59 protein-coding genes and 1 tRNA gene (2 of these 60 cut by a window edge) are annotated in these 54,076 nt (G+C 70.4%); 31 read left to right on the plus strand and 29 right to left on the minus strand.

What is annotated here, in order from left to right; all coding sequences use genetic code 11:
* On the minus strand, positions 1-585 hold the 5' portion of the coding sequence (gene dapA, locus H6G99_RS13265) for a 4-hydroxy-tetrahydrodipicolinate synthase (protein WP_502707690.1). 330 nt of this gene lie to the left of the window's left edge; the window shows 585 of its 915 coding nt (coding positions 1-585); its start codon is at positions 583-585; its stop codon lies off the left edge, out of view.
* 11 nt (positions 586-596) lie between these two features.
* Positions 597-1,679 (minus strand): aspartate-semialdehyde dehydrogenase, encoded by a 1,083-nt coding sequence (locus H6G99_RS13270; RefSeq protein WP_190611972.1) that lies wholly within the window; start codon positions 1,677-1,679, stop codon positions 597-599.
* Positions 1,680-1,943: 264 nt separating this feature from the next.
* Between H6G99_RS13270 and tig the strand changes: the two genes are divergently transcribed.
* The 6 genes from tig (at position 1,944) to H6G99_RS13300 (ending at position 9,361) form a co-directional block, all read left to right on the plus strand.
* Entirely contained in the window at positions 1,944-3,407 is a 1,464-nt protein-coding gene (tig, locus tag H6G99_RS13275; RefSeq protein ID WP_190611973.1) for a trigger factor, read from the plus strand.
* Positions 3,408-3,548: 141 nt separating this feature from the next.
* Positions 3,549-4,190: an ATP-dependent Clp endopeptidase proteolytic subunit ClpP gene (clpP, locus tag H6G99_RS13280; RefSeq protein ID WP_094584457.1), complete on the plus strand. Its 642-nt coding sequence runs from the start codon at positions 3,549-3,551 to the stop codon at positions 4,188-4,190.
* A 108-nt stretch (positions 4,191-4,298) separates the two neighbouring features.
* Positions 4,299-5,672: an ATP-dependent protease ATP-binding subunit ClpX gene (gene clpX / locus H6G99_RS13285; RefSeq protein WP_190611975.1), complete on the plus strand. Its 1,374-nt coding sequence runs from the start codon at positions 4,299-4,301 to the stop codon at positions 5,670-5,672.
* A 69-nt stretch (positions 5,673-5,741) separates the two neighbouring features.
* The gene (locus H6G99_RS13290) at positions 5,742-6,659 is read left to right on the plus strand and encodes a glycosyltransferase family protein (protein WP_190611977.1); all 918 of its coding nucleotides are present in this window, start codon (positions 5,742-5,744) and stop codon (positions 6,657-6,659) included.
* 83 nt (positions 6,660-6,742) lie between these two features.
* A complete protein-coding gene (locus tag H6G99_RS13295) occupies positions 6,743-7,477 on the plus strand; it encodes a lecithin retinol acyltransferase family protein (RefSeq protein ID WP_190611978.1) in 735 nt (244 codons plus the stop codon).
* A 27-nt stretch (positions 7,478-7,504) separates the two neighbouring features.
* A complete protein-coding gene (locus tag H6G99_RS13300; protein ID WP_190611979.1) occupies positions 7,505-9,361 on the plus strand; it encodes a DNA polymerase III subunit gamma/tau in 1,857 nt (618 codons plus the stop codon).
* Between the two features lie 261 nt (positions 9,362-9,622).
* Here H6G99_RS13300 and H6G99_RS13305 read toward each other — a convergent pair whose 3' ends face one another.
* The 3 genes from H6G99_RS13305 to H6G99_RS13315 all read right to left on the minus strand — a co-directional run bounded on the left by H6G99_RS13305 (position 9,623) and on the right by H6G99_RS13315 (position 13,595).
* Positions 9,623-10,342, minus strand: coding sequence for a sulfotransferase family 2 domain-containing protein (locus tag H6G99_RS13305; protein WP_190611981.1), 720 nt, complete (start codon positions 10,340-10,342; stop codon positions 9,623-9,625).
* A gap of 213 nt (positions 10,343-10,555) precedes the next feature.
* The gene (locus tag H6G99_RS13310; RefSeq protein WP_190611983.1) at positions 10,556-11,980 is read right to left on the minus strand and encodes a glycosyltransferase family 2 protein; all 1,425 of its coding nucleotides are present in this window, start codon (positions 11,978-11,980) and stop codon (positions 10,556-10,558) included.
* 25 nt (positions 11,981-12,005) lie between these two features.
* Entirely contained in the window at positions 12,006-13,595 is a 1,590-nt protein-coding gene (locus H6G99_RS13315; RefSeq protein ID WP_190611984.1) for a SpoIID/LytB domain-containing protein, read from the minus strand.
* 71 nt (positions 13,596-13,666) lie between these two features.
* Between H6G99_RS13315 and rpmI the strand changes: the two genes are divergently transcribed.
* From rpmI to H6G99_RS13330, 3 genes are all read left to right on the plus strand, one after another.
* The gene (gene rpmI, locus H6G99_RS13320) at positions 13,667-13,867 is read left to right on the plus strand and encodes a 50S ribosomal protein L35 (RefSeq protein WP_015109851.1); all 201 of its coding nucleotides are present in this window, start codon (positions 13,667-13,669) and stop codon (positions 13,865-13,867) included.
* Between the two features lie 68 nt (positions 13,868-13,935).
* Positions 13,936-14,283 carry a 50S ribosomal protein L20 gene (gene rplT, locus H6G99_RS13325; protein ID WP_015109852.1) on the plus strand — a complete coding sequence of 116 codons (348 nt, stop codon included), beginning with the start codon at positions 13,936-13,938 and terminating at the stop codon, positions 14,281-14,283.
* A gap of 37 nt (positions 14,284-14,320) precedes the next feature.
* Positions 14,321-14,884 (plus strand): tetratricopeptide repeat protein, encoded by a 564-nt coding sequence (locus tag H6G99_RS13330; protein ID WP_190611985.1) that lies wholly within the window; start codon positions 14,321-14,323, stop codon positions 14,882-14,884.
* A gap of 18 nt (positions 14,885-14,902) precedes the next feature.
* Here the strand turns inward: H6G99_RS13330 and H6G99_RS13335 are convergent, their stop codons facing one another.
* The gene (locus H6G99_RS13335) at positions 14,903-15,472 is read right to left on the minus strand and encodes a hypothetical protein (RefSeq protein ID WP_094587002.1); all 570 of its coding nucleotides are present in this window, start codon (positions 15,470-15,472) and stop codon (positions 14,903-14,905) included.
* 45 nt (positions 15,473-15,517) lie between these two features.
* On the opposite strand from H6G99_RS13335, the gene H6G99_RS13340 reads away from it, so the two are divergent.
* From H6G99_RS13340 to H6G99_RS13355, 4 genes are all read left to right on the plus strand, one after another.
* Entirely contained in the window at positions 15,518-16,360 is an 843-nt protein-coding gene (locus tag H6G99_RS13340) for a thiazole synthase (RefSeq protein ID WP_502707688.1), read from the plus strand.
* A gap of 58 nt (positions 16,361-16,418) precedes the next feature.
* A complete protein-coding gene (gene psb34 / locus H6G99_RS13345) occupies positions 16,419-16,583 on the plus strand; it encodes a photosystem II assembly protein Psb34 (protein ID WP_094587070.1) in 165 nt (54 codons plus the stop codon).
* Positions 16,584-16,652: 69 nt separating this feature from the next.
* Positions 16,653-17,849, plus strand: a complete 1,197-nt coding sequence (locus tag H6G99_RS13350) for an NAD-dependent epimerase/dehydratase family protein (protein ID WP_094587004.1) — start codon at positions 16,653-16,655, stop codon at positions 17,847-17,849.
* A 10-nt stretch (positions 17,850-17,859) separates the two neighbouring features.
* Entirely contained in the window at positions 17,860-18,996 is a 1,137-nt protein-coding gene (locus H6G99_RS13355) for a glycosyltransferase family 4 protein (RefSeq protein ID WP_094587006.1), read from the plus strand.
* A 6-nt stretch (positions 18,997-19,002) separates the two neighbouring features.
* Here H6G99_RS13355 and mrdA read toward each other — a convergent pair whose 3' ends face one another.
* The 6 genes from mrdA to cbiD form a co-directional block, all read right to left on the minus strand.
* Entirely contained in the window at positions 19,003-20,784 is a 1,782-nt protein-coding gene (gene mrdA, locus H6G99_RS13360) for a penicillin-binding protein 2 (protein WP_094587008.1), read from the minus strand.
* Positions 20,784-21,194 carry a hypothetical protein gene (locus H6G99_RS13365; protein WP_190611987.1) on the minus strand — a complete coding sequence of 137 codons (411 nt, stop codon included), beginning with the start codon at positions 21,192-21,194 and terminating at the stop codon, positions 20,784-20,786. Before H6G99_RS13365 ends, mrdA begins: the two co-directional genes overlap by 1 nt.
* Before the next feature lie 52 nt (positions 21,195-21,246).
* Positions 21,247-21,888, minus strand: a complete 642-nt coding sequence (locus tag H6G99_RS13370; RefSeq protein WP_233134039.1) for a DUF8672 family protein — start codon at positions 21,886-21,888, stop codon at positions 21,247-21,249.
* A 243-nt stretch (positions 21,889-22,131) separates the two neighbouring features.
* Entirely contained in the window at positions 22,132-22,845 is a 714-nt protein-coding gene (locus tag H6G99_RS13375; protein ID WP_190611988.1) for a sulfotransferase family protein, read from the minus strand.
* Positions 22,846-22,902: 57 nt separating this feature from the next.
* Positions 22,903-24,522 (minus strand): glutamine-hydrolyzing GMP synthase, encoded by a 1,620-nt coding sequence (gene guaA, locus H6G99_RS13380; RefSeq protein WP_094587014.1) that lies wholly within the window; start codon positions 24,520-24,522, stop codon positions 22,903-22,905.
* A 47-nt stretch (positions 24,523-24,569) separates the two neighbouring features.
* The gene (cbiD, locus tag H6G99_RS13385; protein WP_190612055.1) at positions 24,570-25,703 is read right to left on the minus strand and encodes a cobalt-precorrin-5B (C(1))-methyltransferase CbiD; all 1,134 of its coding nucleotides are present in this window, start codon (positions 25,701-25,703) and stop codon (positions 24,570-24,572) included.
* A gap of 80 nt (positions 25,704-25,783) precedes the next feature.
* Here cbiD and H6G99_RS13390 point away from each other — a divergent pair, with 80 nt between their 5' ends.
* The 3 genes from H6G99_RS13390 (at position 25,784) to H6G99_RS13400 (ending at position 27,611) form a co-directional block, all read left to right on the plus strand.
* The gene (locus H6G99_RS13390; protein WP_190611990.1) at positions 25,784-26,935 is read left to right on the plus strand and encodes a pyridoxal-phosphate-dependent aminotransferase family protein; all 1,152 of its coding nucleotides are present in this window, start codon (positions 25,784-25,786) and stop codon (positions 26,933-26,935) included.
* Positions 26,936-26,996: 61 nt separating this feature from the next.
* Positions 26,997-27,464, plus strand: coding sequence for a hypothetical protein (locus H6G99_RS13395; RefSeq protein WP_094587018.1), 468 nt, complete (start codon positions 26,997-26,999; stop codon positions 27,462-27,464).
* A gap of 75 nt (positions 27,465-27,539) precedes the next feature.
* Positions 27,540-27,611: transfer RNA gene (locus H6G99_RS13400), tRNA-Gly, on the plus strand.
* Between the two features lie 166 nt (positions 27,612-27,777).
* Here the strand turns inward: H6G99_RS13400 and H6G99_RS13405 are convergent.
* The 3 genes from H6G99_RS13405 to H6G99_RS13415 all read right to left on the minus strand — a co-directional run bounded on the left by H6G99_RS13405 (position 27,778) and on the right by H6G99_RS13415 (position 28,837).
* The gene (locus tag H6G99_RS13405; RefSeq protein ID WP_254947081.1) at positions 27,778-27,975 is read right to left on the minus strand and encodes a hypothetical protein; all 198 of its coding nucleotides are present in this window, start codon (positions 27,973-27,975) and stop codon (positions 27,778-27,780) included.
* A 241-nt stretch (positions 27,976-28,216) separates the two neighbouring features.
* Positions 28,217-28,468, minus strand: coding sequence for a DUF8683 family protein (locus tag H6G99_RS13410; protein WP_190611991.1), 252 nt, complete (start codon positions 28,466-28,468; stop codon positions 28,217-28,219).
* Positions 28,469-28,516: 48 nt separating this feature from the next.
* Positions 28,517-28,837, minus strand: a complete 321-nt coding sequence (locus H6G99_RS13415) for a hypothetical protein (protein ID WP_190611993.1) — start codon at positions 28,835-28,837, stop codon at positions 28,517-28,519.
* Positions 28,838-28,947: 110 nt separating this feature from the next.
* Here H6G99_RS13415 and H6G99_RS13420 point away from each other — a divergent pair, with 110 nt between their 5' ends.
* From H6G99_RS13420 to H6G99_RS13430, 3 genes are all read left to right on the plus strand, one after another.
* Entirely contained in the window at positions 28,948-29,469 is a 522-nt protein-coding gene (locus H6G99_RS13420; RefSeq protein ID WP_094587024.1) for an AbrB family transcriptional regulator, read from the plus strand.
* Between the two features lie 63 nt (positions 29,470-29,532).
* Positions 29,533-29,985: a DUF6554 family protein gene (locus tag H6G99_RS13425; protein ID WP_190611995.1), complete on the plus strand. Its 453-nt coding sequence runs from the start codon at positions 29,533-29,535 to the stop codon at positions 29,983-29,985.
* Positions 29,969-30,370: a hypothetical protein gene (locus tag H6G99_RS13430; RefSeq protein ID WP_190611996.1), complete on the plus strand. Its 402-nt coding sequence runs from the start codon at positions 29,969-29,971 to the stop codon at positions 30,368-30,370. Before H6G99_RS13425 ends, H6G99_RS13430 begins: the two co-directional genes overlap by 17 nt.
* Before the next feature lie 15 nt (positions 30,371-30,385).
* On the opposite strand, the gene H6G99_RS13435 is transcribed toward H6G99_RS13430, so the two are convergent.
* Complete coding sequence (locus H6G99_RS13435) at positions 30,386-31,972, minus strand: DEAD/DEAH box helicase (protein ID WP_190612058.1); 1,587 nt, start codon at positions 31,970-31,972, stop codon at positions 30,386-30,388.
* 96 nt (positions 31,973-32,068) lie between these two features.
* Between H6G99_RS13435 and H6G99_RS13440 the strand changes: the two genes are divergently transcribed.
* Positions 32,069-32,506, plus strand: coding sequence for an HNH endonuclease (locus H6G99_RS13440; protein WP_094587030.1), 438 nt, complete (start codon positions 32,069-32,071; stop codon positions 32,504-32,506).
* Here the strand turns inward: H6G99_RS13440 and H6G99_RS13445 are convergent.
* Positions 32,452-32,691, minus strand: coding sequence for a hypothetical protein (locus tag H6G99_RS13445; RefSeq protein ID WP_190612067.1), 240 nt, complete (start codon positions 32,689-32,691; stop codon positions 32,452-32,454). The genes H6G99_RS13440 and H6G99_RS13445 overlap by 55 nt on opposite strands.
* A gap of 35 nt (positions 32,692-32,726) precedes the next feature.
* Between H6G99_RS13445 and H6G99_RS13450 the strand changes: the two genes are divergently transcribed.
* Positions 32,727-33,662 (plus strand): SDR family oxidoreductase, encoded by a 936-nt coding sequence (locus H6G99_RS13450; RefSeq protein WP_190611997.1) that lies wholly within the window; start codon positions 32,727-32,729, stop codon positions 33,660-33,662.
* On the opposite strand, the gene H6G99_RS13455 is transcribed toward H6G99_RS13450, so the two are convergent.
* The gene (locus H6G99_RS13455) at positions 33,620-33,802 is read right to left on the minus strand and encodes a hypothetical protein (protein WP_094587036.1); all 183 of its coding nucleotides are present in this window, start codon (positions 33,800-33,802) and stop codon (positions 33,620-33,622) included. The genes H6G99_RS13450 and H6G99_RS13455 overlap by 43 nt on opposite strands.
* Before the next feature lie 27 nt (positions 33,803-33,829).
* Between H6G99_RS13455 and pdxA the strand changes: the two genes are divergently transcribed.
* On the plus strand, positions 33,830-34,855 hold the full coding sequence (gene pdxA / locus H6G99_RS13460; RefSeq protein ID WP_190611998.1) for a 4-hydroxythreonine-4-phosphate dehydrogenase PdxA: 1,026 nt from the start codon (positions 33,830-33,832) through the stop codon (positions 34,853-34,855).
* Here pdxA and accB read toward each other — a convergent pair.
* Together accB and efp are read right to left on the minus strand one after the other, a co-directional pair.
* Positions 34,842-35,336, minus strand: a complete 495-nt coding sequence (gene accB / locus H6G99_RS13465) for an acetyl-CoA carboxylase biotin carboxyl carrier protein (RefSeq protein WP_190612000.1) — start codon at positions 35,334-35,336, stop codon at positions 34,842-34,844. The genes pdxA and accB overlap by 14 nt on opposite strands.
* A gap of 5 nt (positions 35,337-35,341) precedes the next feature.
* Entirely contained in the window at positions 35,342-35,902 is a 561-nt protein-coding gene (gene efp, locus H6G99_RS13470; protein WP_094587042.1) for an elongation factor P, read from the minus strand.
* Positions 35,903-36,013: 111 nt separating this feature from the next.
* On the opposite strand from efp, the gene H6G99_RS13475 reads away from it, so the two are divergent.
* Positions 36,014-37,117, plus strand: a complete 1,104-nt coding sequence (locus H6G99_RS13475) for a peptidylprolyl isomerase (RefSeq protein WP_190612001.1) — start codon at positions 36,014-36,016, stop codon at positions 37,115-37,117.
* Positions 37,110-38,129, plus strand: a complete 1,020-nt coding sequence (gene thiL, locus H6G99_RS13480) for a thiamine-phosphate kinase (protein ID WP_190612003.1) — start codon at positions 37,110-37,112, stop codon at positions 38,127-38,129. The genes H6G99_RS13475 and thiL overlap by 8 nt, the downstream gene beginning before the upstream one ends.
* A gap of 41 nt (positions 38,130-38,170) precedes the next feature.
* Here the strand turns inward: thiL and H6G99_RS13485 are convergent, their stop codons facing one another.
* A complete protein-coding gene (locus H6G99_RS13485; protein ID WP_190612004.1) occupies positions 38,171-39,193 on the minus strand; it encodes a type I glyceraldehyde-3-phosphate dehydrogenase in 1,023 nt (340 codons plus the stop codon).
* Between the two features lie 181 nt (positions 39,194-39,374).
* On the opposite strand from H6G99_RS13485, the gene murC reads away from it, so the two are divergent.
* Genes murC through H6G99_RS13500 form a run of 3 tightly spaced genes read left to right on the plus strand, consistent with a single transcriptional unit; the run spans position 39,375 to position 42,093 of the window.
* Positions 39,375-40,826 (plus strand): UDP-N-acetylmuramate--L-alanine ligase, encoded by a 1,452-nt coding sequence (gene murC, locus H6G99_RS13490; RefSeq protein ID WP_190612059.1) that lies wholly within the window; start codon positions 39,375-39,377, stop codon positions 40,824-40,826.
* A 4-nt stretch (positions 40,827-40,830) separates the two neighbouring features.
* On the plus strand, positions 40,831-41,724 hold the full coding sequence (gene murB, locus H6G99_RS13495; RefSeq protein ID WP_190612006.1) for a UDP-N-acetylmuramate dehydrogenase: 894 nt from the start codon (positions 40,831-40,833) through the stop codon (positions 41,722-41,724).
* A 27-nt stretch (positions 41,725-41,751) separates the two neighbouring features.
* Positions 41,752-42,093 (plus strand): YbaB/EbfC family nucleoid-associated protein, encoded by a 342-nt coding sequence (locus H6G99_RS13500; RefSeq protein WP_094587050.1) that lies wholly within the window; start codon positions 41,752-41,754, stop codon positions 42,091-42,093.
* Here the strand turns inward: H6G99_RS13500 and rsgA are convergent.
* The 4 genes from rsgA to grpE are packed head-to-tail and all read right to left on the minus strand — an operon-like array spanning position 42,050 to position 45,255.
* Positions 42,050-43,159 carry a ribosome small subunit-dependent GTPase A gene (gene rsgA / locus H6G99_RS13505; protein WP_190612008.1) on the minus strand — a complete coding sequence of 370 codons (1,110 nt, stop codon included), beginning with the start codon at positions 43,157-43,159 and terminating at the stop codon, positions 42,050-42,052. The genes H6G99_RS13500 and rsgA overlap by 44 nt on opposite strands.
* Positions 43,149-43,397: a sulfurtransferase TusA family protein gene (locus H6G99_RS13510; RefSeq protein WP_190612010.1), complete on the minus strand. Its 249-nt coding sequence runs from the start codon at positions 43,395-43,397 to the stop codon at positions 43,149-43,151. The genes rsgA and H6G99_RS13510 overlap by 11 nt, the downstream gene beginning before the upstream one ends.
* 5 nt (positions 43,398-43,402) lie before the next feature.
* Positions 43,403-44,527, minus strand: a complete 1,125-nt coding sequence (dnaJ, locus tag H6G99_RS13515) for a molecular chaperone DnaJ (protein ID WP_094587056.1) — start codon at positions 44,525-44,527, stop codon at positions 43,403-43,405.
* Complete coding sequence (gene grpE / locus H6G99_RS13520) at positions 44,527-45,255, minus strand: nucleotide exchange factor GrpE (protein WP_094587058.1); 729 nt, start codon at positions 45,253-45,255, stop codon at positions 44,527-44,529. Before grpE ends, dnaJ begins: the two co-directional genes overlap by 1 nt.
* Before the next feature lie 137 nt (positions 45,256-45,392).
* Between grpE and H6G99_RS13525 the strand changes: the two genes are divergently transcribed.
* From H6G99_RS13525 to H6G99_RS13535, 3 genes are read left to right on the plus strand one after another with little or no spacing between them, the layout of a single operon-like run.
* On the plus strand, positions 45,393-46,850 hold the full coding sequence (locus H6G99_RS13525) for a GspE/PulE family protein (RefSeq protein ID WP_190612011.1): 1,458 nt from the start codon (positions 45,393-45,395) through the stop codon (positions 46,848-46,850).
* 5 nt (positions 46,851-46,855) lie between these two features.
* A complete protein-coding gene (locus tag H6G99_RS13530) occupies positions 46,856-47,935 on the plus strand; it encodes a type IV pilus twitching motility protein PilT (protein WP_094587082.1) in 1,080 nt (359 codons plus the stop codon).
* A gap of 8 nt (positions 47,936-47,943) precedes the next feature.
* The gene (locus H6G99_RS13535; RefSeq protein WP_094587062.1) at positions 47,944-49,197 is read left to right on the plus strand and encodes a type II secretion system F family protein; all 1,254 of its coding nucleotides are present in this window, start codon (positions 47,944-47,946) and stop codon (positions 49,195-49,197) included.
* Here the strand turns inward: H6G99_RS13535 and H6G99_RS13540 are convergent.
* Positions 49,179-50,474, minus strand: a complete 1,296-nt coding sequence (locus H6G99_RS13540) for a BaiN/RdsA family NAD(P)/FAD-dependent oxidoreductase (protein WP_190612013.1) — start codon at positions 50,472-50,474, stop codon at positions 49,179-49,181. The two genes, H6G99_RS13535 and H6G99_RS13540, sit on opposite strands and share 19 nt — an antisense overlap.
* Positions 50,475-50,480: 6 nt before the next feature.
* Here H6G99_RS13540 and dusA point away from each other — a divergent pair, with 6 nt between their 5' ends.
* The gene (gene dusA / locus H6G99_RS13545; RefSeq protein WP_190612014.1) at positions 50,481-51,503 is read left to right on the plus strand and encodes a tRNA dihydrouridine(20/20a) synthase DusA; all 1,023 of its coding nucleotides are present in this window, start codon (positions 50,481-50,483) and stop codon (positions 51,501-51,503) included.
* Positions 51,504-51,509: 6 nt separating this feature from the next.
* On the opposite strand, the gene H6G99_RS13550 is transcribed toward dusA, so the two are convergent.
* The 3 genes from H6G99_RS13550 to H6G99_RS13560 form a co-directional block, all read right to left on the minus strand.
* Positions 51,510-52,055: an RNA recognition motif domain-containing protein gene (locus tag H6G99_RS13550; protein ID WP_190612015.1), complete on the minus strand. Its 546-nt coding sequence runs from the start codon at positions 52,053-52,055 to the stop codon at positions 51,510-51,512.
* 93 nt (positions 52,056-52,148) lie between these two features.
* Positions 52,149-53,549, minus strand: coding sequence for an argininosuccinate lyase (gene argH / locus H6G99_RS13555; RefSeq protein WP_190612016.1), 1,401 nt, complete (start codon positions 53,547-53,549; stop codon positions 52,149-52,151).
* 38 nt (positions 53,550-53,587) lie between these two features.
* A protein-coding gene (locus H6G99_RS13560) for a PP2C family protein-serine/threonine phosphatase (protein ID WP_502707689.1) crosses the window boundary here: on the minus strand, positions 53,588-54,076 show its end. The gene runs 921 nt beyond the window's last position; the window shows 489 of its 1,410 coding nt (coding positions 922-1,410); the start codon falls outside the window, past its right edge; the stop codon is at positions 53,588-53,590.

Below are 54,076 nucleotides of genomic sequence, written 5' to 3' on the forward strand. Positions count from 1 at the left end.
CGCCAGGCGATCGCCGCAGAGCTCCCGCAGCCGGCTGACCTCCTCGGTGGTGCCGCTGGCGGCCTTGAAGCCCACCACGTTGGCCTCGTCGAGCAGGCGGGCCGTGGTGTCCGGGGCCAGGCTGCAGCCGGTGCGGCCGGGGATGTTGTAAAGCATCAGGGGCAGCTCCGGGGCGGCCTGGGCCACGGCGCGGAAATGGGCTTCCAGTCCCTCCTGGGGGGGCTTGTTGTAGTAGGGCACCACCACCAGGGCGCCGTCGGCGCCCAGGGCGGCAGCCTCGCCGGTGGCTTCCACCGCCTCCGCGGTGCAGTTGCTGCCGCTGCCGGCCAGCAGGGTGGCGCGACTCCCCACCGCCCCCTTCACGGCGGCGAAGAGCTCATGCTGCTCCTGCCAGGTGAGGGTGGGGGACTCGCCGGTGGTGCCGCACAGCACCAGGCCATCGGAGCCGTGGCGGACCAGATGGTCCGCCAGCCGGGCCGCCAGCTCCAGATCGACGGCCCCGTCCGGCTGGAAGGGGGTCACCATGGCGGTGAGCACCCGCCCGAAGGGGGCCTCGGGGGAGGGAGCCGTGCTGGGCGCCTGCAGGGTGGCCGTGGTCAAGCGGCACCTCCGGCGGCGGCATCGGCCGCGGCGGGGTCCCGCAGCAGTTCGGCGATCTGGATGGCATTGAGGGCGGCTCCCTTGCGGATCTGGTCACCGCAGAGCCACAACTCCAGGGCACAGGGATCGCTGAGGTCCTGGCGGATGCGGCCCACGGCCACCGGATCGCGGCCGGTGACATCGGTGGGCATGGGGAAGCGGTTGGTCTCGAAGTTCTCGATCAGCTCGACCCCGGGGGCGACCGCCAGCAGCTCACGGGCCTCCGCCACGGGGAAGGGCTCCTCAAACTCGATGTTGACGGCCTCGGAATGGGCCCGCAGGACCGGCACCCGCACGCAGGTGGCCGTCAGGCGCAGATCGGGGAGACCCATGATCTTGCGGGTCTCGTGGAGCATCTTGAGCTCCTCCTCGCAGTAGCCGCTGGGTTGCAGGGGCGAGTTGTGCAGGAAGAGGTTGAAGGCCAGCGAATGGGGCAGCACCGTGCTCACCGGCTCGCCCCCCTCCAGCACGGTGCGGCTCAGGTCGCGCAGTTCCTCCATGGCCCGGGCGCCGGCACCGCTGGCCGACTGGTAGGTGCTGACCACCACCCGGCGGATCGGCCGCCGGGCCGCCAGGGGGGCCAGGGCCAGGGTCAACAGGATGGTGGTGCAGTTGGGATTGGCGATGATCCCGCCGTGGGCGAAGGCGGCCTGGGGATTCACCTCGGGCACCACCAGGGGCACGGTCGGATCCATCCGGAAGGCACTGGAGTTGTCGATCACCACCGCGCCGGCGGCCACGGCCACCGGCGCCCACTGCCGGGACACCGAACCGCCAGCGGAGGCCAGCACCAGGTCGATGCCCTCGAAGGCGTCGGCACCGACCGGCTGCACCCGCAGGCGCTCGCCCCGCCAGTCCAGGTCCTGGCCCGCCGAGCGCGGCGAAGCCAGCGGCAGCAGCTCCGCCACCGGAAAACCCCGCTCCTGCAGCAGGACCAGAAGCTCCTGGCCCACGGCTCCGGTGGCGCCAAGGATGGCGATGCGCAACGGCCTCGAGGGCAGGTGGCGCGGAGGGGAGGGGAGGGTCGCTGAGACGGTCAACGGGGGGAAACGGGACGGGTGGCGGGAGAGGGCCTGCTGACTGGAGACGGGGCCCGGAAGGAAACCCTGGGAGGGGATCGGGAAACGGATGGGGCGGGAGGGCCCGGGGACGGGAACCTGAGACAAGGCCTCCGGCCTGATGGCCGGATCGAACTCTTCAGTTGGAGATATGGGCGCGCCGATGCGTCGATCGCACAATACGTGGCGGAGGCCCGGAACGGCCAGTTTCTAGGATGGGGGGCTGCCCGAAGCGAGCCCCGTTTCATGAGTCCTGCCGCCAGCACCGAAGCCAACCTCCGGGTGACCACCTCCCCGCGCCCCGGAAGCCGTCTGGCGGTGGAGGTCGCCGTGCCTGCGGGGCGCAGCCAGAAGAGCTACGAGACCGCCCTCGAGAAGCTGAGCCGCAGCGTCAAGCTGCCCGGCTTCCGCAAGGGACGGGTGCCCCGGCCGGTGCTGCTGCAGCAGATCGGACCGCTGCGGATCCGCGCCACCGCCCTCGAGGACCTGGTCGATGCGGTCGTGCGGGAGGCGATGCAGCAGGAGGCCATCGAGGCCATCGGCCGGCCCGAACTCAGCGAAGCCTTCGAGCGCGTTCTGGAGCGCTTCACGCCCGGGGAGGAGCTCACCATCACCCTGGAGATGGACGTGGAGCCCACCCCCACCCTGCGCAGCACCAAGGGCTTCAAGGCCGAGGCGGAGCCCGTGCCCTTCGACCCGGCCCGGGTGGACGAACTGATCGAGCAGTCGCGCCGCCAGCTGGCCACCCTGGTGCCGGTGGAGGACCGGCCCGCCGCCGAGGGTGACGTGGCCCAGATCGCCTTCCGCGGCACCTTCGTCGACACCGGCGAGGCCATCGAGGGCGGCAGCAGCGAAGGGATGGAAGTGGAGCTGGAGGAGGGCCGCATGATCCCAGGCTTCGTGGCCGGCATCATCGGCATGGCCGTCGGGGACAGCCGCGACGTCTCCTGCCGCTTCCCCGACAGCTACCCCCAGGAGCAGGCGGCGGGCCGGGAGGCCCTGTTCGCCATCACCCTGCTGGAACTGAAGACCCGGGAGCTGCCCGCCCTCGACGACGCCTTCGCCCAGCAGGCCAGCGACAAGCCGACCCTCGCCGAACTCCGCGCCGACCTGGAGACGCGCCTGCGGGACGACGCCGAGCGCCGCCATCGCGCCAACCGCCACGAGGCCCTGCTGGCGGTCCTGGTGGAGGAGCTGGAGGTGGAGCTGCCCGAGACCCTGATCCAGCAGGAGGTGCGCAACCTGATCGAGCAGACCGCCGGGCAGATCTCCCAGCAGGGCATGGACGTCAAGAAGCTGTTCACCCCCGATCTGGTGCGCAGCCTCATGGACACCTCCCGGCCCGAGGCCGAGCAGCGGCTGCGGCGCAGCCTGGCGCTCAAGGCCCTGGCCGCGGCCGAGACGATCGAGGTGCCCGCCGCCGACCTGGAGGCCAGGCTGGCCGAGATCCGCAAGGGCCTCAGCGACAGTGCCGCCATCGACCCGGAGCGGCTGCGGCTGGCGGTGGCCGAGGACCTGCTGAAGGAGAAGCTGCTGGAGTGGCTCGAGGCCAACAGCACGATCACCGACAAGGCCCCGGCCGCGGAGGAGGCCCCGTCGGAGGACGGACCTGAGGCCAGCGGCGAAGCGTCGCCCAAACCCGCCAAGGCCGCCAAGGCGAAGAAGGGAGCCGCCGGCGCCAAGGCCCGGGAGGACGACGCCCAGCCATAGATTGAGGCCACTCCCCCCGTCCGCCAGCGAAACCGCGTGATCGACGCCCGACCGCCCCTGATCCCCGACTGGCTGCCCGCCGCCCTGGCGGGCCCGTCGGGGACCCTCCCCCATCCGGTGACCAACCGGTGGCAGGGGCCGATGCCCTGGAACGGGATGGTCGCTCCGGGCCCCACCGCCGCCCCTGGGGTGCTGCCCACCGTGGTGGAGCAGTCGGGCCGCGGCGACCGGGCCTTCGACATCTATTCCCGGCTGCTGCGGGAACGGATCATCTTTCTCGGCACCGGGATCGACGACCAGGTGGCCGATTCCCTGGTGGCCCAGCTGCTGTTCCTCGAAGCCGAGGATCCCGAGAAGGACATTCAGATCTACATCAACTCCCCGGGCGGCTCGGTGACCTCCGGCCTGGCCATCTACGACACCATGCAGCAGGTGGCGCCGGACGTGGTCACCATCTGCTACGGGCTGGCCGCCAGCATGGGGGCCTTCCTGCTCACCGGTGGGGCACCCGGCAAGCGGATGGCCCTCCCCAATGCCCGGATCATGATCCACCAGCCCCTCGGGGGCGCCCAGGGCCAGGCGGTGGACATCGAGATCCAGGCCCGGGAGATCCTCTTCCTGAAGGACACCCTCAACGGACTGATGGCCGAGCACACCGGCCAGCCGCTGGACAAGATCGCTGAAGATACGGACAGGGACTACTTCCTTTCCCCAGCAGAGGCGGTTGAATACGGACTCATCGACCGGGTGGTCGATGACGCCCCAGCCCCTGTCGTCCCCTAGAACTTCAGGAACGACTGACAAATCGACGGCTGGGGTCGATCCTGGAAGCAGGTCCATCCTGCCGCCATACCCAGGGCGACCACCGCCGCTCCCGCCGCCTCCTTGCCGATGGCCAAGTTCGACGCCCATCTGAAGTGCTCCTTCTGCGGCAAGTCCCAGGAACAGGTGCGCAAGCTGATCGCCGGGCCTGGCGTCTACATCTGCGACGAGTGCATCGATCTCTGCAACGAGATCCTCGACGAGGAACTGGTCGAGCACCACGGCCATGGCCCCCCGGGCCGGCCCATGGCCGACGGGGGCCGCAAGACCCCGGCAAAGAAATCGGCCCGGCCCGCCCCCACCCTGGCCACCATCCCCAGGCCCCAGGAGATCAAGAGCTTCCTCGACCAGCAGGTGGTGGGCCAGGAGGAGGCCAAGAAGGTGCTGGCCGTGGCCGTCTACAACCACTACAAGCGGCTGGCCTGGCAGGGGGACGGCAAGGGCGAGACGGATCAGACAGCCACCCGCCTGCACAAGTCGAACATCCTGCTGATCGGCCCCACCGGCTGCGGCAAGACCCTCCTGGCCCAGTCCCTGGCCGAGATGCTCGATGTGCCGTTCGCGGTCGCCGACGCCACCACCCTCACCGAGGCGGGCTACGTGGGCGAGGACGTGGAGAACATCCTGCTGCGCCTCCTCCAGAAGGCGGATCTGGACGTCGAACAGGCCCAGCGGGGCATCATCTACATCGACGAGATCGACAAGATCGCCCGCAAGAGCGAGAACCCATCGATCACCCGCGACGTCTCCGGTGAGGGTGTGCAGCAGGCCCTGCTCAAGATGCTGGAGGGCACCGTGGCCAACGTGCCCCCCCAGGGCGGCCGCAAGCACCCTTACCAGGACTGCATCCAGATCGACACCAGCCAGGTGCTGTTCATCTGCGGCGGGGCCTTCGTGGGACTGGAGGACCTGGTCCAGAAACGGATGGGCCGCAACGCGATCGGCTTCCTGCCGGCCGATGGCCGCAGCCGGGTGCGCTCCGGCAAGGACAAGCAATCCAGCGAGGTGATGCGTCACCTCGAACCGGAGGATCTGGTGCGCTACGGCCTGATTCCCGAGTTCATCGGCCGGCTGCCGGTGAGCGCGGTGCTCGAACCCCTCGACACCAGCGCCCTGGAGGCGATCCTCACCGAACCGCGTGACGCCCTTGTGAAGCAGTTCCAGACGCTGCTGAGCATGGACAACGTGCGGCTCGAGTTCGAACCGGGGGCCGTCGAGGCCATCGCCGCCGAGGCCCATCGCCGCAAGACCGGCGCCCGGGCCCTGCGGGGCATCGTCGAGGAGCTGATGCTCGACGTCATGTACGACCTGCCCTCCCGCCGCGACGTCCAGACCTTCACCATCACCCGGGAGCTGGTTGAGCAGCGCAGCAAGGCCAAGGTGCTGCCGATCAGTGCCGCCGCCGACCTCGACGGCCACCGGGGGGAACAGGCCACGGCCTGACACGCAGCTGTGTCCAATCAGGCGGTCTACCTCGTCACGGTGCGCGAGGGATCCGAGGTCTATGCCGACATGGCACTGGTCTCGATCCTGTCGCTGAAGCTCACCAATCCCTCCCTCCCGGTCCGCCTGCTCTGTGACAGCGAGAGCGCACGGTGGCTCCAGGAGAGCGGCCATCGTCTGCCGGGACTCTGCGACAGCGTCGTGGTAGTGGAGGCGCCTGAGGGATCGCTGATCTATCGCCATCGCTGGATGAAGACCCAGCTGCCCCGCTTCCTCCCTGGGGACGGCATCCACCTCGACGCCGACATTCTCGTTCGCAGCTCCCTCGCCGCCCTTCCCCACGGCGACTGGGACTTCGCGGCCGTTCCTGACTACAACAGCTCGGACATGAGCGAGCTTCTCCGGACCCTCCCCCATGTCATCCAGGCCCTGGAGCTGGGCTGGCCGCTGGACCTGACGCGGTACTTCAACAGCGGCGTCTTCTGCTGGAAGGACACCCCCGCCGTCCATGCCTTCTTTGCTGAATGGCATCGGCTCTGGCACGAGGGCGTGCGGACCGGGGAGCTGCTGAAAGATCAACCCTCCTTCAACACCACCCTGCAGCGCGGCCTGGTGACCAGTGCCACACTGCCGAACGCCTTCAACACCATGGTCCTGCCGGCCTGGGAGCTCTCCCCGGAGGCCGTGGTCTGGCACTTCTGGTCGGCGGGGAGCTCGAAGGAGCATTCCTTCGCCCAGCTGGTGGAGCAGGCGAAGCACCTGAGCACGGAGCAGCTGACGGCGAACGTGCGGCGGGCGATCCGCTTTTCGAGGCCATGGCCGAACTCCGGCCGGGGCCTGGCCCGCCTGCTCGACTGGCGCGGCCACCGCTACGGCGGCTACCGGACGGTGGAGCGGCTCTGGCTCTCCGGGCAGCGGCGGGCCACCGTGCTCCACCTCCTCAAGCGCGTCCGGGGAACCGGCAGGGGCAGCGGCGCGCCCCGGTGAGCGGCTATCCCCACCCCGGAGGGAATCCCCGGCCACGACGGTGACGCGATGCTGAGCGGATTCCCCCTGTTCCACTCCGCTCCTTGGCCGCCGCTGATCACCTGCAGGCCCCCCGCCAGCACGGCCTGTTCCTGCACCACGGCATCGATCTGGGGGACGGCACCGTGGCCCACTACCTGGAGGGCCGGGAAATCCTGCGTAGCCCCCTGCAGGACTTCAGCCGCGGGGAGCCCATCAGCGCCGTGAGCTACCCGGTGGGCGCCTGCTCGCCGGTGGGGGTCACCCTGCGGCGGGCCATGGGCCGCATCGGGGAGCAGCGTTACAACCTGCTGTTCAACAACTGCGAGCATTTCGCCCACTGGTGCAAGACCGGCCGGCATCGCAGCGCCCAGGTGGAGGATTGGCTCCACACCGGCAGCCTCGGCGCCCTGGCCCTGGGCCAGTTCGTGCCGGCGGCCCTGCTCACCGGAGCCCGGGTGCTGCTGCGCCAGGGCCAGTCCCTCGCCGAGACCCTGGCCAGCGGCCTCGACCCCGAGCAGCTGGCCCGGGGCCGGGAACTCGCCCGGCGCAGCCTGGAGCAGCTCGATGGCCTGCGCCTGCGCCTTCAGGAGCGCCTGGAGGAGGAGCTGGCCCGGGCCGAACGGCGCTGGGGCGAAGGGGATGGCCCTATCACCTCGGGCAGCGACCCCTTCGAGCGGCTGCGCCTGGCGGGGCAGAACCTGGCCGACCAGCTGGCCGCGGTGGAGGAGATGGAGGACAGGCTGCAGCGGCTGCTGGAGCCGGCGGGTCCCGATCCGACCGAAGGCGGCCCGCCTTAGGCTCCCTATCCGGTCAGGGCAGGGTGCATGGTCCAGGCCTACGAGCCCCTTCATCACAAGTACCGGCCCCAGCGCTTCGACCAGCTGGTGGGCCAGAAGGCCGTGGCCGACACCCTCAGCCAGGCCCTGCTCCAGAACCGCATCGCCCCGGCCTACCTGTTCAGCGGCCCCCGGGGCACGGGCAAGACCTCCAGCGCCCGGATCCTGGCCCGTTCGCTCAATTGCCTGACCAGCCCGGGACCGACCCCGGAGCCCTGCGGCCGCTGCCAGCTGTGCCTCGACATCGCCGCCGGCAACGCCCTCGATGTGATCGAGATCGACGCCGCCTCCAACACCGGCGTCGACAACATCCGGGAGCTGATCGAACGGTCCCGCTTCGCCCCGGTCCAGGCCCGCTGGAAGGTCTACGTGGTGGACGAGTGCCACATGCTCTCCACCGCCGCCTTCAACGCCCTGCTCAAGACCCTGGAGGAACCGCCGCCGCGGGTGGTGTTCGTGCTGGCCACCACCGACCCCCAGCGGGTGCTGCCCACCATCCTGAGCCGCTGCCAGCGCTTCGATTTCCGCCGCATCCCCCTGGAGGCCCTGGTGGGGCATCTGCAGTGGATCGCCGCCGAGGAGTCCATCGGCATCACCCCGGAGGCCCTGCACCTGGTGGCCCAGCGCTCCCAGGGGGGTCTGCGGGACGCGGAGAGCCTGCTCGACCAGCTCAGCCTGCTGCCGGCCCCGATCGCCGCCGACGCGGTGTGGGACCTGCTGGGGGCGGTGCCGGAAGTGGAGTTGCTGCAGCTGGCCGAAGCCATGGCGGCGGCGGATCCTCTGCAGGTGGTGGAGGGCTGCCGCGAACTGCTGGACCGGGGGCGGGAACCGGCCGCCGTGCTGCAGGGGCTGGTCAGCCTGCTGCGGGATCTGCTGCTGGCGGGGGTGGCGCCCGACCGGCTGGAGCTCACGAGCGTGACACCCGAGCTGCGGCCGCGGCTGCCGGAGGTGGCGCGCCGGATCGGCAAGGCCCGCCTGCTGCGGTGGCAGTCCCAGCTCAAGGGCAGCGAACAGCAGCTGCGCCACAGCGTGCAGCCGCGGCTGTGGCTGGAGGTGCTGCTGCTGGGCCTGCTCGCCGAACCGGCCACCGTGGCCGCCGCACCCGCCGCCGTGGCCGCCGCGCCCGCCGTCGCCCCGGCGGTGCCGCACCCGCCCGGCGCCGAAGGCCAGCGGATCGCCCGCAGCCCGGAGCCCGCGGGGGCCGCTGCGCCATCCCCACCGCCCACCCAGCTGGCACCGACCCCGGCCACGACCCCGGTAACGACCTCGGCGGATCCGGCCACCGCCCCGGCGAGTGCGGCGCCCGCCAGCGAGGATCTGGCCGAGCTGTGGCAGCAGGTCCTGGCCGGGCTGGAGCTCCCCTCCACCCGGATGCTGCTCTCCCAGCAGGCCCAGCTGCTACGGCTGGATGAGCGGCGGGCGGTGGTGCGGGTGGCCGGCACCTGGATGGCCATGGTTCAGAGCCGCCTGCCCCTGCTGGAGAAAGCGGTGGCCAGTGCCCTGGGCAGCCCGCGCCAGGTCTCCCTTGAGGCGGGGGGAGACAGCATGGGGCCCCGGCCGACGACGGGCCAGCCTCCACCGGCCCGACCAGCCCCCGCCCCTGCCCCTGCCCCTGCCCCTGCCCCTGCCGCCAGCCAGACACCCCTGGCCAACGGCACGATCGCCGCGGACGGGCCAGTGGCGACCCCGTCGCCAGTGGCAGCGCCGGCCGTCAGGGAGGAGGCCCGCGAAACCAGGGCGGCAGCACCCGCCACCAGCACCGCTGCCATCGATACGCAGGCCAGCCGGCTGGCTGAATTCTTCAACGGTGAAGTGATCAGTGGAATCATCGGAGATCCGGAGTAAAGGATCCTTCTCGAATGGAATCCTCTCCCGGAGAGACAACAGGACCCTGACCAAACGCAACGCAGGAAAGCCCATCTCTGCCGGCTGGTCGCCACGAATCGTCGGATGACCGGGAGGATCTTGATTCGTCCAGAGTTGATGCGTCAGGCGATGGCCAACAATGGGGTGGCGGCCTGCCTGCCGAAGGGTTCAGCGAAGCTGCTGGCCATCTGCGGGCCGTCTGCGAGCTGTCTGCGAGCGATCAGTGGTGGCGCTTGCCCATCATGAGGGCCCGAATACCCGGCCAAGCCGGGAACCAAAGCTTTGGGCCAGGGCGGACGCCATGGAATCGGGTTCCATGGGTATGTGGCCCGGGTAGAACCGTTGATAATCCTCCGCATAGATCTCGGCGACCCTCTGCCTGAGCCTGCGCTCCTGGCGCGAGGAAAGCCGCTTCAATGGGGAGTCAGGGCCGTTGGCCTTCGGCAGGACCAGGGCCCTGCCCAGGCGCTGGGAGAGCACCTGCATGAGATCAGAAAGGTGCTCAAAATAGAAGACGTTCACCGTCGCAGAGCCTTCCAGAAAGCTTGACTGGGGCCTGAGATGCAGCAGATCATGAGAGGCCGCGAGCTCCACATACTGCTCGAAATCGAGGACATGCAGGTCAAGCCCGTAGTACCACTTCGCAAAATCAGCCATTGCCCGATCCTTGCGCCGGAAGGATGAAACCAGGCGCGCCCACGGATCGCGGACCACGGTGAAAACCCAGCTATCTCGAACAAAATCAGGATGCAACTTCTCAACTTCACCCAAGCGAAGATGCTGGAGGAACTGGGAGCTCAACTCCAGCTTCATCAGGTCGGGAGAGGCGAGCCTGCCAAAGCAGACGCCTGGATTCTCAATGGCAGGATTCAGGTCGAGGCCAAGAGCCAACTCAATCGATGTGCCAGCGGTTTTGGGAATATGGATGAACGTGATTCCTGGTTCACGGAATAATGGCATGACCAGCTAAATGGGAAATACCGATTTTCTAAATCGTACCATAATCTAACTGCCCGACCCCATCCAGATTGGATCATCAGCTCGATCATCGTCACCATCGGGACTGACGGGATGCCCTGATGACATCCCACTCTGAAAGCATTCAGGACGTCAGGTCCAGGGCGCAGAGCATCTGGAACGCCACCCCATCAGAGAGGGCGTCGTGGTGACGATTCACACCCGACCTGTTTCCGCAGCAAATCCGGGCTCCTCGTCGGCGCTTTCTGCCTCGGACTCCGGATCATGGGCTTCAAACGTTTCACCCAGATGAAGCGTCTTGACCCAGACCAGCTTCTTGGGCAGCAGGGCCATCTTCAGGGTCACCCAGGGGATCACCAGGAACCAGTGGACCAGGTAGACGATGCCCAGGCCGGCGCTGAAGGGGTTCATCGCCGGCAGGGGCGGGCCCTCCGACGGCCGGCGGCAGCCGGTGGCGATCGCCATGCCCGAAAGGGCCAGGGCCACGATCGAGAACGGCCACATGGTGGGGGCCGTGCGGGTGAGCAGGGTGCCGATCAGGTCGGCGCTCGCCACCACCGGCAGCACGTACTGCAGCAGGAAGAAGCAGGTGAGATCGAGCTTCTGGCTGAACCCCAGCCGGTTGGAGACCAGGCCCGGGCCGTAATCGAAGAAGCGCTGCAGGCCCCCCTCGGCCCAGCGCTGGCGCTGGCGCCAGAGGGCCGGCAGGGTCAGCACCGCCTCCTCCTGCACCGGCGGATCCCAGAGCACGCCGATCGGCAGGCCTTCGAGCAGAAGACGGAAGCTCAGGTCGAGATCGTCCGTCACCGTGTCCTCGTTGAAGCCCCCGACCTTCAGGAGCGCGTCCCGTGACAGCAGCTGGCCGTTGCCCCGCAGTTCGGCCACGCCGCCGTTGGCCAGACGCCCCTCCTGGATCATGGCGTCGAAGGCCATCTCCATCGCCTGGGCGGTGGTGAGCAGGTTGGTCCCGGCATTGGCCACCGCCTTGCGCAGCTGCACCGCCGCCCAGCCGCCGGCCTCCGCCCAGGGAACGAGGCGCTCCAGCACATCCGGCTGCAGATCGGCATCGGCGTCGAGCACGAGCATCCAGCGGCCATCCAGTTGCTGCAACACCAGATTCAGGGCCCCCGACTTGCCGCCGCCCGCATCCCGGGGTCGGCGCAGCACCCGCAGGAAGGGATGGCGCCCCTGGAGCTCGGCCAGCAGCTCGGGCGTGCGGTCGTCGCTGCCATCATCGACCACCCACAGGGCCAGCTGGCCCTCGGGCCAGCGCACGGCGGCGATGCGCTCCACCAGCCGGGCGATCACCGCCTGCTCGTCACGGGCGGCGACCACCACATCAACGGCCGGGCAGGTGCCCACCTCGCTCGCCGCCGGGGCCGCCGCCGCGGGCGCATCGCCGGGGCTGCGGCGGAAGGCCTGCAGCAGAACGGTCCGAAGGCTGTAGCCCCCGAGCAGGGTCGCCAGGGTGAGGGCCGGCACCAGGCTGCGGCCCGGGGGCAGCCAGTGGGGGGCGATTCCCACCAGGCCGCAGCAGGCGAGGAACAGGGCCGCCTTGGCACGGCGTTGATCGCTGCCACTGCCGCTGGGACCGCTGCTGACACTGCCGCCGGCAGCCATGGTGAACCTCATCCAGGCGGTGACTCTAGGGGGAATCGCCGCCGGCCCCCAGGGGCTGGAGGGAGGTGCCCGGGTAGTAGTGCGCCAGGATCCGGCGCGCACTCCAGCCGCGACCGGCCAGGTCGATCGCCCCCTGCTGGGAGAGACCGGCCCCGTGGCCGAAGCCCCCACCGGTCAGCTGCCAGGACCCCTCACCCTCCGGCCGCAGGGTGAACAGGGTGCTGGGCAGGGTGCGCAGGGTGCGGCGGATCGCATCCAGCCGCAGCACCGTGCGGCCCGCTGTTCCCTGCACCTCCAGGGCCAGCACCCTTCCGCTGGGACCCCGGGCCAGCACCTTCAGGGCGGTGGGCCGTCCCACGCCCCGCTCCGGCCCGAGGGCCGCGGCGATCTGGGCAGCCGTGAGCCGCCGCTGCCAGCGGAACACGGGATGGTCGGCCCCCCAGGCCGCCTGGCCGTCGCGCAGCAGGGTCGGCAGGGCGGCGGCCGCCAGGGGCACGGGGAAGCGGGCCTGGAAGGGGGCGGGGCCGTCGGGGAAGGAGTTCAGGTAGGGGACCGGCGGCCCGTTCCAGGCCTCCTGGTAGGCGGCGCTGATGCCGCCGTTGCTGGCGTGGTAGATGGCGTGGATCGGTCCATCGGCACCCACCAGCACGGCCAGCCGGGTGGCGGCGATGGCCTGGCGCACGGCAGCGCCGGCGTCGCGTGGGTCGCTGTACACCTGGCACTGGGTGTCGGCGCAGAGGTGGTAGCCATCCGCCACGAAGCGGTGCTGGTTGCGCACCGCCCAGGTGCGGGCCAGCACGGCCTGGGCCTCCAGGGCCGCCGCCGGCACCCCGGCTCCGATCTCATGGGGCACCACCCCCTCCAGGTAGCGCTCCAGGGGGACCTGCTCCACCAGGCTCCAGCCGCCGTGGGCGTCGCTCAGCAGCTGGAAGGGGCCGGCGTAGACCCCCCGGTCCCAGAGCAGGCCGCCGGGGGCCTCGATCCGGATCGGCCCGGCCAGGGGCACCGCCCCCTGGGCCCGGCGCAGTTCCAGGCCGACCCGCTCGCTGACCGTCCGCTCGTAGCTCCCCAGCCGCAGCCCCTCGGGCAGTCCGGCGGGATCGGGGGCACCGGCGGGGGCCCACACCTCCCAGTCACGGGGCCGGGCGATCACGGCCGCCACCCCCATGGAACGCCAGAGCCCGGCCGCCTGCTCGGCGCTCTCGAAACTGGCGAACGGACCCAGCACCCGGCGCCGCAGCGTCACGGGCCCGGGCAGCAGCTCCCGACGCCAGTGCAGCGCCAGGGAGGGAGCCTGGAAGCGCTGGCCGCTGGCGTCGATCAGGGTGAGCAGGCCGCCGTTGCCGCGCAGGCGCAGGGGCGGGGCCGCGGATGCCTCCCCGGGCGCCGGACCCAGGCGGGCGGCCAGGGCCACCGCCAGTACCGGACGGGCCGCCGTGACCGGCTCGGGACGGGCCACCGGCCAGTGCATCAGGCTGGTCTGCCCAGGGTACGGGGCGTCCGGAGGGGGAGGTGGCGACAGGGCCGGCGGCCCCTGCTCGGCCCGGCAGCCGACCGGGAACAGCAGCGCCGCGGCCAGCAGCAGCCGGGGCAGGACGCGGGGACGCAGGGCCATCGAGGGGGCGGGGGGTTGGAGGAGGGTTCACCCGCGTCGTAGTGTGCTTGTTTGTGCCTGCGCCTACCGAGATGCCGAAGCTCAAGACCCGCAAAGCGGCCGCGAAGCGGTTCAAGGCCACCGGCACCGGCAAGTTCATGCGCCGGCGTGCCTTCCTCAACCACCTGCTCGATCACAAGAGCCCCAAGCGCAAGCGCTATCTGGGGACGATGGCGGTGGTCGATGACCGCGACCACGACAACGTCGCCCGGATGCTGCCCTACGCCGGCTGAGTCCGGCCGGGCTCCCTCCGGGGTTCCCGCTTCCCTGTCTTTTCTCACCCACCCACCGCTCACCTCCCATGGCCCGCGTCAAGAGGGGCAACGTCGCCCGCAAACGCCGCAACAAGATCCTTCGTCTCGCCCGCGGCTTCCAGGGGAGCAACGGCAGCCTGTTCCGCACCGCCAACCAGCGGGTCATGAAGGCCCTCTGCAATGCCTACCGCGACCGTCGCCGGCGCAAGCGTGACTTCCGCCGCCTCTGGATCGCCCGGATCAACGCCGCCGCCCGCATGAACGGCCTCAGCTACAGCAAACTGATCGGCGGCCTCAAGCGGGCCGACGTGCGCCTGAACCGCAAGATGCTGGCCCAGCTGGCCGTCGCCGATCCCGCCAGCTTCACCGCCGTGGCCACCGCGGCAGGCCACTGACGCCGTCCCCCCAGCACCGACCGTCCGGCCGGACACGATGACCGATCTGCTGCCCCAGGCCTACCTGCTCGGCCTGATCGCCCTGCTGGGCGTGGCCGCCATCGTTGTCGGCCGCCAGATTCTGCGGGTGCGGCGCGATGAACTCGCCCTGGCCCGCCTCGGCGGCATCGACAAGGCCGCTGGCGGCACCAGGGACGCCTCCACCCTCTATGAGCTGGCCTCGGTGCAGCTGCGCAAACGGCTGTACGCCGAGGCCCAAGTCAACCTCAAGCAAGCTCTGAAGCTGGCCGACGCGGAGAACGCCCCGGCCGAGGCTCGGGCCCTGATGGAGAACGCCCTCGGCTTCACCCTGGCGGCCCAGAACAACTACAGCGCCGCCGTGCGCCACTACCGGGCCGCCCTGCGGGCCAAGGCCGAGTATCCGGTGGCCCTCAACAACCTCGCCTTCGCCCTCGAGAAGCAGTCGAAAGCCGACGAGGCCCGCAGCCTTTACGAGAAGGTGCTGCAGCTGGAGTCCAACAACAAGACGGCCCTCAAGCGGCTCTCGATCCTGGAGCGGCGCAGCGGCCGCCCGGCGGGCGAGAACGGCAAGGCCTCCTGAGACCCAGCCCGGCCGGGCTCACCAGAGGCCGCGCACCGGGGCGGGCGCTCCGGCGGCGGGGGCCTGGGCGGTGCGTTCCGGGACCAGCTGCAGGCGCCCGCCGGGGGTGGTGAGCCGGGGCGCCCGCCAGCCGCTCAGGGACAGGCCCTGCACGCTCTGAAAGGCGCCTCCGGGCTCCAGGGCGCCGCCGAGGGGATCCCCCAGCACCAGCAGGTCGAGCTGGTCGGACTTGGCATTGAGGTTGCCCTGCACCGGAGATTCAACCCCGCCGATGGCCATCGCACCGCGCAGGTCCACCATCTGGCCGATCGGGGTGGCCCCGTCGATCCGCAGCTGCACGGGCACGGCGGGCCCGCCGCTGAAGGACTGGTAGCGGCCGTTCCAGCGACGGGGCATCTGCTCGGCGATCAGCCGGGCCCGGGCGATCGGATCGAAGGTCTCCACCTCACCGTTGGTGCCGCCGTCCTGGTTGATGGCCTGGATCTCTGGGGCGGTGAAGGGCACGAACCCATCGGCCGGCAGGGGGCTGGCGGCAAGCACCGGGCTGGCGGCGAGCAGCAGGGGCACGGCGGCCAGGGGCACCGGCATGGCGTGGGTCTCGGGGGCAGAAGGCAGACTAATCGGGATGCGCCCGTGCGCCGCAGGCCCCCGACCGTGACCGCCATCGCCCCCCTGACCTCCCGCGACGATCTGGTGATCGCCGGCCGTCGCTTCCGCAGCCGCCTGATGACCGGCACCGGCAAGTACCCGAGCCTGGAGGCCATGCAGGCCAGCCTGGAGGCCAGCGGCTGCGAGATCGTCACCGTGGCGGTGCGGCGGGTGCAGAGCGGCGCCCCGGGCCATGGCGGCCTGATGGAAGCGATCGACTGGGGCCGCATCTGGATGCTGCCCAACACGGCCGGCTGCGCCACCGCCGAGGAGGCGGTGCGGGTCGCCCGGCTGGGCCGGGAGCTGGCGCGCCTGGCGGGCCAGGAGGACAACAACTTCGTGAAGCTGGAGGTGATCCCCGACTCCCGCCACCTGCTGCCGGATCCCTTCGGCACCCTCGAGGCTGCCGAGCAGCTGGTGAAGGAAGGCTTCGCCGTGCTGCCCTACATCAACGCCGATCCCCTGCTGGCCAAGCGGCTGGAGGAGGCCGGCTGCGCCACGGTGATGCCGCTGGGATCGCCGATCGGCTCGGGCCAGGGCATCCGCAACGCCGCCAACATCGCCCTGATCATCGAGAACGCCCGCGTGCCTGTGGTGGTGGATGCGGGCCTGGGGGTGCCCAGCGAGGCCGCCCAGGCCATGGAGATGGGCGCCGATGCCCTGCTGATCAACAGCGCCATCGCCCTGGCGGGCGATCCGCCGGCGATGGCACGGGCGATGGCCCTGGCCACCGAGGCCGGTCGCACCGCCCTGCTGGCGGGCCGGCTGCCGCAGCGGGCCGAGGCCCGGGCCAGTTCCCCGCTGGAAGGCCGTGTGACGAACCATTGACGATCAATCCGATCCCGGCGGCCCTCCATAGGGTTTGCCGCACACCGACTCCCCCTCCATGCAGGTCACTGAAGAAGACGGCGGCAAACTGAACGCCTTCGCCAAAGAGCCCCGCATGGTGCTCCAGGAGGAGGGCGAGACCAGCGGCGCCAACCGGATGCTGCTGATCGGCGGTCTGGTGCTGGTGGCCGTCATGGTGGCGGTGGCGGCCGGCATCAGCTGAGGCCGGTGGGGGCCTCTGAGGCCTGTAGTAGCTTGCCCGTCTGAGCAACTGCTCGTTCAGGAGTCTGGGGTGAAGGTTCTCGTTCTCGGCGGCGACGGCTTCTGTGGTTGGCCCTGTGCCGTGAACCTGGCGGAAGCCGGACACGACGTCGTCATCGTCGACAACCTGAGTCGGCGCAAGATCGACATCGACCTGGGCGTCGAGTCACTGACGCCCATCGCCACGATCCACGACCGGCTGCGGGCCTGGGAACAGGTGGGTGGCCGGGCCATGACCTTCGTGCACCTGGACATCGCCCGGGAGTACGACCGGCTGCTGGATCTGCTGCGCAGCGAGCGCCCTGAGGCGATCGTCCATTTCGCCGAGCAGCGGGCCGCCCCCTACTCGATGAAGAGCAGCGCCACCAAGCGCTACACCGTCGACAACAACGTCAACGGCACCCACAACCTGCTGGCGGCCATCGTCGACAGCGGCCTTGACGTCCACATCGTGCACCTGGGCACGATGGGCGTCTACGGCTACGGCTCCCACCGGGGCGCCACGATCCCGGAGGGCTACCTGACGGTGGAAGTGCCCCAGCCGGATGGCACCTGCTTCACCGAGAAGATCCTGCACCCCACGGATCCCGGCAGCGTCTACCACATGACCAAGACGCTGGATCAGCTGCTGTTCTTCTACTACAACAAGAACGACGCGATCCGGGTCACCGACCTGCACCAGGGCATCGTCTGGGGCACCAACACCGACCTCACCCAGCGGGACCCCCGCCTCACCAACCGCTTCGACTACGACGGCGACTACGGCACCGTGCTCAACCGCTTCCTGATGCAGGCGGCGATCGGCTACCCGCTCACCGTCCACGGCACCGGCGGCCAGACCCGGGCCTTCATCCATATCCGCGATTCGGTGCGCTGCGTCCAGCTGGCCCTGGAGCACCCCCCCGAGCCCGGCGAGAAGGTGAAGATCTTCAACCAGATGACCGAGAGCCACCAGGTGGGTGAACTGGCCCGCAAGGTGGCGGCCCTGACCGACTCTGAGATCAACTACCTGCCCAACCCCCGCAAGGAGGCGATCGAGAACGATCTGATCGTCGACAACCGCTGCTTCATCGAGCTGGGCCTCAAGCCCACCACCCTTGATGACGGCCTGCTGGCCGAAGTGGTGGACGTGGCCCGCCGCTGGGCCGACCGTTGCGACCGCTCCAAGATCCCCTGCCTCTCCGCCTGGACCCAGCGCCAGGCCGAAGCGATCAAGGCCTTCGCCTGATCTCCCCCCCGTGAAGATCGCCTTTTTCACCGAAACCTTCCTGCCGAAGGTCGACGGCATCGTCACGCGGCTCACCAAGACGGTGCAGCAGCTGGTGCTGGCCGGCGATGAGGTGCTGATCTTCTGCCCCGAAGGCGCTCCCGACGGCTACATGGGGGCCCGGGTGGTGGGGGTGCCGGCCATGCCGCTGCCCCTCTATCCCGAGCTGAAGCTGGCCCTGCCGCGGCCGGCGGTCTCGGAAGCCCTCGACCGCTTCGGCCCCGATCTGGTTCACGTGGTCAATCCGGCCGTGCTGGGCCTGGGGGGCATCTGGCTGGCCAAGAGCCGCGGCCTGCCCCTGGTGGCCAGCTACCACACCCATCTGCCCAAGTACCTGGAGCACTACGGCATGGGGATGCTCGAGCCCCTGCTGTGGGAACTGCTCAAGGCCGCCCACAACCAGGCCCAGCTCAACCTCTGCACCTCCACCGCCATGGTCGAGGAGCTGGCGGCCCGGGGCATCCAGCACACGGCCCTCTGGCAGCGGGGCGTGGACACCGACCTGTTCCGCCCCGAACTGGCCTCCGGCGCCATGCGCGAGCGGCTCCACGGCGGCCACGACGACACCGGCCACCTGCTCCTCTACATCGGCCGACTCTCGGCGGAGAAGCAGATCGAGCGGATCCGGCCCGTGCTCGAAGCCATGCCCCAGGCCCGGCTCGCCCTGGTGGGGGACGGTCCCCACCGCCAGCAGCTGGAGCGCCATTTCGACGGCACCGCCACCACCTTCGTGGGCTACCTGGCCGGCCAGGAGCTGGCCTCGGCCTATGCCAGCGGCGACGCCTTCCTGTTCCCCTCCAGCACCGAAACCCTCGGCCTGGTGCTGCTGGAGGCGATGGCCGCAGGCTGCCCGGTGGTGGGGGCCAACCGGGGCGGCATTCCCGACATCGTCAGCGACGGCGTCAACGGCTGCCTCTATGACCCCGACCAGCCCGCCAGCCTGACCACGGCCGTCCAACGGCTGCTGGGGGATCCGGCGGCCCGCCGCCAGCTGCGCCTGGCCGCCCGCGAGGAGGCCGAGCGCTGGGGCTGGGCCGGGGCCACCGCCCAGCTGCAGGGCTACTACCGCCAGGTGCTCCAGCAGGGCCGTTTCCCCCAGGCCGCCTGAGGGACCTCAGCCCGGCCGGACCGCCGCCGGCGGCTTGACGCCCCGGAACCACACGGTCATCAGGGCCTTCACCATCGGTGCGGCCACCGTGCCGCCATAACCGCCGGAGTTCTCACCGAAGGCGACGATCACCAGGGTGGGGGTGCCGGTGGCCGGGGCGTAGCCGCCGAACCAGGCGTGGTCGGGACGGGGTGGATCCTCGGCGGTGCCGGTCTTGCCGGCCACGGGCGGCAGGCTGGGGTCGTTGAGGATGGTGGCCGTGCCGCTGGTGACCGCCTGGCGCAGACCGGCATGCAGCACCCGCAGGGTGGCCGGCTTCAGTCCGATCCATTGGCGCGGGTAGTCGCGCTCCACCAGGTGGGGCGTCACCAGCCAGCCGCCGTTGGCGACGGCGGCATAGAGGCGGGCCATCTGGATCGGCGTCACCGTCACCGCCCCCTGGCCGATCGAGGAGGTGATCGTGTCGACCGGGGTCCAGGGTTCACCCAGCACCTCCTTCTTCCAGGCCGGGTCCCCCAGCAGCCCAGGGGATTCCTCGGCGGACAGCTCGCTGCCGGTGCGGCGGCCGAAACCCATGCGCCGGGCGGCTTTGAACATCTCATCGGGGCCGACCATCAGCCCCACCTTGTAGAAGAAGCTGTTGCTGCTCACCCCGAGGGCGAAGGGGAAGCCGATGCTGCCGAAGGAGCCGTGGTCGGCGTAGCACTGGCCGTAGTAGCAGAAGGAGCCCACCGTCGGCACGGTGGAGTTCTCGTTGAGCTTGCCGGACTCGATGCCGGCGATGGTGGTGATGACCTTGAAGGTGCTGGCCGGCGGGAACCCCTGGAAGGCCCGGTTCAGCATCGGCGCCTCCGGCCGGTTGAGGCTGTTCCACTGGGCGGTGGTGGGGCCGTCGGAGAAGATGTTGGGATCGAAGTTGGGCCGGCTGGCCATCGCCCGCACGGCGCCGGTGCGGGGATCCATCGCCACGATCGCCCCCTTGCGCACCCCGTCGAGGGCCTTCTCCGCCGCCCGCTGCAGGTCGAGATCGAGGGTGAGGCGCAGATCCTTGCCGGCCTTGGCGGGCTTGTCCCCCAGCACCCGCTGCACCTGGCCTTCGGCATTCACCTCCAGCTGCTGGCCGCCCCACTCACCGCGCAGGTGGGTTTCGTAGACCTTCTCGAGCCCGCTGCGGCCGATGCGATCACTGATGCGGTAGCCGTGGTCGCGGAGGGCGGCGTACTCCTCCTCGGTGATGCTGCTCGTGTAGCCCATCACGTGGGCCCCGAGGCTGCCGTCGGGATAGGCGCGCAGCACGTCCTCGGACACCTCCGCCCCCTGCAGGGATCCGGCCTGCTCCCGGAAGCGCAGCACCTGCACCGGCGTCAGCGAGAGGGCCAGGGGAATCCGGAAGCCCTGGGCATTGGCGCCGCTGCGGCGCTGGGCATCCAGCCGGTCGGCGGGGATCCCCAGCAGGCCGGCGAGCCGGTCACGCAGCCCGGGCCAGCCGCGGTCATCGACCTGGAGGGGCTGGAGATAGAGGTTGTAGGTGAGCCGGTTGGTGGCCAGCACCCGCCCCTTGCGATCCAGCAGGCGGCCCCGCACGGGGTTGCGCGGCAGCAGGCGGATGCGGTTCTCGTCGGCCATCGCCCGGTTCTCGGCCCCGTGCAGCAGCTGGAGCCAGGCGAGGCGCCCGAGGATCGCCGCCAGGATCAGCAGCATGAAGGTGAGCAGGAGGGCCGCCTGGTGGCCGGTCCCTGTGTGGCGGGTGGAGGAGGCCCCGAGCCCGCCGCCGGCAGCGCGCACCATCAGCCGAATCGGCTCTGGAGCAGGGCCAGCCGCGCCTCGATGCGCTCCAGGGCCGCCAGCAGCTCGGCCGGATCCGCCGGACTGGGCGGCGGGGCGGCGTCCCAGGCGGGAGGGGTGGCCCCGGGGCCCGGCCCGGCGGGACCCTCCTCGGCGCCCACGTCGCGCACCTCCACCTTCATCACGGGGTTGCCCAGGCCGGGCTGGAAGCGATCGAGGTTCTCCCTCACCTGGCTGGCCGCGGGCTCCCCTTCCTCGCGCAGCTGGCCCAGAGGATCGGCACTGGTGCCGTCGAAGGCGGCCAGCACCTCGGCCGGCCCGCCCTTGCGGACCCGCTCCACCACCGCCAGTCCCACCGGCAGCACGTCCTGCATCAGGGCCAGGCGCAGGGAATCGAGGGGATCGGCAGCCATGACGTCGGAACCCGGACCGGGCTTTCCAGTCTGACGTGCGGAACGGCCCGGCTCAGGGTGCGGGTCGCTGCACCCCGGGATCGACGATCACCTGGCCGCAGAAGCGGGTGCTGCCCAGCCACCAGCCGCCGCCGACAGCCAGCACCAGCAGGACGCTGAAGGGCAGCAGGGCCTGGCGGGTGCCGTCGAGGGAGAGCCACTCCAGCCAGCCCCGCAGCCAGCGATCGCGGTCGAAGCGGCGCCGCTCCCTCAGGCTTTCCTTGCCGCGGCGGTCGAGGGCCCGGGCCACCCAGCGCTCGAAGGCCTTCTTCTTGGTGACGGCCATCTTGCGCTCCACCTCCAGCAGGTGGCCGGCGCTGAGGTCGGGGTTGAAGGTGCTGATCAGCTCCAGGCTCTTGAGGAACATCTCCACCGCCCCTTCCTTGATCGCCAGGTCGGCCGGATCGAGGCCGTCCCAGTCGACCTCGGGATAGAAGCGCAGACGGTTGCTGCGGATCTGCTCCTCCGGCAGCTGGCCCGGTTCCCGCAGCCAGCGGTCGGTGTTGGCATCGAAACGACGCCAGTAGAGGAAGGGGTTGAGAAAGACGGTCTTGCCGGCCAGCAGGATGCTGTCCTGCTGCAGGCGGCGGTGCAGCTGGGGGTCGTGCTCAGCCCCGGCAGGGCTGCCAGCGACGGCGGGGGAGACGGGAGGCACGGAGCAAACGGCCGGGTGCCGAGGTTATCGAAGTTGGCCCGCTGGGGCCAGCCTGGGGATCGGGACGGCCTCCGGGTCCAGAGCGATCAGCAGAACGTGTGGCCGGAGACATCTGGACAGGGCTCGGTCGCTGAGAAGGGGAGGGACTCTCCCTCGCCGCCTCAGATCAGTGCGGCGCCATACCTGCCTTCTCGCGGCTGGGATGGGCTCACCAGCAGCTCTGGGGGCAAGAGGAGATAAGCATCAGGGATAGAACAACGCCAGGTCCAGACCATGCAGTGATTCCTCCTCAACGAAACGCCTCAGCTCCCGACTGCCGAGGACTCGCCTGGCTTCCTCACGGAAGGGGCTGACATTCCTGGAAGCTGCAGGCAATCCAAACCCAAAAGTCTGAGAAAACTGAAGAGACAGGGACTCCGTCTGCAAGACGTTCAGCCGGAGGCGCTCCACACCGCTCAGGTAGCGAGACTTCACCCTGCTTTTGAGTAGTGGAAGCAAGTCCGGAAAGCGCTTGATCGCCTTGATCGTGAAGCGCATGTCACGAGGCAGCAGATACTGGAAGGCAGGCATGGTGCTCTGGATAAGGGCCATAAAGTCCGCTTCTACAAATTCAGGACTCTGGCGGAAGACGTAGGCTCCTGTTCTCTCGTCAAGAACCATGTTGCGGTGCGGCGAATAGTAAAAAGAGACAAGGCGCTCGAAGGGCTTTCGCACGCAGGAGTAAATCTTAAGCTCATTCAAAGAGGGCTTGATCAGCAAGTAAGTCGACAGCGACTGATGCTTTCGGTGCGTCAGAGATCCACGAATCTCAAATCGATCAACGCCATCGCGAAAGCCGCCGCTGACCATCTCATCGCAGCTGAGGCCAGCGTCGATGATGGCCGACTGAATGGTATTGCCACCCGTCTTCGGAATATGGATAAACAGGCATGTCTCACCTTGATGAGAGAAAAGCATGGTGACTCGCTTTCATCGTTGCCATTGAAGCCATGAAGGACAGCCGTCAACCGGCTGTCACTCCCACTCGATCGTGCCGGGGGGCTTGCTGGTGATGTCAAGCACCACCCGGTTCACCCCCCGCACCTCGTTGACGATGCGGTTGGAGATCAGCTCCAGCAGGTCGTAGGGCAGCCGCGACCAGTCGGCGGTCATGCCGTCCTCGGAGGAGACGCAGCGCAGCACGATCGGGTAGGCGTAGGTGCGCTTGTCGCCCATCACGCCGACGCTGCGCACGGGCAGCAGCACGGCGAAGGCCTGCCAGATCTCATTGTAGAGGCCGGCATCACGCACCTCCTCCCGCACGATCAGGTCGGCGTCCCGGAGGATGTCGAGCTTGTCGTCGGTGACCTCCCCCAGGATGCGGATCGCCAGGCCTGGGCCGGGGAAGGGATGGCGCCCCACGATCTCCTGGGGCAGGCCGAGGCTGCGGCCCACCTTGCGCACCTCATCCTTGAACAGGCGCCGCAGCGGCTCCACCAGCTTGAACTGCAGGTCCTTGGGCAGGCCGCCCACGTTGTGGTGGCTCTTGATCTTCACCGCCACCCGTTCCCCCGTCTTGGGGTCGACGTTGGTGCCGGCGCTCTCGATCACATCGGGGTAGAGGGTGCCCTGGGCGAGGTAGTCGAAGGGGCCGAGGCGGCGGCTCTCCTCCTCGAACACCCGGATGAACTCGGTGCCGATGATCTTGCGCTTCTCCTCCGGGTCGGTGATACCGGCGAGCTTGGAGATGAAGCGCTCACGGGCATTGATGTATTCCACGTTGATGTGGAACTGGCGATCGAAGAAATCCATCAGGAACTCCGGCTCGCCTTTGCGCATGAAGCCCTGGTCGATGAACATGCAGGTGAGGCGATCCCCGATCGCCTGGTGCAGCAGGAAGGCCAGGGTGGAGGAATCGACACCGCCCGAGAGGGCCAGCAGCACCCGCTTCTCGCCCACCTGGGCACGCACCTCGCCGATGGCCTCGTCGATGAAGGCGGCCGTGGTCCAGTCGGGGATACAACCGCAGATGTGATAAACGAAATTGCGGATCATCACCATGCCGCAGGTCGAATGCACCACCTCGGGATGGAACTGCACCCCGTAGAGACGGCGGGCATGGTCGGCCACCGCTGCCTCGGGGGTGTTGTCGGTGTGGGCGAGGCGCACGAAGCCCTCGGGCAGCGACTCCACCGAATCGCCGTGGCTCATCCACATCGTCGAGCCCTCCTCGACGTTGGTGAGCAGATCCACCGGGTCGTCGACATGCAGCGGCGCCTTGCCGTACTCGGCCCGGCCGGCGGCCACCACCGATCCGCCCAGCTGCTGCACCATCAGCTGCATGCCGTAGCAGACCCCCAGCACCGGGATGCCCAGGTCCCAGAGGCCGGGGTCGCAGGAGGGGGCGCCCTCCTCGTAGACGGAGCTGGGGCCGCCGCTGAGGATGATCCCCTTCGGGTTGAGGGCCTTCAGTTCCGCAGCGGTGGTGGTGTAGCCCATCACCAGGGAGAACACCTCCGTCTCCCGCACCCGGCGGGCGATCAGCTCCGAGTACTGGGAGCCGAAATCCAGGATGACGATGGCCGGAGGTCGGCGGGAACCGCTGGCATGGTCCCGATCCGAACCCGGTGGTGCGGTCTGCGGCGTTTCGGACATCGGCTCGAAGGCGGCCAGGCCAGGGCCCGGTATTCGGTGCCAGCACCCTAGGTCGCGCCCCTGAAGCGTTCCATCAGCGCCGCCCCCACCGGCCCGCAGACCCGCAGCCGGCGCTGGCGGTCGAACAGGGCCGCCCCCACGGCGGCCGGCGGGGCGCCATGGCTGGCCAGGTAGGACCGGCAGCGGCCTTCAATGGCGTCAGCGATGCGCGCCCGCAGGCGTCCGGCCAGCTCCGGATCGGCCTGCTCCAGAGCGGCCAGGGCGGCCTCCACCGTGGCGGCCCCGTAGAGCGCTGCCAGGGTGGCGCCGTCGGCCCCCTCCAGGGCGGCCAGGGCGGTGAGCACCTCGGTGCGGCCGTCGGCCAGGTGGTGGTGGGTGTGGAAGATGCCGCCGGCCAGCTTGATCAGCTTGCCCTGGTAGCCGAACAGCAGCAGCCGTTCCACCCCTGCTTCGGCGGCCGCCACCAGCACCGGGCCGAGCCAGTTGCCCGCCTTCAGCAGCAGCTGCGGCGGCAGGCCCAGCTGGGGGGCCAGATCGAGGCCGTTCTCGCCGATCACCAGCACCAGATCGCCGCCGGCCCCCGGCGCCGCCATGCGCTCGGCCAGGGCCGCCAGGGTGCGGGCCAGCTGGTCCGGGTCGGCGCCGGCCTGGACCTCGGCCTGGGTACCGATCAGGGCCAGCCCGTCCACCACCCCGAAGGCGGCATTGCTGGTACGCCCCGCCAGGCGGCGGCCGTCGGGCAGCACCAGGGTGAGCCCCAGGCGGCGACCGGCGGGCACCAGGGGCCGCAGGTTGGCCTCCAGCAGGCGTCGGGCATAGCCGGAGAGGCAGGCCTCCCCGGTCGCGGCGTGGACCCCCACCCCCTCGCCGGGCTCCAGCTGCAGCCAGGGCCCGTCGCCGGGCAGCCAGCGGGCCAGCACCCAGACCACCAACCCGCGGGTGAGGTCGAGCCCCTCGCCCGGATCACAGCAGCTCTCCCCCAGGGCCAGCCCCTCCCCCAGGCCCGCGGCGGCCCGCACCGGCACCGGCACCACCCCCGGCGGCTGGAGCAGTTCCAGGGCCACCGAGGCGCTGAACGGTTCCCCCTGCAGGGCCCCGAGGGCGGCGCGGGCAGCGGCCGCCAGCCATACCGGCAGGGTGAAGCCCCGCGGGGGCGCGGAGGGGGGGCGCAGGGAATCGATGGCCGGCGGGAACGCTGTTTTTTATGGTGGTCGATCGCCTTGCCTTCGCCAGGCCCGCGCCCCTTCCCTCCCCACAGCTCATGCAGGACAAGCTCACTCTGATGATCCCCGGCCCCACCCCGGTGCCGGAGACCGTCCTGCAGGCCATGGCCCGCCATCCGATCGGCCACCGCAGCGGCGATTTCCAGAAGATCGTGCGCCGCACCACCGAGCAGCTGCAGTGGCTGCACCAGACCAAGGGCCACGTGCTGGTGATCACCGGCAGCGGCACCGCAGCGATGGAGGCCGCGATCGTCAACACCCTCAGCCGCGGCGACAAGGTGCTCTGCGGCGACAACGGCAAGTTCGGCGAACGCTGGGTGAAGGTGGCGAAGGCCTATGGGCTGAACGTGGAGGTGATCAAGGCGGAGTGGGGCCAGCCCCTCGATCCGGAGGCCTTCCGCGCCGCCCTCGAGGCCGACACCGCCAAGGAGATCCGGGGCGTGATCCTCACCCACTCGGAAACCTCCACCGGGGTGATCAACGACCTGCAGGCCATCGCCGGCCATGTGAAGGCCCACGGCACCGCTCTCACCATCGCCGACTGCGTCACCAGCCTCGGGGCCTGTGACGTGCCCATGGATGCCTGGGGCGTGGACGTGGTGGGCTCCGGCTCCCAGAAGGGCTACATGATGCCGCCGGGTCTGAGCTTCGTGGCCATGAGCGAGCGGGCCTGGACGGCCTACGAACGCTCCGATCTGCCGAAGTTCTATCTGGATCTGGGCAAGTACCGCAAAGCCGCCGACGACGACAGCAACCCCTTCACCCCGGCGATCAACCTCTACTTCGCCCTCGAGGCGGCCCTGGGGATGATGCAGAAGGAGGGTCTGGAGGCGATCTTCGCCCGCCACGACCGCCATCGCCAGGCCACCCAGGCGGCGATGAAGGCGATCGGCCTGCCGCTCTACGCGGCCGAGGGCCACGGCAGCCCGGCGATCACGGCGGTGGCGCCGGAGGGCATCGATGCCGAGGCCCTGCGCAAGCAGGTGAAGGAACGGTTCGACATCCTGCTGGCCGGCGGCCAGGACCACCTCAAGGGCAAGGTGTTCCGCATCGGCCACCTGGGCTTCGTCTGCGACCGCGACGTGCTCACGGCCGTGGCGGCCATCGAGGCCACCCTGCAGGACCTGGGTCTGGCCAAGGCGCCGATCGGCGCCGGCGTGGCGGCGGCGGCGGCGGCGCTGGCCGCCTGAACGACGGCGTGGCCAGCCCCAGGGGCCGTGATTAGGTTCATGGTGAACGGTTTTTGACGCCATGACCCTTGCTGCCATGCGACGCCTTCCCCTGGCTGCCGTCCTCTGCCTGGGCCTGGCGGCCTCCGGCTGCCAGCGCACCGACCTCAGCCAGCAGACCAAGAAGACCGAGGCCAGGATCTGCACCGAGCTGGCCACGGTGAACCAGGCCCTGGAGCAGGTGGCCGCCCTGACACCCACCTCCACCGTGGGCGAGGCGCGGGCCGCCCAGCAGAAGCTGGAACAATCGATCGCCGCCCTGCAGACCTCGGAGAACCAGCTGCAGAAGCTGAGGGTGGAAGCCTTCCGCAAGCTGCTCGAAGGCTTCCGGGGCGAGGTGGCCAAGGCCTCCGCCAACAAGGACCAGACCCTCGAGCAGGCCGCCAACGAGCTCAAGCCCAAGGCCATGGCGGTGATCGCCGCCCGCAGGGCGCTCTCTGCGGCTGTGCAGTGCGAGGAGCCGGCGGCAGCGGCCCCCGCCAAGCCCTGACAAGGCTTCACCCTGGCTCCGGGCACCCGGTTGGCGCCCGGAGCCTTGCTACTGTGAGTCTGCGCGTGAATGCACGCGGGTGTAATTCAGTGGTAGAATGTCAGCTTCCCAAGCTGAACGTCGCCGGTTCGAATCCGGTCACCCGCTTGATCAACAAGTCTCAGACGTTACGCCTCAGGCCTGACGTCTCACAACGCTGAATAGGGAGTGCCTCCAACAGCCCGGGGCAAGAATCGATTCTTGAACCCGGGAGTTGGGCCGAAAGGATGGACAAGTTCCTGAAGGCCAACCGGCCACGATGGTGTGGCAGGGATCAGGAGCGGGGCTTGATCAACTGCAGCACCTGCAAGCCAAGGCCGCCGGCCCGCCGCTCGCAGTCGAGGGCCTGAAGAATGGCCCGGGCCGACGCGTCGATATCCCCTTCACTGGCCGCCACCCGCGCCTGCTCATTGAGTGACGCCGCCTGCTGCAGAAGACGCTGACGCGCCCCCGGATCGGACAGGGGTGACACGCTGGACCTCGGACGTGAAGGGGTCTCCAGCGTCAAGGTGACGGGGGCAGGTGGACTGGCAACAATCATGACCGGCGAGGAGTTCGCAGCATCGAAAACATGTAAAAAGGGCGATTGGCCTCCAACGCCCCCTTTTCTGTTTACATCTTACGGCAGAACATAACAGCCTGTCCCGCATGGGCGGAAGACAGGGGGAAAAGAGATGATCTGCCGTTCACTGCATCGGTTCGTTCGTGCCGGCTCAGGTGCCCGGCTCCTCCTGGTTGCCGCCCAGGGCGGCGATCTGGGAACGCAGCTGGTCAGAACGCTGCAGGTCGCCCCGGGTGAGGGCAACGGCGAGGGCGAACTCGAGCTTCTCGAGCTGGTGGTCGCCCTCCACCTGCGAATGGGTGCGGAGCTTGCAGTGGGGAGCCGGGCTGGAGACGCGAGGGGCGGCACCCTGCCCGTGAAGAGCGCCGGAGGATGACTGGTAAGGGGAAGTGGGGAAGGCCATGACCCGCTTTCTTTTTATTTTGACACCCTTGGCCAGAGGAGCGCGTCCTCAGGCCGCATTGGGATAGCCGACGTCCTCCTGGCTGTCGAACGCGGTGGGCGCCTCTGATGCTGCGGGCGCCCCGGATGCTGCGGGCGCCTCGGATGCGGAGCCGATCTCCAGCAGATGACGGCAGTCCTGCAGCAGCCGCTCGACGTTGTCGAGGCTGGCCAGTTCCTGGGGGTCCGGCCTGTCCTGGTTGGAGGCCTGCAGCTCCACCGCCGCCAGGCGCTGCTCCAGGGTCACCAGCCGTTGGGAGAGGGCATGGATGGTTTCGGCGAGATCTTCGGCATTGCGGCTGATGCGGAACGACACCGAGGCGGGGGCCATGGCGGGAAAGCGACTGGGCTGTGCCGCATGACAACACACCCGGGGCACCCCCTCAAGCACCTGTGGCCCTGATCTCCCAGAGTGGGCCCTGTTGATCGGGCTCACGTCGGATGAACCATGCCTGGCATCTGCTGATGTACGCGCTGGCCGGGCTCGCCGGCGGCCTGCTGGCCCTCCGCACCGGCATCCCGGCGGCCCCCCTGGCCGGGGCCCTGCTGGGGGCCGCCCTGGTCAGCGTGACGGGGCGGCTGGAGGTGGCCCAGTGGCCGGTCGGCACCCGCACCCTGCTGGAGATCGGCATCGGCACGGTGATCGGCACGGGCCTCACCGGCACGGCCCTGCTGGAACTGCGCCAGCTGTGGCGACCCGCCCTGCTGATCACGGTCACCCTGGTGCTCACCGGCCTGGTGGTGGGACTCGGATGCAGCCGGCTGATGGGCGTCGATCCGGTGGTGGCCCTGCTGGGGGCGGCCCCGGGGGGCATCAGCGGCATGAGCCTGGTCGGTGCGGAGTTCGGCGTCGGGGCGGCCGTGGCCACCCTGCACGCCGTGCGCCTGATCACGGTGCTGGTGATCCTGCCGCTGGTGGTGCGGCTGGTGTTGCCGGCGACCGCCACCCCACCGGGCGGCTGACCACCCTGGACAGCGCCGCAGGGGTCGATACGTTGGGCCACCTCGTTCTTCCCTTGCGGTCCGATGGCCACACGCCACTCTCTCTCTCACCGACTGGGCCCGATCGTCCTGGCGGCGGCGGCCGTCCTGCTGGCCGGCGCCGGCACCGCCCAGAGCGCCCGGGCCGGCAATGACATCGAGGGCCCCGGGGGCAAGGGGGCCCAGGTGTACTGCTTCATGCGCAACAACGGCAACGTCCACGAAGTCAGCTGGAACGCCGCCTACGCCCTGATCAAGCGCCAGAGCGCCGGTCTGTTCAAGACCTCCCCCGAACACGCCGCCGTGATGATCACCGAGGCCGTGGTTCAGAACCCCGGCACCTTCCCCGATTGCGGCCGCTTCCTGGGCGAACTGTTTGCGCCGCGCACCTCCGGCAGCACCGCGGCCAGCCCGGAACCCGGCCCCACCTCCATCTCGGTCGTGGGCGGTGGTAAGGCTGGTGGCAGCGGCATGACCCGGAGTGAGCGTTACAACTGAGCGGGCCCGCCTGCATCCGTCCATCGGTCCGGTGGGCCTGCTGCTGATCGTGCTGCTGGGCGGCTGCGCCGAGGAGCCCCTCCCCCAGCGGCCGATCACCCGGGAGGACTGCCTGCGAACCGTGAAGCTGGAGGACCTCCCCGGCGCCCTGCGCCAGTGCGATAGGGTGGTGGCGGCCTTCCCGAAGGACCCGGGGCCGCTCAACGAGCGCTTCCTGCTGCACACCCTGGCCGGCAACACCACGGCGGCCTGCCGGGACATCGCCCGGGCCACGGTGCTGGCCGCCGCCGTACCGAAGGAAAAGCTCGATCCGATCCTGCGCCAGGACCTGGAGGTGCGGCGGAGCAGCTGTGCCGACGGCGCCCCCACCCGTCCTGAGGGCTGAGGGGCCAGCAGCCGCTCAGCCGCTCTCGAGCCACTGGCGCACCAGCGCCGGCAGGGCCCGCTGGCGACGCAGGCTGTCCTGGCCCTGCAGCAGCAGGGAGATCCGCTCGGCCTTGCTGGCGATCAGGTCGTCCACCAGCCGGTCGGCGACACCCAGCTGCAGCCAGTGGCTGGTGAGCGCGGCCCCCATGCCGATCCGGTGGCAGCGGTCCTCCGCCTGCTCGGCGTCGCCCGGGGTCCAGGGCCGCTCCACCAGCACCACATGCCGGGCCCGGTGCAGGGTGAAGCCGAGGCCGCCGGTGCCATACGTGGCGATCAGCACAGGGGATCGGCCCGACTGAAAGGCATCCACCAGCTTCTGCCGGCGCGGCGGCGGCACGGCGCCCACCAGGGGCCCCCCATCCTCCGGCCGACCGAGCTGCCCGTGCAGCGCCAGGGCGGTGGCCACGAAGGCCGTGAACACCACCACCGCTTCGCCGCCAGCCACCAGCTCGGACACCAGCGCGACGGTGGCATCGAGCTTGTGGCTCGAGGCGATCTGGCGCAGGGCCGTGAACACGGCCAGGGCTTCGGCGTCGCGGCGCACCTCGCCGGCCATGGCCCGGCGGCGGTAGTCGTCGATCCGCTCCTGCAGGGCCCGCTCGAAGGCCTCGGCGCCGGCGGGGTCGAGGCTGACGGGCCGCTCGAGCCGCCGCTTCGGAGGCAGGTCCAGGCACTGGCCCTTGCGGCGATGGAGCACCAGGGGCCGCACCAGCCGCTGCAGCTCCTCCAGCTGGCTGGCGCCGCTGGCCTGCCAGATCCGCCGGCCTCCCTGCTCCCGCCAGTGCCCCTGGCAGTAGCGCTCCTCGAAGTGGCGCTGGTCGGCCGCCAGGGGATGGCCGATGGCGGCCAGCAGGGGAAAGAGCTGGACCGGCCGACCGTTCTTCATCGGCGTGCCCGTGAGCAGCCAGATCGCCCGCAGGCGTGGATGGCGGGCCAGGCGCAGGAACGCCTGGGTGCGGGCGGCCTGGAGCGTCTGGGCGAAATGGGCCTCGTCGGCGATCAACACCGTGCCGGCGGCCGGGAGTTCGGCCGGCAGCCGGGCCCAGCTGTGCAGCTCCAGGCGCAGGCCCAGGGCCGCCGCCTCCTGGCGCCAGTGGTGGTGCAGCCCCGCCGGGGCCACCACCACCAGCCGGCAGTCGGCCAGGCGCACCAGGGCGCGGCCGGCCACCAGGGCACTGAGGGTCTTGCCGAGGCCCATGGCATCGGCCAGCACGGCGCCGCGGCGGGCCAGCAGCCAGCGCACCGCGAGCCGCTGGTGGCGGAACAGCCGGCGGCCGTCAGGGAGTTCTTCGTCGGCGGCAGCCGCCGCCACCAGGGCCCGGTGGGGGGGCAGGGGCGGCAGGGGCTGCCCCAGCCAGCCGAACCAGCGGGCCAGCTCCGGGGTGAGCGGAAAGCGCCCGGCGCACTGCTGCTGCAGCGCCGCGGCCGCCTCGAGGGGAAACTGCCAGCAGCCGCGGCGGCTGAGCCACTGGCCCCGGGGGCAAATGGCCCGCAGCTGCGCCTGGGTGACCGCGTCGAAGGGACTGACCACCTCGATCAGACCCGAGGCGCCCAGGCGCATCTGCACCAGGGGGGTGGCCAATGCGGCAAAAAGCAATCAAGAACACATTGACACCCGGGACGCTGAGGGCAAACTTCCGCCAACCGAGGCGCGCTGATGCAGGCCAGGGATGGAGTCTTTCTCGAAGATCTCTGCCCCAAGCTGCGAGCGCGTCGATGGCGACAGTCGCTGCACCGGATGACCGGCCGCCGCTGCCTCTACTGCGGCGAGGCGTCGGAATCCATCGACCACGTGCATCCACTCAGCCGCGGCGGCCAGAGCATCACCGAGAACTGTGTGCCGGCCTGCCTGGGCTGCAACGGCCGCAAGGGGGACAGCGATGCCTTCGTCTGGTACCGGAGCCAGCCCTTCTACGACCCGCGCCGGGCGATGGCCCTGCGGGCCTGGACCGATGGCGATCTGCGCCTGGCGCTGCGGCTGCTCCAGTGGGTGGCCCCCGCCGAACCGGAGACGGCCACGGCCGCCGAAGCGGAGGTGACTCACCAGACGCGGCAGGCCTCCACACCGTTGTGGCGGTGGCAGATGGCCTCCTGATCGAGGGGCTGCTCGGGCGCCAGCACCACGGCCCCCAGCACCAGACCCACGGCCAGCAGCAGCGGAGCGACGGCCCGGTGTCGGCGCGCCGGGGCCCGATGGCCGCGGCCGGCAAGCGGCCGGGCGAGGGGGCGGGATGGCGCGAGGCCGACAGGGAGACTGGCACCGAACGACGAGGTGGTCACGGGATGGGGAAACGGACAGTGATACAGATGTACTGATGGCGGAGGATTCTGTCAACCCGGAGGCCGACGCCATCGGGATCGACCACCCGGCCCTGCCCGCCGCCGCCGCCGCCATCGACCGGATGCTGGTGCTCGGCGGCGGCTACAGCGGCCGCCGCGTCGCCCGGGCGCTGGAGGCGGCCGGCGTGCCGGTGCTGCTCACCCATCGCCAGCCAGCCCCGTCGGGTGACGCCCGGGGCTGGCTGCACTTCGATCCCGACCAGGGGGCCCTACCCAGCCAGGCCGAGCTGGCCGGGGTCAGCCACGTGCTGGTGACGATCCCGCCCGATGCCGGCGGCCGCGATCCGGTGCTGGAGTCCCTCGAGACCCGACTGCGTCAGCTGGCACCGGCCTGGGTGGGCTACCTCTCCACCACCGGGGTCTACGGCGACACCGGCGGCGCCTGGGTGGACGAGACCAGCCCGACCCGGCCCCTGCTGGAGCGCAGCCAGGCCCGGCTGGCATGCGAACAGGCCTGGCGCCGCAGCGGCCTGCCGGTGCAGCTGTTGCGGCTGCCCGCCATCTACGGCCCCGGCCGTAACCCGATGGTGAGCCTGCGCAACGGCACGGCCCGGCTCATCCACAAGCCCGGCCAGGTGTTCTCGCGGGTGCACGTCGACGACATCGTCGGTGCGGTGCTGCACTGCATCGCCCTGTCACCCGACGCCAGGCCCGACACCCTGATCCTGGCGGACACCTTCCCCTGCCCCTCGAGCGAGATCCTGGGCCTGGCCGCCCATCTGCTGGGCTGCCCGCTGCCGGAGGTGCAGCGCTACGAGGACGTGGCCGCGGCCATGGGTCCCATGGCCCGCAGCTTCTGGAGCGAGAATCGTCGGGCCAGCAGCCGGAGGCTCAGGGACGACCTCGGCTACCGCCTGCTCTACCCCACCTACCGGGAGGGCCTGTCGTCCTGCAGCGGCGACTTCTTCTGAGCGCCGAAGATCGATGGATCGATCAGGGAGGACAGCCCCGTGTCCTTGCCCATCTTTTCCCAGTCGACCACGACCCACTCATTGCGGAAGGCGAGCCCCCCTCCCAGCAGCAGCACACCCAGCACCAGCAAGCGGACCATGAACCGACCCCGACAGCGCCCGATGGCATGAAAACTACTGCGGATCGCCTCGTCATCGCCCTGGGGGATCCCGCCGGCATCGGCGCCGAGGTGACCCTCAAGGCCCTTGCCCGGCCACGGCCCGCCGGCCAGGAGGTGGTGCTGGTGGGCTGCGGCCGCTGGCTGCGGGAATGCCACCGCCAGCTGCTGGTCTGCAGCGACGCGCCCCTGGCCGACCCCGATGCGTTCCCCCTGGTGGACATCCCCCTGCAGCAGCCGGTGGTCCCGGGGGTCAGCAGCCCCGCCGCCGGTGCCGCCAGCTTCGCCTGGCTGACCGAGGCCGTGGCGCTGGTGGGCGCCGGCGGCGGCCGGGCCCTGGTGACGGCCCCGATCGCCAAGGCCAGCTGGCAGGCAGCGGGCCATGCCTACCCCGGCCAGACGGAGCGGCTGGCGGAACTCACCGGCGCCGCCGACGCCGGGATGCTGTTCACCGCCGTGGCCCCCGGCGGCTGGCGACTCAACACGCTGCTGGCCACCACCCACATCCCCCTGGCCGAGGTGAGCGCCCGGCTCGGCCCCGAGCTGGTGCACCAACGGCTGGAGGCCCTGCTGGCCTTCTGCCGCCGCTTCCGCAGCCGCCCCCGGCTGGTGGTGGCGGGCCTGAACCCCCATGCGGGGGAGGGGGGCCACCTGGGGCGGGAGGAGCAGGACTGGCTGATTCCCACCCTCGAGCGCTGGCAGGACCAGCATCCGGAGGTGCGGCTGGAGGGGCCGGTGCCGCCGGACACCTGCTGGCTGGAGGCGGCGGCCGCCTGGAGGGGCCAGGCCGAAGGAGCCGACGGCTACCTGGCGCTGTACCACGACCAGGGGCTGATCCCGGTGAAGCTGCTGGCGTTCGATGCCGCCGTCAACACCACCCTGGGCCTGCCTTTCCTGCGCACCTCCCCCGACCACGGCACCGCCTTCGCGATCGCCGGCCGGGGCATCGCCAGGGCCGACAGCATGGCGGCGGCGATCCACACCGCCTGGGAGCTGGGTCAGCCCCCGGCGACGGTGGCGCTCAGCCCGCCTTGATGCGCATCAGCACCTGGCCGAATTCCACCGGCGTGCCGTTCTCCACCAGGATTTCCACCACCTCGCCGCTGAACTCGCACTCCAGCTCGTTCATCAGCTTCATCGCCTCGAGGATGCAGACGGGCTGGCCGGCGCTGATGCGGCTGCCCACCTCCACGAAGGGGGCCTCACCCGGGGCCGACGAGCGGTAGAACGTGCCCACCATCGGCGCCGTGACAGCCTGCAGGTCACTGCGCACCGAGGCGGCCGGGGGCGGGGGTGCTGAAGGGCCGGGGGCGGCGCCGACCGGGGCCGCGGGGGCAGGGGGCGGCGGCGGTGCTCCGGCCGGAGCCTGCACCATGGTGACCGTCGCCGGCGCGGGGGCCGGCAGGTTGCGGCGCACCTCCAGCCGGAAGTCGTCGCCTTCGAGCTTGAGTTCCTGGATGTCGCTGTCCCCGAGCAGGGCCAGCAGCTGGCGCAGTTGGTCGTGATCGAGCTGCATGGCGATCAGGACTCCCGGCCCAGATAGCTGTCGGTGCGGGTGTCGACCTTGATCTTCTCGCCGATCGTGATGAACAGGGGCACCATCACCTGGGCGCCGGTCTCGACGATGGCCGGCTTGGTGCCGCCGGTGGCGGTGTCACCCTTGACGCCGGGGTCGGTCTGGGTGACCTCGAGCACCACCGAATTGGGCAGCTCCACCTCCAGGGGCTTGCCGTTCCAGGAGACGACGCTCACCTCCATGCCTTCCTTGAGGTACTTGCGGCCGTCACCGATCTGCTTGGCGGTCAGGCGGGTCTCCTCGTAGGAGGCCATGTCCATGAAGACGTAGTCATCACCTTCCATGTAGGTGTGCTGGAGGGTCGACTTCTCCAGCTGGGCCTGGGGCATGGTTTCCCCGGCGCGGAAGGTCTTCTCGACCACGTTGCCGCTCTGGACGCCCTTGAGCTTGGTGCGGACGAAGGCCGAGCCCTTGCCGGGCTTGACGTGAAGGAATTCGACGACGCGCCAGACCTGGCCATCCAGCTCAATCGTTGTGCCGGTACGAAAGTCGTTGCTGGAGATCATTCCGGCGGATCGGATCGGGGGATTGTACGTCTGGCTACAGGCCCACCCGCGGACGGCGGCGGCGGAGGCCCGGGCCGGTTGTGCCAAAGTCCAGGCAGTCACAGGGGAAGCATGGACCGGCGACGCAGGCGCATCGGGTTCACCACCACGCTGGCCGCCCGGCTGGGGGCCGCCCTGACCTTCGTGCTGACCCTGCTGCTGGCGGTCCCCGCCGCCTGGGCCTACCTGCCCCAGGGCAACGCCGTCAGCGACCCCACCGCCCTGCTGCGCAACGCCCTGCCGATCGAGCAGCGCGACCTGCAGGCGCTGCAGCACCGCCTCGAGGACACCAGCGACGACCTGCGGGCCAAACGCTGGAGCAGCCTGACCGGCTCCGTGCGCCGGGCCGAGTCCCAGCTCGGCGGCAGCCGGGAGCGGATCCTGGCCAGCTTCGATCCCGCCGACCGGCCCACCGCCGAAGCCCTGCTGGCCGACACGGATGTGCGCCTGCAGGATCTGGCGGCCGCCGGCGAGGCCCAGGACCGGGACCGGTTCCTGGCGGCCCGCCGGGAGGCCCTGGCCGACATCGGCCGCGCCGAAGCCCTGCTGGTGGGGCCCTTCCCGTTCACGATTCCCGCCGAGTTCGACGCCCTGCCCCGACTGCTGGGCCGGGCCACCGTGCGGCTGACCACCACCAAGGGTGACCTGACCGCCGTGGTGGACGGCTACAACGCCCCCCTCACCGCCGGCGCCTTCGTGGACCTGGTGCAGCGGGGCTTCTACGACGGCCTGCCCTTCAACCGCGCCGAGGACTTCTACGTGCTGCAGACCGGCGATCCCGTTGGCCCGGCGACGGGCTTTGTGGATCCGGTCAGCAAGCAGGAGCGCCAGGTGCCCCTGGAGATCATGGTGCCCGGCCAGGAGGCCCCCTTCTACAACCAGACCTTCGAGGATCTGGGGATGTTCAAGGCCGAACCGGTGCTGCCCTTCGCCAGCAAGGGCACCCTGGGATGGGCCCACTCCGATGAGGCCCTGGGGGACGGCTCCTCCCAGTTCTTCCTGTTCCTGTTCGAACCTGAGCTCACCCCGGCGGGCCTCAACCTGATCGACGGGCGCTACGCCGCCTTCGGCTATGTGGTGGACGGCTTCGACGTGCTCGAGGAGCTCACCGCCGATGACGGCATCGTCCGGGCGTCGGTGGTCGAGGGGGCCGACAACCTGCGCCCCCATGCCTGAGGGGCCCACCCTGGCGCAGCTGGGGGAAACGGAGCTGATCCGGCGCCTCGGCGCCTTCGCCCCCCGGGGGCAGTTCGACGATGACGCCGCCCTGCTCGGACCGGCCCTGCTGGGGGGCCCGCCGGCGGGCGATCCGCCCCTGGTGCTGAACACCGATGTGCTGGTGGAGGACGTCCACTTCAGCGAGGCGACGATGGGCGCCGGCGACGTGGGCTGGCGGGCGGCGGCGGCCAACCTCTCCGATCTGGCGGCCATGGGCTGCCTCGGCGCCGTGGGCATCACCGTGGCCCTGGTGGCCCCGGGTTACACCCCCTGGGCCTGGGTGGAGGGGGCCTACGGCGGCATGGCGGAACTGCTGGGGGCCCACGGGGGCGTGCTGCTCGGGGGCGACTGCAGCGGCGGTCGCCAGCGCCTGCTGGCCGTCACCGCCCTGGGCCGGCTGCCGCCGGGGGGCGGTGCGATCCGCCGCGGGGACGGCAGGCCGGGCGATGCGCTGGTCAGCACCGGCGCCCACGGGCTCAGTCGCCTGGGCCTGGCCCTGCTGCAGGGCGAGGTGCTGCCGGCCCTGTCGCCGGCCAGCCGGGAGCGGGCGATCCGTGCCCACCGCAGGCCCGTGCCCCGGTTCGATGCGGTGGCGGCCCTGGGCGCCTGCCGTCCTGCGGCCCTGGACTGGCGGGTGGCCGGCTGCGACAGCAGTGACGGCCTGGCGGCCGCGGCCTCCTGCCTGGCGGTGGCCAGCGGCTGCACGGCCCTGTTATCCCGGAGCGATCTGCCCCTGGCGGCGGAGCTTGCCGGCCGGGCCCAGGCGGAGGACTGGTGCCTCTGGGGCGGGGAGGACTTCGAGCTGGTGCTGGCCCTGGAGCCGGCCTGGGCAAAGGCCCTGCTGGAGCGACTCGCGGGGTCACGCCAGATCGGCCGGCTGGTGGAGCCGCAGGCCTGCGGGCCCCTGGGTTGGGCGGAGGGGGGAGGGCCTATCGCCCCCCCGACCGCCACCTTCCGACATTTCGGCTGAGGGATTCAGCCATCGGGCTCAGCTGAGGACGGGCAGCCGGGTCACTTCCAGTTGCGGGCCACCACTTCGGCCAGATCGACGACGCGCTGGCTGTAGCCCCACTCGTTGTCGTACCAGGAGATCACTTTCACCATGGTGCCGTCCATCACCAGGGTGAGGTCGGCATCCACGATCGTGGATTCATCGGTGCCGGCGTGGTCGGTGGAAACCAGGGGCAGATCGCAGTATTTGATGATGCCCTTCATGCCGTTTTCGGAAGCGGCCTTGAAGATGCTGTTCACCTCCTCCTTGGTGGTGGCGCGGCTCACCTCAAGCACCATGTCCACCACCGAGACATTGGGGGTGGGAACGCGCAGGGCGATGCCGTTGAGCTTGCCCTTCATCGGCGGGTACACCAAAGCCACGGCGGTGGCGGCACCGGTGCTGGTGGGCACGATGTTCACGGCGGCGGCGCGGGCGCGGCGCAGGTCGCGGTGGGAGGCATCGAGGATGCGCTGGTCACCGGTGTAGCTGTGGGTGGTGGTCATCATGCCCTTCACGATCCCGAGGGATTGGTCGAGCACCTTCACCAGCGGCGCCATGCAATTGGTGGTGCAGCTGGCATTGCTGATGATGTCGAAGTCTTCGTGGCGATATTGATCAGCGTTGACGCCCACCACGAAGGTGCCCACACCCTCGCCCTTGCCCGGGGCGGTGATCAAAACCTTCCTGGCACCGGCCTCGATGTGCTTGCCGGCGCCCTTCTGGTCAATGAACACACCGGTGGCCTCGATCACCAGATCCACGCCCCATTCCTTCCAGGGAAGGTTGAGGGGGTTGCGGTCGGAGAAGCACTTGATGTGCTTGCCGTTCACGACGATGGTGTCGTCGGTGTGGCTCACAACCGCATTGCGGATGTGGCCGAGCATCGTGTCGTACTGCAGCAGGTGAGCGTTGGTCTTCGGATCGGAGGTGTCGTTCAGGCCGACCACTTCGATGCCGGTGTTCTCACCGCGGCTCAGCCAGCAGCGCATGAAGTTCCGACCGATTCGGCCAAATCCATTGATCGCAACGCGCAAGGTCATGGCAGAAAGCGGTGGAACCCGCTAGCAAGGGGGGATTTTGGCTGCCGATCATACAGAAATGGGGTCCCGCTCTTTCCCGCAGCCACAGGCCCCGGATCAGACGGTCGGCAAAGCGCAGTATCCCGCAGAGGGGGGTGGGCCGATCTGCCGTTATTTTCGGCGAGGCCTGGAGTCCCCCTTGATCCCGAAGCTTGATCGCCGTCAGCCGCTCCATTTCATCGGGGCCGGGGGGATCGGCATGTCCGCCCTGGCTGGGATCCTGGCGGAGAGGGGCTTCCTGGTGAGCGGCTCCGACCCCCGTCCCAGTCCGGTGCTGGAGCGGCTGGGAGGCGCCGGCGTGCGGGTGTTCCAGGAGCAGACCGCCGCCACGATCACCGCGGTGCTCGCCGGCCTCGACGGGACGGTGGCGGATCCCCTGGTGGTGATCAGCTCGGCGGTGCCCGCCGCCAACGAGGAGCTGGCCGAGGCCCGGCGGCGCGGGCTGTCGATCGTGCACCGCTCCGACGTGCTGGCGGCCCTGATCAATGCCCAGCCCTCGATCGCGGTGGCCGGCAGCCACGGCAAGACCACCACAAGCACCCTGATCGCCACCCTCCTCGAGGCCGTCGGCGAGGACCCCACCGCCGTGATCGGGGGCATCGTGCCCGCCTTCGGCAGCAACGGCCGCCATGGCCAGGGCCGGCTGCTGGTGGCCGAGGCCGACGAGTCGGACGGCTCCCTGGTGAAGTTCCGGCCCCGGCTGGGGCTGCTCACCAACGTGGAGCTCGACCACACCGACCACTACCCGGACCTGGCCGCCCTGGTGGCCACCCTGCAGCGCTTCGCCGGCGGCTGCGCGACCCTGCTGGCCAACCGCGACTGCCCGGTGCTGCGCGAGCACTTCCAGGCCACCAGCTGGTGGTCGACCCGGAGCAGCGAAGGCGTCGACTTCGCCGCCATCCCCCTGGAGGAACGGGGCGACGGCACCCTGGCCACCTGGTACGAGCACGGGGAGGCGCTCGGCACCCTGGAGGTGCCCCTGCCCGGCCGCCACAACCTCAGCAACACCGTGGCCGCCATGGCGGCCTGCCGGCTCGAGGGCGTGCCCTTCGAGGACCTGCGCCGGGCGGTGGCGGGGCTCCGCCCCCCCGGACGCCGCTTCGACTGCCGCGGGCTCTGGCAGGACCGGGCGATCGTCGACGACTACGCCCACCATCCCAGCGAAGTGGCGGCCACGATCGCCATGGCCCGCCTGATGGTGGAAAGCGGCCGCAGCCCGCTGCCGCTGGTGCCCCGTCGGCTGGTGGCGGTGTTCCAGCCCCATCGCTACACCCGCACCGCCCAGTTCCTGGACGATTTCGCCGCCGCCCTGACCCAGGCCGACGCGGTGCTGCTGGCGCCCCTGTACGCGGCCGGCGAAGCCCCGATGGCGGGGATCTCCAGCCCGGCCCTGGCCGAGGCGGTCCGGGCCCTCGCTCCCGACCTGCCGGTGGCGGTGGCGGCCAGCATGGAGGCGCTGGCGGAGCTGGTGGCCAGCGGTACCGGCCCCGGCGACCTGGTGCTGGCGATGGGGGCCGGCGACGTCAACAGCCTCTGGGAGCGCCTGGGGGCCCTCGACGAACGGGGTCGCCCCACCGCGCCGCTGGTGGCCTGAGGGGATGGCGACGGCCTCGCCCAGCCAGCCCCGTGCCGCGGTCGCCCTGCGGGACTACACCACCTGGAAGGTGGGCGGGCCGGCCGCCTGGTTCGCCGAACCCGCCGACCAGGGGGAGCTGATCGCCCATGCCGCCTGGGCGGCGGCCTCGGGTCTCCCCTTCCGCTGCATCGGCGCGGGCTCCAATCTGCTGATCGCCGACGGCGGCCTCGACGGCCTCACCCTCTGCAACCGGCGGCTGCAGGGCAGCCGCCTGGACACGGGCGAGGGCTGGGTGGAGGCCGAGGCGGGCGAACCGATCCCCACCCTGGCCCGCAAGGCGGCCCGCAGCGGCCTGCGGGGGCTGGAGTGGGCCGTGGGCATCCCCGGCACGGTGGGAGGGGCGGTGGTGATGAACGCCGGCGCCCAGGGGGGCTGCACCGCCGAGTGGCTGGTGTCGGTGCGGGTGCTGGATCCCCGCCGGCCCGACGCCCCCTTCGAACTGGCCGCCAGCGATCTGGCCTTCGCCTACCGCCACAGCCGCCTGCAGGAGGAGCCGCTGCTGGTGCTCTCGGCCCGCTTCCGACTGGAGCCCGGCCACGATCCGGCGGTGGTCACCGCCCGCACCAGCGCCAACCTGCAGAGCCGCACCAGCACCCAGCCCTACCAGCAACCCAGCTGCGGCAGCGTGTTCCGCAATCCCGAACCGCTCAAGGCCGGCCAGCTGATCGAATCCCTCGGCCTCAAGGGACTCGCCATCGGCGATGCCCAGGTGTCCCCGATCCACGCCAATTTCATCGTCAACACCGGGGCCGCCACCGCCGCCGACATCGACGCCCTGATCCGGCTGGTGCAGCAGCGGGTGCTGGAGAGCCGCGGGGTGCGGCTGCACCCGGAGGTCCAACGGCTGGGGTTCTAGCCTGACCCCATACGACGACCCCCTGGCATGGCCGGCTTCGGACTTCCCAATTTCGGACAGCTGACCGAGGCCTTCCGCAAGGCCCAGCAGATTCAGCAGGACGCCCAGAAGCTCCAGGAGGAGCTCGACGCGATGGAACTGCAGGGCAGCGACCCCGAGGGCCGCGCCAGCGTCTGGCTCTCCGGCAATCAGCAGCCCCTGCGGGTCGAGCTGAGCCCCGAGCTGCTCGCCGAACCCGTCGAGACGGTCGAGGCGGCCGTGCTGGCGGCCCTCTGCAAGGCCTACGAGGTCTCCACCGGCACCATGCGCGAGCGCATGGAAACCCTCACCGGGGGTCTGGATCTGAATCTTCCCGGTCTGGGGAACTGAGGTCCCCCTCCAGCGCCGGCAGGTCCTGCTCCAGCCCCTGACGCCGGGTGCTGCGGGAGGAGCGGCGCAGCTGGGGGTCGAGCCGCGGTTCGAGCCGGTCGCCCCGCTGACGCAGGCCCCGCTCCCCCTGGCGCCCCTGGCCGCCACGGGAGCGGGCCGCGGCGGCCTCCACTTCCTCGAGGCAGCGGCCGTAGATCGCCTGGCGGTCCCAGCCGTCCCCCACGGCACAGCCGGGGTCGCCCAGGTGGCGGCAGTTGGCGAAACGGCAGGGGGTGGCCCGGAGGCGGGCCAGCAACTCCGGGAAGGCCGCCGCCAGGGTCTGGGGGTCGGCGGGCAGGGCGGGGGTATTGAAGCCGGGTGAATCGGCCACCAGGGCCCCTGGCGCCACGGAAAACAATTCGACATGCCGGGTCGTGTGGCGTCCCCGGCGCAGGCGCCCGGAGACGGCGGCGACGCGCAGCTCCAGGGCCGGGGCCAGGGCATTGAGCAGGCTGCTCTTGCCCACCCCGGAGGGGCCGCAGAGCACGGCGATGCCCGGCTCGGCCAGGTGGCCCCGCAGCGCCTCCAGACCCTCGCCGCTGCGGGTCGAAACCGCCACGGTGCCGTAGCCCCAGCCCTCCAGCCGCCGGCACCAGGCCCCCACCTCGGCCGCCGGCAGCAGGTCGGCCTTGCTGAGCACCACCTGCACCGGCTGGCCCGTGGCCTCGGCGGTGATCAGGAACCGGGTCAGCTGCAGGGGGTCGAGGCCGGGTTCGGCCACGGCCACCACCACCACCACCCGGCTCACGTTGGCGACCGCCGGCCGCTCCAGCAGGCTGTGGCGGGGTTCGAGACCCACCACCGCCCCCCGCCGGGCCCGCCAGTCGACCGCCGCCACCGTCACCCGGTCGCCGACGCACACCTGCAGGCCGCTCTTGTCGAGGCGGGTGCGGCGGGTGCAGAGCAGGCAGCCGTCTCTCCAGGGCTCGGAGCCGTCGGTGCCGGCCTCACAGGGGCCATCGAGGCTCACCAGGCAGTAGTTGGCCTGCAGGGCCACCACCCGACCCGGCAGCGGCTCAGCCCCCATCCCGTCGCACCAGCAGCCGCACCCCGTCCCCGGGGGCGAAGGGCGACGGGTCGACCCGCTGCACCGCATGACCCTCGTTCCGCAGACCCTCGCTCACCATCTGCTCCGGTTCCCCCCTGTCCAGATCGAGCTGGAGCCAGCTCCCCGGCGGCAGGGGCTCCAGGGCCAGACGGGCCCGGATGAAATTCACCGGGCAGGGCGTTCCCCGCAGATCAAGGGCCGCCGGCGAGCCGCCCATGGCGCTCAACCGAACAGGCCGCCGAACAGGCCGCTCTTGTGGTGGTGGCGCTGGCCCTTGCTGGTGTGGTGTCCGGCCAGCTGCTCGAGCAGTTGCCGCTCCTCCCCGTTGAGCTTGGTGGGCAGCTGCACCTTGATGGTGAACTGATGGTTGCCACGGGCCACCGGATTCCCGAGCCGGGGCACGCCCTTGCCCTGGAGGGTGATGACGGCCCCGGGCTGGGTGCCGGGGGGAATCTCCAGCGGCTCGTGGCCGTCGACGGTCTCGACCTCGATCGTGTCGCCCAGGATCGCCTGCAGGTAGTTGAGCGATACCTCGGAATGGATCGTCACCCCGTCGCGGCGCAGATGGGGGTGGGACTGGACGGTGAGGAAGACGTAGAGATCCCCAGCCGGCCCGCCCCGCTGGCCGGCGTTGCCCTCCTGGCCGACCCGCAGGCGGGTGCCGGTGTCGACGCCGGCGGGGATGTTGATGCGCAGCTTCTTGCGCACCTGCTGCAGGCCCTGGCCGCCGCAGGCGTTGCAGGGATCGGCGATCACCTGGCCGGTGCCGTCGCAGGTGGGGCAGGGCGCCACCTGGGTGAAATTGCCGAAGGGGGTGCGGGTGGCCCGACGCACCTGGCCGGCGCCGCCGCAGGTGCCACAGGTGGTGGGGCCGCTGCCCGCCTTGGCCCCGGAACCGCTGCAGGTGGTGCAGGTCTCGAGGTGGCGGATCTGGACATCCTTCTCGGCGCCGAAGACGGCCTCGCTGAAGCTGATGGTGAGATCCAGGCGCAGGTCGTCGCCCTGGCGGGGACCGCGACGGCGCGCCCCGGCCGCGGCGCCACCGCCGGCCCCGCCGAAACCGCTGAAGAAGGTCTCGAAGAGGTCGGCGAAACCGCCCATGTCGCCCATGTCGGGCATGCCGCCGCCGCCCCCCAGGCCGGCCTCACCGAACTGGTCGTAGCGGGCCCGGGTCTGGGGATCGCTGAGCACCTCGTAGGCCCGGCCGATCTCCTTGAAGCGCTCCTCCGCGGCCGGATCCTTGTTGACGTCCGGGTGGTACTGGCGGGCCAGACGCCGATAGGCCTTCTTGAGGCTGTCGGCATCCACGTCCCGGCTGACACCGAGCAGGTCGTAGTAATCGGCCATCAGTCGGACGTCCCCTCGCTGGGAGGCGCCGATGCGGCCGGGCCGGGACCCATCGACACCTTGACCAGGGCATGCCGCAGGACGCGGCCGTCGAGGTGGTAGCCCCGCTGCAGCTCCTCGATCACCACGTCCTCCGGATGCTCCTCACTGGGTTCCCGCAGCACGGCCTCGTGAAGCGAGGGATCGAAGGGTTCCCCCTCCACCCGCATCGGCGACACCCCGAGCTGCTTGAACACGTCGACCAGCTGTTTATAGAGGTTCTGATAACTGCGATGCAGGCTCTGGGCCTCCTCGCTCTGGGGGTTGAGCTGCTGCCGGGCCCGGTCGAAGTTGTCGACCACCGGCAGGATCTCCGTGAGGGTGGTGCAGGTGATGTGCAGGCGCTGATCCTCCTTGTCCCGGGTCTGGCGCTTGCGGAAGTTGTCGAAGTCGGCGGCGATGCGCATGTACTGGCCCTTGAGCGACTCGTTCTCGCTGCGCAGGGCCGCCAGCTCGGCCTCCAGCTGGCCAACGCGATCAGCGCCGGATGCAGCGGAGTCCGGAGTGGCGTCCGGGGCGGTGCCGGCGGTCTCCGGAGCTCCGGAAGCCTGGGCGGAGCCCGTGGGGTCGGTGCCGCCGTCGGGGTTCACCGGCAGGGTCTCGAGGAGCTCCTCCACCCGGGCCGCGTCGACCGCGCCCTCCCGGGGATCGATCCGTTCCTCATGGGGGGGAGTGATGTCGCCGGTCATGCGTTCTGGCAGGGATGTCAGATGCCGTTATGTTGAATGCCCAGGAGCCCCCTCCACAAGCGGTGGAAGCCCGCACCTCGGCCACGCTTCCAACACCCGGCTTCGCTTCCAAGCTTCGCTCCCGATCCTTCCCGTCGATGCCATCAGAAGGTCTCACCCAGCGCCCGCAGGTCACCGGTGCGGAGCACACCTCCCTCTTCCGGGATCTTGACCTGGGTCAGGCCGCCACCCCCCAGGGGCCGATCACGCCGGAAACCGAGGACCTCGAAGCCAGCAGCTCGGGCGAGGGGGTCTCACCGGTGATGAGCCTGGTGGACCGGATCCTGATCGAGTCGCTCACCAGCGGCGCCAGCGACATCCACGTGGAGCCCCAGGAGGACGGCCTGCTGGTCCGCTTCCGCCAGGACGGCGTGCTGCGCAGCATCGACAAGCTGCCCCGCACCCTGATCCCCGCGGTCACCTCCCGCTTCAAGATCATGGCCGACCTGGACATTGCCGAACGGCGGATGCCCCAGGACGGCCGGATCCGCCGCAACTTCCGCGGCCGCACCATGGACTTCCGGGTCAGCACCCTGCCAGGCCGCTACGGCGAGAAGGTGGTGCTGCGACTGCTCGACAGCGGCGCCACCCAGCTGGGCCTCGACACCCTGATCACCGACGAGGAAGCCAGGTCCACCCTGCGGGACATCGGCTCCAAGCCCTTCGGCATGATCCTGGTCACCGGCCCGACGGGCTCCGGCAAGTCGACCACGCTGTACGCCCTGCTCTCGGAGCGCAACGACCCCACGATCAACATCTCCACGGTGGAGGATCCGATCGAATACGCCCTCCCCGGCATCACCCAGACCCAGGTGAACCGCGAGAAGGGATTCGATTTCAGCTCCGCCCTGCGCGCCTTCATGCGGCAGGACCTGGACGTGCTGCTGGTGGGCGAGACCCGCGACCTGGAGACGGCCCGCACCGCCATCGAGGCGGCCCTGACGGGCCACCTGGTGCTGACCACCCTGCACTGCAACGACGCCGCCAGCGCCTTCGCCCGGCTCGACGCGATGGGGATGGAGCCCTTCCTGGTCAGCGCGTCGCTGCTGGGGGTGGTGTCCCAGCGCCTGCTGCGCCGCCTGTGCAGCGAATGCCGGATCCCCTACCACCCCAACCACAGCGAGCTGGCCCGGTTCGGCCTGGTGGCCTCCGACGAGACCGAGATCTCCTTCTACCGCGCCAACACGGTCCTGCCCGGCTCGGAGGGCTGCTGCAGCGCCTGCCAGGGGCGGGGCTACAAGGGCCGGGTGGGGGTCTACGAAATCCTGCGCATGAACGAGACCCTCTCCGCCGCCGTGGCCAAGCGGGCGACGACCGAGGAGCTGCGGCGCCTGGCCCTGGAGAGCGGCATGAAGACCCTGCTCGGCTACGGCCTCGATCTGGTGCGGGAGGGCCTCACCACCCTGGAGGAGGTGGAGCGCATGCTGCTCACCGACACGGGCCTGGAATCGGAGCGGCGCGCCCGGGCCCTGAGCACCCTCACCTGCCGCAGCTGCGGGGCCGGCCTTGAGGACGAATGGTTGGAATGTCCCTACTGTCTGTGCGTTCGGAGCTGAGCAGGATAGATCTCCTCATCGAAGACCTGATGCAGGAACTGGTCAAGGCCGGTGGCAGCGACCTGCACCTGTCCGCGGGCAATCCCCCCTACGGCCGTTTCAGCGGCCAGTTGCGGCCGATCATCCAGGACACCCAGCTCACCGAGGAGAGCTGCAACCGTCTGATCTTCTCCCTGCTCAACAACGCCCAGCGCAAGAACCTGGAGCAGAACTGGGAACTGGATTGCTCCTACGGCCTCAAGGGCGTGGCCCGGTTCCGGATCAACGTCTACCGCCAGCGGGGCACCTACGCGGCCTGCCTGCGGGCGCTCGGCAACTCCATCCCCAGCCTCGAGAAACTCGGCCTGCCCCCGATCGTCGAGGAGATCAGCAGCAAGCCCAAGGGTCTGGTCCTGGTCACCGGACCGACGGGCTCCGGCAAGACCACCACCCTGGCCGCGCTGATCGAGCACATCAACGCCACCCGTTCGGAGCACATTCTCACCATCGAGGATCCGATCGAGTTCACCTACAGGAACGACAAGTCGATCATTCACCAGCGGGAACTCAATGAAGACACCCGCAGCTTCTCCAACGCCCTGCGGGCAGCCCTGCGGGAAGATCCCGATGTGATCCTGGTGGGGGAACTGCGCGACCTGGAGACGATCCAGCTGGCGATCACCGCCGCTGAGACGGGCCACCTCGTCTTCGGCACCCTGCACACCAGCTCCGCCGGCCAGACCGTCGACCGGATGGTGGATGTGTTCCCGGCCGGCCAGCAGACCCAGATCCGGGTGCAGCTGAGCGGCAGTCTGCTGGCGGTCTTCTCCCAGACCCTCTGCAAGAGCGCCGAACCCACCGGCAACGGGGCCTTCGGCCGGGTGATGGCCCAGGAGATCATGATCAACACCCCCGCCATCGCCAACCTGATCCGGGAAGGCAAGAGCTCCCAGCTCTATTCCCAGATCCAGACCGGCGCCAGCCAGGGCATGCAGACCCTCGAGCGGGCACTCGCCAACCTGGTGGAGGAGGGCAGGGTCACCCGTGAGGAGGCGCTGCTGAAGACCACCAAGCCTGAAGAGCTCGTCCGACTGCTCGATCGCTGAGGAATGCCATGACCGCCTTCGTCGTCACCTACACCACCAAGTCCGGCCAGCGCCGGGAGATGACGCTGAACGCCGACAACCCCTCCGTCGCCCGCCGGGAGCTGCGCCGCCGCGGCATCCTGGCCAACACCCTGGTGCGCAAGGAGACCCCCAAGGTCCCCCAGGCCGCGGCCGTCAAGAAGACGTCCTCCTCCTTCAGCGGCCTGTCCGACCTGCTCGAGGGGCCTGTGACCATCCGGGACAAGGCCCTGTTCGCCAACAAGCTCTCCGCCCTGGTGGATGCGGGCGTGCCGATCCTGCGCAGCCTCGACCTGATGCGGGTCCAGCAGCGCTCCAACAAGATGCGCCTGGCCCTGGCCGGCATGACCCAGGACGTCAACCAGGGCGACAGCCTGGGCAACGCCATGCGCCGCTGGCCGAAGGTGTTCGACAACCTCAGCATCGCCCTGGTGGAGGCGGGTGAGGCCGGTGGCGTCCTGGACGACACCCTCAAACGCCTGGCCAAGCTGCTGGAGGACAACGCCAAGCTCCAGAACCAGATCAAAGGGGCGATGAGCTATCCGGTCACGGTGCTGGTGATCGCCATCGCCGTGTTCCTGGGCATGACGATCTTCCTGATCCCCACCTTCTCGAGCGTCTTCGAACAGCTGGGGGCGGAATTGCCCCTGTTCACCCAGTTGATGCTCAACCTGAGTGAGTTCCTGCGCTCCTGGAAGGCCCTGATCCTGCTGGCGGGCCTGGTCGGCTTCGCCTTCTGGGTGGTCTCCACCTACAACACACCAATGGGCCGCCGCCAGATCGACGGCCTGCTGCTGAAGCTGCCCCTGTTCGGAGAACTGCTGCAGAAATCCGCCAGTGCCCAGTTCTGCCGCACCCTGAGTTCCCTCTCCAAGGCGGGAGTTCCGATTCTTCTTTCGCTGGAGATCGTGAGGGAAACAGCCACCAATTCGGTGATCTCCGATGCCATCATCTCCTCCAAGAATGAGGTGAGTGAGGGCATGCCTTTGAGCGCGGCCCTGCGGCTGAAGAACGTGTTTCCCGAGATGTGCGTCAACATGCTCGCCATCGGAGAGGAAACCGGCGAAATGGACGCCATGCTCTCCAAAGTGGCCGACTTCTACGAAGACGAGGTCAGCACGATGGTGAAGGCCATGACCTCCATGCTGGAGCCGGCGATGATCGTGCTGGTGGGCATCATCGTGGGATCGGTGCTGCTGGCCATGTATCTGCCGATGTTCTCGATCTACGAGCACGTGCGCTGAGCCGCCAGGGCCTGGCCCGCCAGCCAGCCCGAACTCCAGCAGTGCTGGAAGTTGAAGCCACCGGTCACCCCGTCCACGTCCAGCAGCTCCCCCACCAGGAACAGGCCCGGTCGCAGGCGGCTCTCCATCGTGGCCAGGTTGACCTCCGCCAGGGGGATACCACCGGCGGTGACGAACTCCTCGCCGAACGGGCCGCGGCCGGAGACCCGGTAGCGGCTGTCCCGCAGGGCCGTCACCAGGGCCTGCTCATGGCGGCGGGGGAGATCGGCCCAGCGCAGGCTGGCGTCGACCCCGACCAGGGCCAGCAGGTGCAGCCAGAGGCGGCGGCTGAGGTCGGGCCAGGGCCGCCAGTTGCCGAGCTGACGCCGGGCCTGCTCGCGCCGCGCCGCGGCGAACCAGCCCTCCAGCTCCGCCGGCTTGCGGCCGCCGGTCCAGTCGACCCGGAGCTCGGCCCGGTAGCGGCGCTCCCGCAGGGTCCGGGCGGCGAAGGCCGTGAGCCGCAGGGTGGCCGGGCCGCTGAGGCCCCAGTGGGTGATCAGCACGGGCCCCCGCTGCCGCTGGGGCTTGCCGGGGGCGCTAGGGGCCGTGGCGGCGTCCGCCAGGGGCGTCAGCAGCAGCTCCAGCTGCACCGGGTCCATCGCCACCCCGGCCAGGGCCAGCAGGGGGTGGTCGGCCAGGGTGAGGGTGAACAGGGAGGGCACCGGCGCCACCAGGCCATGGCCCAGGGAGGCGGCGATGCGGTGGCCGCTGGGGTGGCTGCCCGTGGCCAGCACGAGGCGATCGGCGAGCAGCTCGGCCCCTGAGCGCAGCCGCAGCCGGAACCCGCCGCCGGGCAGGGCCTCCGCCGCCTGCCCCGCCTCGGCCGTGTGCACCGCCACCCCGGCGGCGGTCGCCGCCCGGCGCAGGGTGTCGATCACCGAGGAGGAACGGTTGGAGCGGGGGAACAGCCGTCCGTCGGGCTCCTCCACCAGTTGCAGGCCATGGGCCTGGAACCAGGCCACCGTGTCGCCGGGGGCAAAGCGCGAGAAGGGGCCCCGCAGGGCCTTGCCGCCGCGGGGGTAGTGATCCACCAGCAGCCGCGGATCCCAGCAGGCGTGGGTGACGTTGCAGCGGCCGCCGCCGCTGATCAGCACCTTGTGCAGGGGCTCGGGGGTGGACTCCAGCAGCAGCACCCCCCCGGACAGGTGGCCAGCGGCCGCTTCGGCGGCGGCGATGGCGGCCATGAAGCCCGCCGGGCCGCCTCCCACCACCACCACGGAGGCACGGCTGGGCAGCATGGGGCGATGGAGCACAACTACCGCTTCAGTGTGGCGCCCATGCTGGACTGCACCGATCGGCACTTCCGGGTGCTGATGCGGCAGGTCAGCCGGCACTGCCTGCTCTACTCCGAAATGGTGGTGGCCCGGGCGCTGCACCACATCGCCCAGGACGGCTCCCCCTCCCGGATGGGGGAACGGCAGCAGCGGCTGGAACGGCTGCTGGGGTTCGATCCGGCCGAACACCCCCTGGCCCTGCAGCTGGGCGGCGACGACCAGGAGCTGCTGGCGGAGGCCGCCCGGATGGGGGCCGACTGGGGCTACGACGAGATCAACCTCAACGTCGGCTGCCCCAGCGAAAAGGTGCAGCAGGGCCGCTTCGGGGCCTGCCTGATGGCGGAGCCGGAGCGGGTGGCCCGCTGCGTGGCGGCGATGGCGGCGGCCTCGCCCCTGCCGGTGACGGTGAAGCACCGCATCGGCATCGACGAACGGGACTCCTACGAGGAACTGCTGGCCTTCGTCGACAGCCTGGCGGCGGCCGGTGCCGCCCGCTTCGCCGTCCACGCCCGCAAGGCCTGGCTGAACGGCCTCGATCCGAAACAGAACCGCACCGTGCCGCCCCTGCGCTGGGACCTGGTGCACCGCCTCAAGCGGGAGCGGCCGCGGCTGACGATCGAACTGAACGGCGGCCTGGAGGACCTGGGCCCCTGCCAGGAGCAGCTGGCCCTGGTGGACGGGGTGATGGTGGGCCGGGCCGCCTACGCCCATCCGCTGCGCTGGGCGGGGGTGGACGGCCTGATCTTCGGGGACGCCGGCGGCGGGGAGCCGCGGGCCTCGACGGTGGTGCGGGGGGTGCTGCCCCACGCCGAGCGCTGGTGCGCCTCGGGGGGCCGGCTGTGGCCGATCGCCCGGCACCTGGTGCAGGTGGTGGAGGGGGTCAGCGGGGCCCGCCACTGGCGCGGCTGGCTGACCCGGGAGGCCGGCCAGGCGGACGCTGGCCCCGCCGTGCTGGAGGCCGCCGCCCGCCAGCTGGAGGAACGGGGCCTGTAAGGCGGTTCAGACCTCGGCGCCGCCGTAGTCGCCGCCGCCGTACTCACCACCGCCACCGCCGCTGCGGCGCCGGCGGGAGCGACCCGCCTCGAAGGCATCGGGGGCGGCACCGCCGCCACCAGCTCCAGCGCCGCCGTAGCTGCGGTCCTCCCAGCCCTTGGCCCCGGACCCGCGGTCGGCGCCGTAGCCGCCGCCACCGCCGCCATATCCACCGCCACCGCCGTAGCCACCACCGCCGCCGCCATAGCCGCCACCACCGCCGTAGCCGCCACCGCCGCGGCGAGGACCGCCGCCGCCGCCACCACCGCCGCTGCGGGGTTCCGCCTTGTTGATGCGCAGGGGACGTCCCATCAGCTCAGCACCCTGCAGGGCATCGATGGCCTTGGTCTCGGTGTCGGCATCGGCCATCTCGATGAAGGCGAAGCCACGCTTGCGGCCGGTGTCGCGCTCCAGGGGCAGGGAGCAGTTGACCACTTCGCCGAAGGGCGCGAACAGTTCAGCCACGTCTTCCTGCTCGGCGCGGAAGGGAAGATTGCCGACGAAAATACTCACTGACCGATGAGGGGGAACCGATGGGGCGCGCGGGCGCCCGAGACCCCCCAAGATTAGACGTAGACACGCGATTCCAACGCCCGCCCGGGGAGCTCAGGGGGTGCGATCGAGGCGTTCCCGCGCCAGGGCCAGCTGCTCGGCCACCCGCTCGAAGCCCGTGCCGCCCTCACTGCGGCGGGCCGCCACCACCTGCCGCGGGGCAATCGCCTGGTGGATGTCCGCCTCGAAGGCGGGATGGAGCTGCTGCCAGCGCTCCAGGGGCAGATCCGCCAGCAGCCGCTGCTCCAGCAGGCAGGTCTTCACCAGCCCACCGACCAACTGGTAGGCCTCCCGGAACGGCACACCCCGGGCCACCAGATAGTCGGCCACATCGGTGGCGTTGGAGTAATCGGCGGCCACGGCGGCCTCCAGCCGGGCGGGGCGGAAGTCGAGCCCCTCCTCGAACAGCACGGCCATCGCCTCCAGGCAGTCGAGGCAGGTGCGCACGCCGTCGAAGAGGGCTTCCTTGTCCTCCTGGAAGTCCTTGTTGTAGGCGAGGGGCAGGCCCTTGATCATCGTCAGCAGCCCCATCAGATGGCCGAAGACCCGGCCGCTCTTGCCGCGCACCAGTTCGGGCACATCGGGATTCTTCTTCTGGGGCATCAGGCTGCTGCCGGTGGCGCAGCGGTCGGTGAGCCCCACGAAGCCGAACTCCTCGCTGGCCCAGAGGATCACCTCCTCCGCCAGGCGGCTGAGGTGGGCCATCACCAGGGAGAGGGCCGCCATCGTCTCGACGGCGAAGTCCCGGTCGCTCACCGCATCGAGGCTGTTGGCGTAGATCGCCTCGAAGCCCAGCTCGGCGGCGGTCTGGCGGCGGTCGATCGGCACCGGCGTCCCCGCCAGGGCCGCCGCCCCGAGCGGGCAGATGTTGACGCGGCGGCGCACGTCGGCCAGGCGCTGGCGGTCGCGCTCGGCCATCTCCACGTAGGCCAGCAGGTGGTGGGCCAGGCAGACCGGCTGGGCCCGCTGCAGGTGGGTGTAGCCGGGGATCAGGGTGTCGGGGTGGGCCTCGGCCCTCGCCAGCAGGGCCCGCTCGAAGCGCACCAGGGCGGCGTCGATGGCATCGATCCGGCGCCGCAGCCAGAGGCGCAGGTCGGTGCCCACCTGGTCGTTGCGGCTGCGGCCGGTGTGCAGCTTCTTGCCGAGGAGGCCGAGGAGCTCGATCAGGCGCCGTTCCACGGCGAAATGCACGTCCTCCGCCTCCAGACCCGGCGTGAACTGCCCGGCGGCCGCCTCGGCCCGGATGGCTTCGAGCCCTTCGATCAGGCGCTCCGCCTCCGGCTCACTGATCACCCCGCAGCGGCCCAGCATGCGGGCGTGGGCGACGGAGCCGTCGAGATCCTCCTGGAGCAGGGCGATGTCGAAACCGATCGAGGCGTTGAACCGCTCGATCGCCGGATGCAGGCCCTGCTCGAAGCGATCGCTCCAGGTGGTGGGGGAGGGGTCGGCGACCATCAGGGCATTCCGCTCAGCCCCTCAGCTTGCCATTCGTCTCAGGTGGGGGGCAGGGAGGGCAGCACCACCCCGTCCCGCACCTTCAGCACCACCATCGAGGCGTCGTCCTCGAGGCGGCGGTCGCTGCCGACGAAACGGTCAAGGCGATCGAACAGCCGATCCAGGATCGCCTGGGCCTCGTGGGCGGCCCGGCAGGCGCCCTGGAAGGCCTTCAGCAGCCGCTCCTCGTCGAAGCGCTCGCCGCTGAAGCCGCTGGCTTCGGTCACACCGTCGGTGTAGTAGAGGATCACGTCGCCGGGCTCCAGCTGCAGCTCGCCGCAGCCGTACTCGGCCTCGCTCTGCAGGCCGATCAGCAGGCCGGGGGTGTCGAGCCGCTCCACCCGGCCCGACTGGCGCCGCCAGACCAGGGGCGGATTGTGGGCCGCGTTGGCGTAGCGCAGCAGGCGGGTGCGGGGGTCGTAGTCGGAATAGAAGAGGGTGACGAAGCGGTGCGAGTGGGCCAGGTCCTCCTGGGCCAGCTGGTTGAG

Origin of the sequence: Synechococcus sp. FACHB-909 (genome assembly GCF_014698945.1) — a bacterium.
Lineage (GTDB): Bacteria > Cyanobacteriota > Cyanobacteriia > PCC-6307 > Cyanobiaceae > Cyanobium.

Bases quoted from the DNA above. Each gene is read 5' to 3' on its own strand.
- tig (WP_190611973.1), top strand. From the start codon at position 1,944: ATGAGTCCTGCCGCCAGCACCGAAGCCAACCTCCGGGTGACCACCTCC.
- clpP (WP_094584457.1), top strand. From the start codon at position 3,549: ATGCCCTGGAACGGGATGGTCGCTCCGGGCCCCACCGCCGCCCCTGGG.
- clpX (WP_190611975.1), top strand. From the start codon at position 4,299: ATGGCCAAGTTCGACGCCCATCTGAAGTGCTCCTTCTGCGGCAAGTCC.
- H6G99_RS13290 (WP_190611977.1), top strand. From the start codon at position 5,742: ATGGCACTGGTCTCGATCCTGTCGCTGAAGCTCACCAATCCCTCCCTC.
- H6G99_RS13300 (WP_190611979.1), top strand. From the start codon at position 7,505: ATGGTCCAGGCCTACGAGCCCCTTCATCACAAGTACCGGCCCCAGCGC.
- H6G99_RS13305 (WP_190611981.1), bottom strand. From the start codon at position 10,342: ATGCCATTATTCCGTGAACCAGGAATCACGTTCATCCATATTCCCAAA.
- H6G99_RS13310 (WP_190611983.1), bottom strand. From the start codon at position 11,980: ATGGCTGCCGGCGGCAGTGTCAGCAGCGGTCCCAGCGGCAGTGGCAGC.
- H6G99_RS13315 (WP_190611984.1), bottom strand. From the start codon at position 13,595: ATGGCCCTGCGTCCCCGCGTCCTGCCCCGGCTGCTGCTGGCCGCGGCG.
- rpmI (WP_015109851.1), top strand. From the start codon at position 13,667: ATGCCGAAGCTCAAGACCCGCAAAGCGGCCGCGAAGCGGTTCAAGGCC.
- rplT (WP_015109852.1), top strand. From the start codon at position 13,936: ATGGCCCGCGTCAAGAGGGGCAACGTCGCCCGCAAACGCCGCAACAAG.
- H6G99_RS13330 (WP_190611985.1), top strand. From the start codon at position 14,321: ATGACCGATCTGCTGCCCCAGGCCTACCTGCTCGGCCTGATCGCCCTG.
- H6G99_RS13335 (WP_094587002.1), bottom strand. From the start codon at position 15,472: ATGCCGGTGCCCCTGGCCGCCGTGCCCCTGCTGCTCGCCGCCAGCCCG.
- psb34 (WP_094587070.1), top strand. From the start codon at position 16,419: ATGCAGGTCACTGAAGAAGACGGCGGCAAACTGAACGCCTTCGCCAAA.
- mrdA (WP_094587008.1), bottom strand. From the start codon at position 20,784: ATGGTGCGCGCTGCCGGCGGCGGGCTCGGGGCCTCCTCCACCCGCCAC.
- H6G99_RS13365 (WP_190611987.1), bottom strand. From the start codon at position 21,194: ATGGCTGCCGATCCCCTCGATTCCCTGCGCCTGGCCCTGATGCAGGAC.
- H6G99_RS13375 (WP_190611988.1), bottom strand. From the start codon at position 22,845: ATGCTTTTCTCTCATCAAGGTGAGACATGCCTGTTTATCCATATTCCG.
- guaA (WP_094587014.1), bottom strand. From the start codon at position 24,522: ATGTCCGAAACGCCGCAGACCGCACCACCGGGTTCGGATCGGGACCAT.
- H6G99_RS13390 (WP_190611990.1), top strand. From the start codon at position 25,784: ATGCAGGACAAGCTCACTCTGATGATCCCCGGCCCCACCCCGGTGCCG.
- H6G99_RS13395 (WP_094587018.1), top strand. From the start codon at position 26,997: ATGACCCTTGCTGCCATGCGACGCCTTCCCCTGGCTGCCGTCCTCTGC.
- H6G99_RS13410 (WP_190611991.1), bottom strand. From the start codon at position 28,468: ATGGCCTTCCCCACTTCCCCTTACCAGTCATCCTCCGGCGCTCTTCAC.
- H6G99_RS13415 (WP_190611993.1), bottom strand. From the start codon at position 28,837: ATGGCCCCCGCCTCGGTGTCGTTCCGCATCAGCCGCAATGCCGAAGAT.
- H6G99_RS13420 (WP_094587024.1), top strand. From the start codon at position 28,948: ATGAACCATGCCTGGCATCTGCTGATGTACGCGCTGGCCGGGCTCGCC.
- H6G99_RS13425 (WP_190611995.1), top strand. From the start codon at position 29,533: ATGGCCACACGCCACTCTCTCTCTCACCGACTGGGCCCGATCGTCCTG.
- H6G99_RS13435 (WP_190612058.1), bottom strand. From the start codon at position 31,972: ATGCGCCTGGGCGCCTCGGGTCTGATCGAGGTGGTCAGTCCCTTCGAC.
- H6G99_RS13440 (WP_094587030.1), top strand. From the start codon at position 32,069: ATGCAGGCCAGGGATGGAGTCTTTCTCGAAGATCTCTGCCCCAAGCTG.
- H6G99_RS13450 (WP_190611997.1), top strand. From the start codon at position 32,727: ATGGCGGAGGATTCTGTCAACCCGGAGGCCGACGCCATCGGGATCGAC.
- H6G99_RS13455 (WP_094587036.1), bottom strand. From the start codon at position 33,802: ATGGTCCGCTTGCTGGTGCTGGGTGTGCTGCTGCTGGGAGGGGGGCTC.
- pdxA (WP_190611998.1), top strand. From the start codon at position 33,830: ATGAAAACTACTGCGGATCGCCTCGTCATCGCCCTGGGGGATCCCGCC.
- accB (WP_190612000.1), bottom strand. From the start codon at position 35,336: ATGCAGCTCGATCACGACCAACTGCGCCAGCTGCTGGCCCTGCTCGGG.
- efp (WP_094587042.1), bottom strand. From the start codon at position 35,902: ATGATCTCCAGCAACGACTTTCGTACCGGCACAACGATTGAGCTGGAT.
- H6G99_RS13475 (WP_190612001.1), top strand. From the start codon at position 36,014: ATGGACCGGCGACGCAGGCGCATCGGGTTCACCACCACGCTGGCCGCC.
- thiL (WP_190612003.1), top strand. From the start codon at position 37,110: ATGCCTGAGGGGCCCACCCTGGCGCAGCTGGGGGAAACGGAGCTGATC.
- H6G99_RS13485 (WP_190612004.1), bottom strand. From the start codon at position 39,193: ATGACCTTGCGCGTTGCGATCAATGGATTTGGCCGAATCGGTCGGAAC.
- murB (WP_190612006.1), top strand. From the start codon at position 40,831: ATGGCGACGGCCTCGCCCAGCCAGCCCCGTGCCGCGGTCGCCCTGCGG.
- H6G99_RS13500 (WP_094587050.1), top strand. From the start codon at position 41,752: ATGGCCGGCTTCGGACTTCCCAATTTCGGACAGCTGACCGAGGCCTTC.
- rsgA (WP_190612008.1), bottom strand. From the start codon at position 43,159: ATGGGGGCTGAGCCGCTGCCGGGTCGGGTGGTGGCCCTGCAGGCCAAC.
- H6G99_RS13510 (WP_190612010.1), bottom strand. From the start codon at position 43,397: ATGGGCGGCTCGCCGGCGGCCCTTGATCTGCGGGGAACGCCCTGCCCG.
- dnaJ (WP_094587056.1), bottom strand. From the start codon at position 44,527: ATGGCCGATTACTACGACCTGCTCGGTGTCAGCCGGGACGTGGATGCC.
- grpE (WP_094587058.1), bottom strand. From the start codon at position 45,255: ATGACCGGCGACATCACTCCCCCCCATGAGGAACGGATCGATCCCCGG.
- H6G99_RS13525 (WP_190612011.1), top strand. From the start codon at position 45,393: ATGCCATCAGAAGGTCTCACCCAGCGCCCGCAGGTCACCGGTGCGGAG.
- H6G99_RS13535 (WP_094587062.1), top strand. From the start codon at position 47,944: ATGACCGCCTTCGTCGTCACCTACACCACCAAGTCCGGCCAGCGCCGG.
- H6G99_RS13540 (WP_190612013.1), bottom strand. From the start codon at position 50,474: ATGCTGCCCAGCCGTGCCTCCGTGGTGGTGGTGGGAGGCGGCCCGGCG.
- dusA (WP_190612014.1), top strand. From the start codon at position 50,481: ATGGAGCACAACTACCGCTTCAGTGTGGCGCCCATGCTGGACTGCACC.
- argH (WP_190612016.1), bottom strand. From the start codon at position 53,549: ATGGTCGCCGACCCCTCCCCCACCACCTGGAGCGATCGCTTCGAGCAG.